Source organism: Bradyrhizobium sp. USDA 4504 (assembly GCF_054063995.1).
The window spans coordinates 6,023,609-6,080,161 of record NZ_JBSSGV010000001.1 but is presented as its reverse complement, the minus strand read 5'-3'; the positions used below and the strand labels follow the sequence as shown (position 1 = coordinate 6,080,161).

51 protein-coding genes, 1 tRNA gene and 2 pseudogenes (2 of these 54 only partly in view) are annotated in these 56,553 nt (G+C 64.8%); 29 read left to right on the top strand and 25 right to left on the bottom strand.

The window, feature by feature from the left end; translation table 11 throughout:
- A protein-coding gene (locus ACVMB1_RS28715) for an NAD-dependent epimerase/dehydratase family protein (RefSeq protein WP_076827476.1) crosses the window boundary here: on the top strand, positions 1–358 show its final stretch. The gene continues 728 nt to the left of window position 1, outside the view; only the last 358 of its 1,086 coding nucleotides appear in the window; its start codon lies beyond the left edge, outside the window; it ends in the stop codon at positions 356–358.
- Between the two features lie 235 nt (positions 359–593).
- On the opposite strand, the pseudogene ACVMB1_RS28710 reads toward ACVMB1_RS28715, so the two are convergent.
- The 5 genes and pseudogenes from ACVMB1_RS28710 to ACVMB1_RS28690 form a co-directional block, all read right to left on the bottom strand.
- Positions 594–1,902, bottom strand: a pseudogene (locus ACVMB1_RS28710) (NAD(P)H-dependent oxidoreductase).
- Positions 1,903–2,034: 132 nt separating this feature from the next.
- A complete protein-coding gene (locus ACVMB1_RS28705; RefSeq protein ID WP_050425629.1) occupies positions 2,035–2,835 on the bottom strand; it encodes a phytanoyl-CoA dioxygenase family protein in 801 nt (266 codons plus the stop codon).
- A gap of 136 nt (positions 2,836–2,971) precedes the next feature.
- On the bottom strand, positions 2,972–3,646 hold the full coding sequence (locus tag ACVMB1_RS28700; protein ID WP_076827478.1) for a GntR family transcriptional regulator: 675 nt from the start codon (positions 3,644–3,646) through the stop codon (positions 2,972–2,974).
- A gap of 247 nt (positions 3,647–3,893) precedes the next feature.
- Positions 3,894–5,144, bottom strand: a complete 1,251-nt coding sequence (locus tag ACVMB1_RS28695; protein WP_076827480.1) for a M20/M25/M40 family metallo-hydrolase — start codon at positions 5,142–5,144, stop codon at positions 3,894–3,896.
- Positions 5,145–5,208: 64 nt separating this feature from the next.
- Entirely contained in the window at positions 5,209–6,075 is an 867-nt protein-coding gene (locus ACVMB1_RS28690; protein ID WP_076827482.1) for a sigma-70 family RNA polymerase sigma factor, read from the bottom strand.
- A 110-nt stretch (positions 6,076–6,185) separates the two neighbouring features.
- On the opposite strand from ACVMB1_RS28690, the gene ACVMB1_RS28685 reads away from it, so the two are divergent.
- Entirely contained in the window at positions 6,186–6,641 is a 456-nt protein-coding gene (locus tag ACVMB1_RS28685) for a carboxymuconolactone decarboxylase family protein (RefSeq protein WP_028341912.1), read from the top strand.
- 169 nt (positions 6,642–6,810) lie between these two features.
- On the opposite strand, the gene ACVMB1_RS28680 is transcribed toward ACVMB1_RS28685, so the two are convergent.
- The gene (locus ACVMB1_RS28680; protein WP_076827483.1) at positions 6,811–7,620 is read right to left on the bottom strand and encodes an alpha/beta fold hydrolase; all 810 of its coding nucleotides are present in this window, start codon (positions 7,618–7,620) and stop codon (positions 6,811–6,813) included.
- 144 nt (positions 7,621–7,764) lie between these two features.
- Between ACVMB1_RS28680 and ACVMB1_RS28675 the strand changes: the two genes are divergently transcribed.
- Entirely contained in the window at positions 7,765–8,307 is a 543-nt protein-coding gene (locus ACVMB1_RS28675) for a methylated-DNA--[protein]-cysteine S-methyltransferase (protein WP_057017846.1), read from the top strand.
- Positions 8,308–8,537: 230 nt separating this feature from the next.
- Here ACVMB1_RS28675 and ACVMB1_RS28670 read toward each other — a convergent pair whose 3' ends face one another.
- The 4 genes from ACVMB1_RS28670 to ACVMB1_RS28655 form a co-directional block, all read right to left on the bottom strand.
- On the bottom strand, positions 8,538–9,407 hold the full coding sequence (locus tag ACVMB1_RS28670; protein ID WP_076827485.1) for an MBL fold metallo-hydrolase: 870 nt from the start codon (positions 9,405–9,407) through the stop codon (positions 8,538–8,540).
- A 315-nt stretch (positions 9,408–9,722) separates the two neighbouring features.
- Positions 9,723–10,337 carry a glutathione S-transferase family protein gene (locus tag ACVMB1_RS28665; protein WP_057017844.1) on the bottom strand — a complete coding sequence of 205 codons (615 nt, stop codon included), beginning with the start codon at positions 10,335–10,337 and terminating at the stop codon, positions 9,723–9,725.
- 150 nt (positions 10,338–10,487) lie between these two features.
- A complete protein-coding gene (locus ACVMB1_RS28660) occupies positions 10,488–11,330 on the bottom strand; it encodes a fumarylacetoacetate hydrolase family protein (protein WP_076827518.1) in 843 nt (280 codons plus the stop codon).
- 140 nt (positions 11,331–11,470) lie between these two features.
- The gene (locus ACVMB1_RS28655) at positions 11,471–12,319 is read right to left on the bottom strand and encodes an MBL fold metallo-hydrolase (protein WP_057017843.1); all 849 of its coding nucleotides are present in this window, start codon (positions 12,317–12,319) and stop codon (positions 11,471–11,473) included.
- Positions 12,320–12,438: 119 nt separating this feature from the next.
- Between ACVMB1_RS28655 and ACVMB1_RS28650 the strand changes: the two genes are divergently transcribed.
- Together ACVMB1_RS28650 and ACVMB1_RS28645 are read left to right on the top strand one after the other, a co-directional pair.
- Entirely contained in the window at positions 12,439–12,852 is a 414-nt protein-coding gene (locus tag ACVMB1_RS28650) for a DUF3775 domain-containing protein (RefSeq protein WP_057017842.1), read from the top strand.
- A 135-nt stretch (positions 12,853–12,987) separates the two neighbouring features.
- Positions 12,988–14,151 carry an IS4 family transposase gene (locus ACVMB1_RS28645; RefSeq protein WP_229193596.1) on the top strand — a complete coding sequence of 388 codons (1,164 nt, stop codon included), beginning with the start codon at positions 12,988–12,990 and terminating at the stop codon, positions 14,149–14,151.
- Between the two features lie 174 nt (positions 14,152–14,325).
- Here ACVMB1_RS28645 and ACVMB1_RS28640 read toward each other — a convergent pair whose 3' ends face one another.
- The 3 genes from ACVMB1_RS28640 to ACVMB1_RS28630 form a co-directional block, all read right to left on the bottom strand.
- A complete protein-coding gene (locus ACVMB1_RS28640) occupies positions 14,326–15,315 on the bottom strand; it encodes an NADPH:quinone reductase (protein ID WP_076828120.1) in 990 nt (329 codons plus the stop codon).
- Positions 15,312–16,094, bottom strand: coding sequence for an SDR family oxidoreductase (locus ACVMB1_RS28635; RefSeq protein ID WP_057017840.1), 783 nt, complete (start codon positions 16,092–16,094; stop codon positions 15,312–15,314). Before ACVMB1_RS28635 ends, ACVMB1_RS28640 begins: the two co-directional genes overlap by 4 nt.
- 133 nt (positions 16,095–16,227) lie before the next feature.
- Entirely contained in the window at positions 16,228–16,743 is a 516-nt protein-coding gene (locus tag ACVMB1_RS28630; protein ID WP_057017839.1) for a CvpA family protein, read from the bottom strand.
- Positions 16,744–16,853: 110 nt separating this feature from the next.
- On the opposite strand from ACVMB1_RS28630, the gene ACVMB1_RS28625 reads away from it, so the two are divergent.
- Positions 16,854–17,615 carry an SDR family NAD(P)-dependent oxidoreductase gene (locus ACVMB1_RS28625; RefSeq protein WP_057017838.1) on the top strand — a complete coding sequence of 254 codons (762 nt, stop codon included), beginning with the start codon at positions 16,854–16,856 and terminating at the stop codon, positions 17,613–17,615.
- Between the two features lie 313 nt (positions 17,616–17,928).
- On the opposite strand, the gene ACVMB1_RS28620 is transcribed toward ACVMB1_RS28625, so the two are convergent.
- Together ACVMB1_RS28620 and ACVMB1_RS28615 are read right to left on the bottom strand one after the other, a co-directional pair.
- Complete coding sequence (locus ACVMB1_RS28620; protein ID WP_194295356.1) at positions 17,929–19,536, bottom strand: GMC family oxidoreductase; 1,608 nt, start codon at positions 19,534–19,536, stop codon at positions 17,929–17,931.
- A 124-nt stretch (positions 19,537–19,660) separates the two neighbouring features.
- Positions 19,661–21,094 carry a coniferyl aldehyde dehydrogenase gene (locus tag ACVMB1_RS28615; protein ID WP_076828116.1) on the bottom strand — a complete coding sequence of 478 codons (1,434 nt, stop codon included), beginning with the start codon at positions 21,092–21,094 and terminating at the stop codon, positions 19,661–19,663.
- A gap of 318 nt (positions 21,095–21,412) precedes the next feature.
- Between ACVMB1_RS28615 and ACVMB1_RS28610 the strand changes: the two genes are divergently transcribed.
- Positions 21,413–21,489: transfer RNA gene (locus ACVMB1_RS28610), tRNA-Met, on the top strand.
- Between the two features lie 132 nt (positions 21,490–21,621).
- Here ACVMB1_RS28610 and ACVMB1_RS28605 read toward each other — a convergent pair.
- Positions 21,622–22,224: a hypothetical protein gene (locus ACVMB1_RS28605; protein ID WP_076828115.1), complete on the bottom strand. Its 603-nt coding sequence runs from the start codon at positions 22,222–22,224 to the stop codon at positions 21,622–21,624.
- Between the two features lie 6 nt (positions 22,225–22,230).
- Between ACVMB1_RS28605 and ACVMB1_RS28600 the strand changes: the two genes are divergently transcribed.
- A complete protein-coding gene (locus tag ACVMB1_RS28600) occupies positions 22,231–23,100 on the top strand; it encodes a hypothetical protein (RefSeq protein ID WP_076828113.1) in 870 nt (289 codons plus the stop codon).
- 161 nt (positions 23,101–23,261) lie between these two features.
- On the opposite strand, the gene ACVMB1_RS28595 is transcribed toward ACVMB1_RS28600, so the two are convergent.
- Entirely contained in the window at positions 23,262–24,776 is a 1,515-nt protein-coding gene (locus ACVMB1_RS28595; RefSeq protein ID WP_076828111.1) for an ATP-binding protein, read from the bottom strand.
- Between the two features lie 479 nt (positions 24,777–25,255).
- On the opposite strand from ACVMB1_RS28595, the gene ACVMB1_RS28590 reads away from it, so the two are divergent.
- Both ACVMB1_RS28590 and ACVMB1_RS28585 read left to right on the top strand, forming a co-directional pair.
- Positions 25,256–25,399 (top strand): hypothetical protein, encoded by a 144-nt coding sequence (locus ACVMB1_RS28590; protein WP_456849397.1) that lies wholly within the window; start codon positions 25,256–25,258, stop codon positions 25,397–25,399.
- A gap of 140 nt (positions 25,400–25,539) precedes the next feature.
- Positions 25,540–26,829 (top strand): MFS transporter, encoded by a 1,290-nt coding sequence (locus ACVMB1_RS28585; protein ID WP_076828109.1) that lies wholly within the window; start codon positions 25,540–25,542, stop codon positions 26,827–26,829.
- A gap of 44 nt (positions 26,830–26,873) precedes the next feature.
- Here ACVMB1_RS28585 and ACVMB1_RS28580 read toward each other — a convergent pair whose 3' ends face one another.
- From ACVMB1_RS28580 to ACVMB1_RS28570, 3 genes are all read right to left on the bottom strand, one after another.
- Positions 26,874–28,064, bottom strand: a complete 1,191-nt coding sequence (locus ACVMB1_RS28580; protein ID WP_076828107.1) for an OpgC domain-containing protein — start codon at positions 28,062–28,064, stop codon at positions 26,874–26,876.
- Between the two features lie 283 nt (positions 28,065–28,347).
- Positions 28,348–28,962: a TetR/AcrR family transcriptional regulator gene (locus ACVMB1_RS28575; protein ID WP_076828126.1), complete on the bottom strand. Its 615-nt coding sequence runs from the start codon at positions 28,960–28,962 to the stop codon at positions 28,348–28,350.
- Between the two features lie 156 nt (positions 28,963–29,118).
- Positions 29,119–30,291, bottom strand: coding sequence for an acyl-CoA dehydrogenase family protein (locus ACVMB1_RS28570; protein ID WP_076828105.1), 1,173 nt, complete (start codon positions 30,289–30,291; stop codon positions 29,119–29,121).
- Between ACVMB1_RS28570 and ACVMB1_RS28565 the strand changes: the two genes are divergently transcribed.
- The gene (locus ACVMB1_RS28565; RefSeq protein ID WP_083715023.1) at positions 30,286–30,798 is read left to right on the top strand and encodes an AMP-binding protein; all 513 of its coding nucleotides are present in this window, start codon (positions 30,286–30,288) and stop codon (positions 30,796–30,798) included. The two genes, ACVMB1_RS28570 and ACVMB1_RS28565, sit on opposite strands and share 6 nt — an antisense overlap.
- Positions 30,799–30,910: 112 nt before the next feature.
- On the top strand, positions 30,911–32,005 hold the full coding sequence (locus ACVMB1_RS28560) for an asparaginase (protein ID WP_194295354.1): 1,095 nt from the start codon (positions 30,911–30,913) through the stop codon (positions 32,003–32,005).
- Here ACVMB1_RS28560 and ACVMB1_RS28555 read toward each other — a convergent pair.
- Positions 31,965–32,516 (bottom strand): sigma factor-like helix-turn-helix DNA-binding protein, encoded by a 552-nt coding sequence (locus tag ACVMB1_RS28555; protein ID WP_244558823.1) that lies wholly within the window; start codon positions 32,514–32,516, stop codon positions 31,965–31,967. The genes ACVMB1_RS28560 and ACVMB1_RS28555 overlap by 41 nt on opposite strands.
- 184 nt (positions 32,517–32,700) lie before the next feature.
- Here ACVMB1_RS28555 and ACVMB1_RS28550 point away from each other — a divergent pair, with 184 nt between their 5' ends.
- The 4 genes from ACVMB1_RS28550 (at position 32,701) to zigA (ending at position 37,969) form a co-directional block, all read left to right on the top strand.
- Complete coding sequence (locus ACVMB1_RS28550) at positions 32,701–33,681, top strand: AraC family transcriptional regulator (protein WP_076828101.1); 981 nt, start codon at positions 32,701–32,703, stop codon at positions 33,679–33,681.
- A 60-nt stretch (positions 33,682–33,741) separates the two neighbouring features.
- The gene (locus ACVMB1_RS28545; RefSeq protein ID WP_076828099.1) at positions 33,742–34,548 is read left to right on the top strand and encodes an MBL fold metallo-hydrolase; all 807 of its coding nucleotides are present in this window, start codon (positions 33,742–33,744) and stop codon (positions 34,546–34,548) included.
- A 91-nt stretch (positions 34,549–34,639) separates the two neighbouring features.
- The gene (gene htpG / locus ACVMB1_RS28540; protein ID WP_076828097.1) at positions 34,640–36,502 is read left to right on the top strand and encodes a molecular chaperone HtpG; all 1,863 of its coding nucleotides are present in this window, start codon (positions 34,640–34,642) and stop codon (positions 36,500–36,502) included.
- Between the two features lie 261 nt (positions 36,503–36,763).
- A complete protein-coding gene (gene zigA, locus ACVMB1_RS28535) occupies positions 36,764–37,969 on the top strand; it encodes a zinc metallochaperone GTPase ZigA (protein WP_076828122.1) in 1,206 nt (401 codons plus the stop codon).
- Positions 37,970–38,314: 345 nt separating this feature from the next.
- On the opposite strand, the gene ACVMB1_RS28530 is transcribed toward zigA, so the two are convergent.
- The gene (locus ACVMB1_RS28530) at positions 38,315–39,343 is read right to left on the bottom strand and encodes an IS110 family RNA-guided transposase (RefSeq protein WP_057016162.1); all 1,029 of its coding nucleotides are present in this window, start codon (positions 39,341–39,343) and stop codon (positions 38,315–38,317) included.
- Positions 39,344–39,574: 231 nt separating this feature from the next.
- On the opposite strand from ACVMB1_RS28530, the gene ACVMB1_RS28525 reads away from it, so the two are divergent.
- Positions 39,575–40,723 (top strand): DUF3095 domain-containing protein, encoded by a 1,149-nt coding sequence (locus ACVMB1_RS28525; protein WP_076828009.1) that lies wholly within the window; start codon positions 39,575–39,577, stop codon positions 40,721–40,723.
- A 243-nt stretch (positions 40,724–40,966) separates the two neighbouring features.
- Here ACVMB1_RS28525 and ACVMB1_RS28520 read toward each other — a convergent pair whose 3' ends face one another.
- The 3 genes from ACVMB1_RS28520 to ACVMB1_RS28510 form a co-directional block, all read right to left on the bottom strand.
- Positions 40,967–41,410 (bottom strand): DUF2147 domain-containing protein, encoded by a 444-nt coding sequence (locus ACVMB1_RS28520; RefSeq protein ID WP_076828011.1) that lies wholly within the window; start codon positions 41,408–41,410, stop codon positions 40,967–40,969.
- Between the two features lie 259 nt (positions 41,411–41,669).
- The gene (locus ACVMB1_RS28515) at positions 41,670–43,055 is read right to left on the bottom strand and encodes an MATE family efflux transporter (RefSeq protein ID WP_076828013.1); all 1,386 of its coding nucleotides are present in this window, start codon (positions 43,053–43,055) and stop codon (positions 41,670–41,672) included.
- A 136-nt stretch (positions 43,056–43,191) separates the two neighbouring features.
- The gene (locus ACVMB1_RS28510) at positions 43,192–43,722 is read right to left on the bottom strand and encodes a GNAT family N-acetyltransferase (protein ID WP_076828015.1); all 531 of its coding nucleotides are present in this window, start codon (positions 43,720–43,722) and stop codon (positions 43,192–43,194) included.
- Between the two features lie 139 nt (positions 43,723–43,861).
- On the opposite strand from ACVMB1_RS28510, the gene ACVMB1_RS28505 reads away from it, so the two are divergent.
- The 12 genes and pseudogenes from ACVMB1_RS28505 to ftsH form a co-directional block, all read left to right on the top strand.
- The gene (locus tag ACVMB1_RS28505) at positions 43,862–44,461 is read left to right on the top strand and encodes a superoxide dismutase (protein WP_016846956.1); all 600 of its coding nucleotides are present in this window, start codon (positions 43,862–43,864) and stop codon (positions 44,459–44,461) included.
- A gap of 241 nt (positions 44,462–44,702) precedes the next feature.
- Positions 44,703–45,089, top strand: a complete 387-nt coding sequence (gene crcB, locus ACVMB1_RS28500; protein WP_076828042.1) for a fluoride efflux transporter CrcB — start codon at positions 44,703–44,705, stop codon at positions 45,087–45,089.
- 571 nt (positions 45,090–45,660) lie between these two features.
- Positions 45,661–46,374 (top strand): protein TolQ, encoded by a 714-nt coding sequence (gene tolQ / locus ACVMB1_RS28495; protein ID WP_016846954.1) that lies wholly within the window; start codon positions 45,661–45,663, stop codon positions 46,372–46,374.
- 34 nt (positions 46,375–46,408) lie between these two features.
- On the top strand, positions 46,409–46,876 hold the full coding sequence (locus ACVMB1_RS28490; RefSeq protein ID WP_016846953.1) for a biopolymer transporter ExbD: 468 nt from the start codon (positions 46,409–46,411) through the stop codon (positions 46,874–46,876).
- 30 nt (positions 46,877–46,906) lie between these two features.
- Positions 46,907–47,839 carry a cell envelope integrity protein TolA gene (locus ACVMB1_RS28485; protein WP_057018118.1) on the top strand — a complete coding sequence of 311 codons (933 nt, stop codon included), beginning with the start codon at positions 46,907–46,909 and terminating at the stop codon, positions 47,837–47,839.
- A 72-nt stretch (positions 47,840–47,911) separates the two neighbouring features.
- Entirely contained in the window at positions 47,912–49,237 is a 1,326-nt protein-coding gene (gene tolB / locus ACVMB1_RS28480; protein WP_028340643.1) for a Tol-Pal system beta propeller repeat protein TolB, read from the top strand.
- A gap of 184 nt (positions 49,238–49,421) precedes the next feature.
- Positions 49,422–51,746, top strand: coding sequence for a putative bifunctional diguanylate cyclase/phosphodiesterase (locus tag ACVMB1_RS28475; protein WP_076828017.1), 2,325 nt, complete (start codon positions 49,422–49,424; stop codon positions 51,744–51,746).
- A gap of 172 nt (positions 51,747–51,918) precedes the next feature.
- On the top strand, positions 51,919–52,653 hold the full coding sequence (locus tag ACVMB1_RS28470; protein WP_057018120.1) for an N-acyl amino acid synthase FeeM domain-containing protein: 735 nt from the start codon (positions 51,919–51,921) through the stop codon (positions 52,651–52,653).
- Positions 52,654–52,925: 272 nt separating this feature from the next.
- Positions 52,926–53,408 (top strand): peptidoglycan-associated lipoprotein Pal, encoded by a 483-nt coding sequence (gene pal / locus ACVMB1_RS28465; protein ID WP_016846948.1) that lies wholly within the window; start codon positions 52,926–52,928, stop codon positions 53,406–53,408.
- Between the two features lie 252 nt (positions 53,409–53,660).
- Positions 53,661–54,702, top strand: a pseudogene (gene ybgF / locus ACVMB1_RS28460) (tol-pal system protein YbgF).
- 52 nt (positions 54,703–54,754) lie between these two features.
- Positions 54,755–55,789: a tRNA lysidine(34) synthetase TilS gene (gene tilS / locus ACVMB1_RS28455; protein ID WP_057018121.1), complete on the top strand. Its 1,035-nt coding sequence runs from the start codon at positions 54,755–54,757 to the stop codon at positions 55,787–55,789.
- A gap of 258 nt (positions 55,790–56,047) precedes the next feature.
- Positions 56,048–56,553, top strand: the beginning of a protein-coding gene (ftsH, locus tag ACVMB1_RS28450; RefSeq protein ID WP_057018122.1) for an ATP-dependent zinc metalloprotease FtsH. It continues 1,417 nt past the right edge of the window; only the first 506 of its 1,923 coding nucleotides appear in the window; the start codon lies at positions 56,048–56,050; the stop codon falls past the right edge of the window.

The following is a 56,553-nucleotide window of genomic DNA, read 5'->3' as shown; positions in this document are numbered from 1 at the left end:
CACCAATGGCGACGTCTTCACCTGGCAAAATATCTGGCCGGCGGTCTCGGACGCGCTCGAGATGACGCCGGGCCGGCACGTGCCGCTGTCGCTGGCGCAGGAGTATCCGAAATGGATCGCGCCGTGGGACGAATTGCGCAGGACGCACGATCTGATCGCGCCCGGGCTGGAGGAGTTCGTCGGCCTGTCCTTCCAATATGCCGATTACAGCATGCGCTACGGACAGACTGAAGCTGGTCCGCCGTCGATCGTCTCGACGGTGAAGATCAACCAGGCCGGCTTCACCGAGATGATGGATACGGAAGCCATGTTCCGGAAGTGGTTCAGGCTGGCGAAGGCGAGCCGGCTGCTGCCGTAGTCATTGAGCCGCGCTCCATCTTCTCCCTCTCCCCGTTCTTACGGGGAGAGGGTTGGGGTGAGGGGCATCCATCCGGCGAGCACTTCGCCGCTTGTTGAGCAGTTTGCCTCGCCCCTCACCCGGATCACACCGGACGATGCTTCGCATCGCCGGGGCGATCCGACCTCTCCCCGCAAAGAGCGGGGAGAGGTGAAGGGCACACTCGCTCTTTCGGCGAGCGGAGCGACCGAAGACGTTACCGCGAAAACGCCTGCTCCATCGCCTTGCGCGTCTTGATCGTATCGTTGCTCTCGTCGACCTCGACATCGCTCCAGCGCACGACAGCGCCATGGGCGACGTCGCTCTTCAGCTTCACCCGATGGGCAAGCCCGATCGGCAATGCGCCGGCGGCGAGGCTGGCGGCGGCCGGCATCAGCTTGCCCCACACGGTGTAGCCGCCTTCGCCGTCGAGCGTCTCGCCGGCGCGCAGATTGCGCTTGGCCACCGCTGCGACGTCGCCGCGGAAGCCGCGCGGCTGCCCGGTCGGCTCGTTGCGCAGCGCTGCCGACAGCACGGAGATGTTCAGCTCGAGTCCGATCAGATGATACGGCTTGTACATCGCCGCATAGCGGCCGGAGGCGTCGGTCTTGAGGCCGTACTGCTTGAAGCAATCGGCGGCATAATCGTTGGGCGCCTCCAGCACCACATAGACGCCCCAGCGCAGATCGCGGAACACCGGACGGCCGTCGCGCTCCAGCGACGACACCACTTCGACGATGCCGGATTTCTCCAGCACGCCGCCCTTGTCGCGCGGCCGCATCACATGCGGCAGGTCGTCGACGCCGCAGGGCGGAAACAGCAATCCCTCCGACGGCACGTCGAGGGTGCAGGCGTTGGCGATCGCCGCCATCTCGATCGCGGATTTGGTGCCGTCGAGGAAGGAGTTGAACATCTGCGGATTCATGCCGGCGGATTGCGCCTCGCCGGCGGTGAGCCCGTAATGCTGCCACACACCGTCCGGCGTGACGTCGTGATAGGCCGGCAGGTACTTTGTGCCCTTGCCGGCGGCGACGACGCGGAAGCCTGTCGCGCGGGCCCAGTCGACCATCTCGGCTGTCAGCGCCGGCTGGTCGCCATAGGCCAGCGAATAGACCACGCCGGCCTTCCGTGCCTCCTCGGCGAGCAGCGGCCCCGCCAGCACATCGGCCTCGACATTGACCATCACGACATGCTTGCCGGCGGCAATCGCCGCGCGGGCATGGCGGATGCCGACGGCGGGATTGCCGGTCGCTTCCACCACGACATCGAATGCGCCGCCGGGCGATCGCACGCGCGCCGTCGTCGGTGAAGGTGGTGGCGCTGATCCGCGCGTCGTCCCAGCCGACCGTGCGGCACGCCTCGCGGGCCCGGTCACGGTCGAGATCGACGATCACGGGCACCTCAAGCCCCGGCGTGTGCGGCACCTGCGACAGGAACATCGAGCCGAATTTTCCGGCGCCGATCAGGACGACGCGCACCGGCTTGCCGGCGGCGGCGCGGGTTTTGAGGAGGTGATGCAGGTTCATGATGCTTTCCAAACAAAAGGGTCGTTCCGGGGCGCGTGAAACGCGAACCCGGAACCTCGAGATTCCCCGATGCGCAACTGCGCATCTGCGGTTCGACGCTAACGCACCGCCCCGGAATGACGGTCGAAGACTTTACTCCGCCGCCTGCCGCGGTGCACGAGCGAGCCGCAGCAGCGCGTCGTCGGCGACGGTCTGGATCGGCGTGAAGTCGCGGTGCGCGATGTAGTCGGGCCGCGTCGGGGTGCGGATGTAATTCGAGACCGCGTTCAGCGTCAGGTAGACGATCTTGCGCGGGTAGGGAGTGATGTTGCCGCTCGATCCGTGCACCAGATTGCCGTGGAACATCAGCATGCCGCCGGGCTTGCCGGTCGGCGCGACGATGCCGCCCTGCTTCACGAGGCGGGTCACGGTTTCCTCGTCCAGCGTCCACAGCGGATAGGATGTGGTTTCGAGATCGTGCGAGGCTTTCAGATCGCCCGCGGTCTGGCTCTGCGGCACCAGCATCAAGGGGCCGTTGATCGGCATCACCTCGTCGAGGAAGATCGCGATGTTCATCGCGCGCGGCTCCGGCATGCCGTCATCGCGCTTCCAGGTGCCATAGTCCTGGTGCCACTGCCAGACGTCGCCGGTGAAGGCCGCCTTCGCGTTGATCTTGAACTGATGCATGTAGACCTTCTCACCGAACAGCTGCTCGATGGGGTCGATCATGCGCGGATGCGCGCCGAGGGTGCCGAACGCCTCATTGTAGAGATGCGCGGCGAAGGCCGTGCGCGGCGCGCCGCTCTTCTCGCGCCACACCTCGGGGCGGTTGGCGTCATAGATCGAGACTGCTTCGCGCGCGAGGAAGTCGACCTCTTCCTGGCTGAACAGCTCGGGCAGGAACAGCCAGCCTTCGCGATGGAAAAATTCGACCTGCTCTTGGGTCAGTTTCATGGTGCTTTCCTCCTGTTGTTATTGTCATTCCGGGGCGATGCGTGAGCATCGAACCCGGAATCTCGAGGTTCCCCGATGCGCAATTGCGCATCTGTGGTTCGGTGCTCCGCACTGCCCCGGAACGACGGCGTGAACGTCACGCCGCCACGTCGATTGCCCTCAGCTTCTCCTCGGTCATCCGTCCTGCCGTCTGCGCATGCGCCAGCGCCGCGGCTTCTGCCGCTGCGGCATTGCCGGAAAAAACATGCGCGGCGATGGTCTCGTGCTCGATCCAGGCGCTGCCGCGGTAATCGAGCTCGGCGAGCACGGTCGCCATCGAGCGGCGCATATGCGGCCATTGCGGCGCGATCATCTCCTCGATCGCGGAATTGCCGGCGAGGCGATAGATCGCGCTGTGGAAATCGACGTCGAGTGCGATCAGGCGCGCCAGCGGCGTGCCGTCGTCGATCGCGCGTCCGGCTTCGAGCGCGGCTTCGAGTTGCGCGCGTGCCGCGGCATCTTCCTTTACACGCGTAGCGGCAAGCCGTGCCGCCAGCGCATCGATGGCGCCGCGGACTTCATAGAGTTCGCGGATGCGCTGCGGATCGAGCTGCGTCACCTCGAAGCCGCGTTTGCCGCTCTCCGCGACAAGGCCCTGGCGATGCAACAGATGCAGGGCGTGCGAAATCGGCTGGCGCGAGACGCCGAGCCGATCGGCAAGTTCGTTCTGGGTGATGCGCTGGCCAGGCAGCAGCGTGCGGTCGGTGATCGCTTCGAGCAATCGCCCGTAAACCTGGTCGATGAGGTTTGGAAGCGGGTCCAACGGGATCATACCGACCGTCCAGCTTTGGAATACGGAATTCTGTGTTCGAGAATGAGGTTACTGTGGGTTGGGGGAGCGGTCAAGGCTCCGGTTTGCGACCACGCTAAGCGATTGAGAATGGGCCGGTTTTTGACCGGGCCGCGCTGCGACAGCCGTCCCAACGTCGTGATGGCCGGCCGTCCGCGTCTTTTTTTATGTGGGACCAGAGACGCGGATGCCCGGGACAAGCCCGGGCATGACGAGTTTTTCGGAAACGCTACTTCGCCTTGCTCAGCTCCATCAGTATTCGCGTCATCAGATAGAGCCGCGGCACGATCGAATTGGTGTCGATGTATTCGTCGCGGGCGTGATAGCCCCAGCCGGCGAGGCCGAAGCTTTCGACCACGACCGCCTTGCCGCTGCGCGCGGCGTAGCCGGCGTCGGTCGCGCCGCCGGTCATTTCCGCGATGTCGAGCGTGCGCCCGAGCTCGGTGTAGATCGCCTGTCCCTGCCTGGCGAGCGCGCGGCCGCGATCATCGGCGACGAACGGCGGACGGCCCGCGACGACCTTCACGGTCACCTCGGTGTCCGCGATCAGTCTGTTCTTCACCTTCTCGTCGAGCGCGGCCTGCAGCTTTTGCACGCCGTCGGGAATGGTGAGGCGGATGTCGGCGCCGGCGGTGGCATGATCGGGGATCTGGTTGCGCACAGTGCCGGCCTTCGCGGTGGTCCAGTTCAGCTGCGTGCCCGGAATCGATTTCGCGATGTCCTGGGTCTGCAGCAATTGATGCGCGAGCTCGATCAGCGCGTTGCGGCCGAGCTGCGGCGCCGCGCCGGCATGCGAGGCCTTGCCTTTCACATCGATCGTGCCGGTGGCGGTGCCGCTGGCGCCGAGCAGCAGGCTTTCATTTTTCGCGACCGGCGGCGCCACCGTCGGCTCGCAGGACAGCACCACGTCGTGCTGGTCGGCGAGCTCTGCGATGATCTCGCCGGAGCCGATCGAGCCGACCTCCTCATCCGGATTGAACGACACCGTGAGCTTGGCGTAATCGCGCCAGCCCGCATCGTTCAGGATCTTGAGCGCATGCAGGATGACGGCGATGCCGCCCTTGTCGTCGGCAATGCCGGGTCCATAGATCCTGGTGCCGTCGATCTTGTAAGGCTGGGTGTCGAGGATGCCGTGCTCGTACACCGTGTCCATATGCGCGATCAGCATCAGCTTCTTCGTGCCGGTGCCCTCAAAGCTGCCGATCACCATGTCGGCGCCGGCGCCCTTCGTGGTCTTGCGCCGCTCGGTCTTGGCGCCGAGCGCCTTCAGCCGTGCCTCGGTGTAGTCGGCCATCTTCTTCAGGTCTTCGACATCGCTGGAGCCCGATTCGATCAGCACCATGTCGTGCAGGCTCTCGATCACGGCCGGCTGGGCCTGCTCGGCGGCCGCACGCAGCTTCTCGTCTGCGGCGGCAAGGGCGGAGGAGGAGGCAAGGGCGAGCAGGCCGGCCGACGCGAGCAATTTGATGGACAGTTTCATGATTGTCCTCCCTGCGCAGATGCAGGGAGACACTAGCATTGCGACTTGGCTGCCTCCAGCTGTGTCAGCTGCGCTCGAGCACCTCGACATCGAAGGTCTCGATCTCCGAGGCGTCGGCGGTCGCATCGATCGCCGCGATCCGGTCGCCTGAGATCGTGACCCGCAGCACGATGCGCAGCGCGCCGCCGAAGATGACGGCAACGCCGATCCCGCCGTCGACCAGCGCGGGCCTCGCCGCCTGCGCGCGTCCCTTGAAGCTTTCGGCCACCGCTGCGGCGCCGCGGATCACCGGCAGCGAGCCGAGCCGCTGCGCAGCCTGATCGGCGCGCACCACGACGTCGGGCGCCAGCACGGCCAGCAGCCCTTCGAAATCGCCGTTGCGGGATGCGGCAAGAAAGGCCTCGACGATGCTGCGCTGCCGGATGAGATCGGCATCCGGTGCGGGTGGCGCACCCTGCACGCGACGCCTGGCACGGCTGGCGAGCTGCCGCGCGGCGGCCGGCGTGCGGCCGACGATCGGCGCGATCTCCTCGAACGGCACCGCGAACATATCGTGCAGCACGAAAGCCAGCCGCTCGGCCGGCGCCAGCGTTTCCAGCACCACGAGCAGCGCGGCGCCGACGGAATCGGCCATCTCGGTCTCGCGCTCGGACGGATTGTCCGCGATCGGCTCCGGCACTTGTGGGCCGATCGGCTCCTCGCGGCGCGATTTGCGCGAGCGCAGCATGTCGAGACAGATGCGCGCGATCACCGTGGTCAGCCATCCCCCGAGATTGTCGACCGCAGCAGCGTCGGTGCGGCCGAGCCGCAGCCAGGTTTCCTGCACGGCATCGTCGACCTCGGCGGTCGAGCCCAGCATGCGGTAGGCCACGGCGCGCAAGCGCGGCCGGTTGGCCTCGAACTGTTCGGTGAGAGAATTTTTCTCGTCCATCGGTCACATTCCCTTAGTCCGCTCCGTCATGGCCATGACGAACGAAACTGCGCCGATGTGACAACAGATCGGCGCAGCGGCGTCAAAGGACAAATCAGGAGAATGACATGATGAAAGCCCGCATGAACCATCCGGTGATGGTTGTTCCCGAGGCCATGAAGGCGTTGCAGGCGCTGAGCGAGAGCACCAAGCCGGCATTGCCGGAAAAGCTGCTGGAACTGGTGCATCTGCGCGCCAGCCAGATCAATGGCTGCAGCGTCTGCGTCGACATGCACCCGAAGCTCGCCCGGCGTGCCGGCGAGACCGACGAGCGGCTGTTCGCGGTCGGTGCCTGGCGCGACGCGCCGTATTTCACCGAGGCCGAGCGCGCCGCGCTGGCGCTGACCGAAGCGGTGACCCGGCTCAGCGACCGCGAGGATCCGGTGACGGACGCGGTGTGGGACGAGGCGGCCAAGCACTTCGACGAGCAGCAGCTCGCGTCCCTGGTGCTGGGTATCGCGGCGATCAACGTCTGGAACCGGCTCAACGTCGCGGTGCGCCAGCCGGTCGGCGCCTGGAAGGTGTGAGAGAGTAGCTTTCTTACTTCGCCTCTCCCCTTGTGGGAGAGGCCGCCACCGATGCGTCGCATCGGTGGCGGGTGAGGGGTCTGCCTCCGCGGAGAGAACCCCTCACCCGGCACGATGCTGCTGCGCGCCATCGCGCCACCCTCTCCCACAAGGGGAGAGGGGGCATCGCTTACGCGGAGAGAAACTCCAGCACGATCTCGCAGTAGCGCTGCGGGGCCTGTTCGAACATCGGATGGGTAGTGCCCGGGATCATCTCGGTGCGCGAACCCTTCACATTGGCGGCGAGCGCGTGCAGCACCTTCGGCAGCATGCCCTTGGTGTTGGCGCCGCCGATGAACAGCGTCGGTGTCTTGATCGCTTCCGCGTCCGCCTTCGAAAATGGCGGGCGCTGGTCGCGGGTCTGGCCGATCAGCGTGGTCGCATTGTCGCGCAGCAGCTGCTTGGAGGTTGCCGGAATCCGCTTCCACGCGCCGGGGCCTTCGAGCGCGTCCATGAAGATCTGCAAGCCGCCGTCGATATCGCCCTTGGCGATTTCCGCCGCGCATGCCGCGAAGCGTGCTGCCAGCGGCGAGGGGCCCGGCTTGAAATCTGGATCGAGGGTCTCGTCGAGCTCGCCGCCCGGCTCGGCGAGGATCAGCTTGCGCAACAGGTCGGGCCGGCGCTGCGCGGCACGGAAGCAGATATGGCCGCCGCGGGAATGCCCCATCAGGTCGACCGGTCCGGTGTCGAAGGCCTCGATGAAACCGATCATATCGTCGACGTGCTGCGCGATCGAATAGGTGTCGCCGATGCCGTCCCAATGCGCCGGGAAGAAATGCCGCAGGCTGACCGCGATCACGCGGTGCCGCCGCGTCAGCGGGCCGAGCACCGCCGACCAGATCCGGAAGTCGCACAGCGAGCCGTGCACGCAGATCAGCGGCGGGCCCTCTCCGACATCGAGATAGGGCATGTCGAAACCGTTGACGTGGAGGCTGTGCATTTTGGGCTCGCGGAGAGGCAGGAGATGTTGTTGATTTGGCCGAAGTTCCCACGGAATTCGGGTGGATAGCAACATTCTCCAAGCCTAGATTCCGGATCAACAGCAGGCTCACGCGAGAGCTGAAGGGAACATCTGGAGCGAGCCATGACCGGCCAGCATTTTGCAATCTTCGAGACCATGATCGGCGCCTGTGGCGTCGTCTGGGGCGAGCACGGCGTCACCGGGGTGCAGCTGCCGATGGGCACCGAGGAGAAGACCCGCAAGCGGATCTTCCAGCGCAACGGCGAGGTCACCGAGGCGGCGCCGCCGGCCGAGGTGCAGCACGCGATCGACGGCATGATCGAGCTGCTCGCCGGCAAGCCGAACGACCTTGCCGACATTGTGCTCGATCTCGACGGCGTGCCGGAATTCAACCGCGGCGTCTACGACATCGCGCGGAAGATCCCGCCGGGCAAGACCGTAACCTATGGCGATATCGCCAAGCAGCTCGGCGGGGTCGAGCTGTCACGCGATGTCGGCCAGGCGCTCGGCCGCAACCCGTGCCCGATCGTGGTGCCTTGCCACCGCGTGCTGGCGGCGGGCAACAAGCCGGGCGGCTTCTCGGCCAATGGCGGCGTCGTCACCAAGCTGAAGATGCTGCAGATCGAAGGCGCGATCGTGAACCACACGCCGAGCTTGTTTGATTGAGGTGCACGCTCTTCTTATCCTCCCCTGGAGGGGAGGATCGGTTCGCATGAAATGCGAACCGAGGTGGGGTGAAGGTCTCTCGTAACGGGCGCTGCCCGCGTTGAGAGATCACCCCACCCCGTCTCACATTGCGCTGCGCCTGATGTGAGCCACCCAGAGAGCGAGCTACGCTCGTTTCGACCCCTCCAGGGGAGGGTGGCAGGGTGCGACTATCGCGAGTTTGGCTCACGTCACACCGTTTCGCACACAAACCCGCTGCCCTTCCGCCTGATCTTGCCAATCGACGGCGAGGGGAAATGCGCGGGGCAGCACAGCGTGTCGGTGTCGCAATAACGCTCCAGGAAGCCGCGCCGCGTCTTCGCGGCTTGCGCCTGGTCGACATCGAACTTCGCCGACAGCTCCGGATAATGCGTCTGGATCGGCGAGTGCATCAGATCGCCCGAAAAGACCGCAGCGTCCTTGCCGCGGCCGAAGGCGAAGGCGACGTGGCCCGGCGTGTGGCCGGGCGTCGGCAGGATGCGAGCATGGTCGCCGATCGCAAAGTCATGGCCGACGAGCTCGGCCCGCTTGGCCTCGACCACCGGCAGCACGCTGTCCACGAAAGGCGGGACCTCCGCCTTCGCGTTGCTCTCGGTCCAGTAGTCGAACTCGGCCTTGTCGAACACGTAGCGCGCGTTTGGAAAGGTCGGCACCCAGCGGCCGTTCTCCAGCCGCGTGTTCCAGCCGACGTGATCGACATGCAGATGCGTGCACATCACATAGTCGATGTCAGCGACCGAAAAGCCGGCTGACGCCAGACTGCGCAGATAGTTGTCGTCGGTCTTCATGTTCCATTTCGGCCGCGCCGGCCGCGGCTTGTCGTTGCCGATGCAGCTGTCGATCAGGATGGTGTGGTGCGGCGTCTTCACGACATAGGACTGGAACGCCAGGATCAAGGTGTCGCTGTCGTCGAGCGCACCCGCCGTTCTCATCCAGCCGCGGTTCTCGGCGAGCACGTCCGGCGTCAGTCCGGGCAGCATGTCGTGCGCGGGCAGGAACGTCGTCTCCTGCTCGACGATGCGATGAATGGTGAGATCGCCGGCGGCAAACTTCAGGCTCATGGTGCTTCCTTGGCGTTGGCGTTTTCGAGCGAAGTGGAGTCCGGTTCGCGCGAAGAAAACGCGAAAAAAGTCCCTAGTGCGCGTCGCGCACGGCGGGAATGATGATGTTGGCAAGGATATCCATTGCCGCAAGGCCTTCCTTGGGCTCGCCGTACCGGGCTGCCGCCGCCATCATCACAAGGTAGAGATCGCGACAATGACGGCGAGATATTGTCCGGTCGTGGTTGAGCCCGGCCGGCGATGCACAAGACCTGCGCCGGGAGGTGAGAGGCGGGGAGGCATTCGCGCGTCACATGCTCCCCGCTGTTGCCGTGGTTACGCCGCCGGCGGCGCCGAGATCTTCACCGACGGCCGCTCCAGCATTTTCTGGTAGAAGGCATCGAGCTTGGGATAGGCCTTGCGCCAGCCGCAATCGGCGAAGCGGAAATCGGCATAGCCGAGCACGCAGACGAGGCCGATCTGCGCGATGTCGAACGACGCGCCATCGAGAACATCCGGCCGGTTCTCGAACCGCGCCATGCCGGCCCAGGCCCTGTTCCAGTGATCGTCGTGCCAGGCCTGCCACAGCGAGCCCTGCGGCCGCACCATTTTCTCGTAGCGGCACAGCAGCATGGAATCGAGCATGCCGTTGAGCAGGGAGTGATCGGTCTTCAGCTTCCAGCGTCGCGGGCCGTAGCCCGGGATCAGCCGGCCGCCGCCGAGCTCGTTGAGATATTCGACGATGACGTAGGAATCGAGGATGACGTCGCCATGGTCGAGGATCAGCACCGGCAGTTTCTTCAGCGGCGAGATCTTGGAGTATTCGTCGTTGGCCGTGCCGGGCGCGACGGTCGCCGGCACCAGCTCGATCTTGTCGATCAGGCCAAGCTCGATCGCCGCGATGCGCACCTTGCGGGCGAACGGGGAGGCGGGAGAGAAGGTGAGTTTCATGGAGATGACCTCTTTACGAACACACAGTCGTCATCCTGAGAGACCGTGAATGTATGACTCTCGATGACGCAACATACTCGATGTCGTCCCGGCCTAGTGCGCAAGGGAGCCGGGACGACGAGGGGAGAGATTGCGCTGTATCCCCGAAAACTACGCCCCAACGATTTCCTGGCGCTGCTCGCCGAGGCCTTCGATGCCGAGCGTCACGACGTCGCCGACGTTGAGATATTGCGGCGGTTTCATGCCGGTGCCGACGCCGGGCGGGGTGCCGGTCGTGACGATGTCGCCGGGCAGCAGCGTCATGAACTGCGAGACGTAGGAGATGCACTTCGCCATCGTGAAGATCATGGTCGAGGTCGTGCCGGTCTGGCGGCGCTGGCCGTTGACGTCGAGCCACATCGACAGCTTCTGCACGTCGGCGATTTCATCCTTGGTGACGAGCCACGGGCCGACCGGGCCGAACGTGTCGTGCGACTTGCCCTTGGTCCACTGTCCGAGGCGCTCGATCTGGAAGTTGCGCTCGGAGACGTCGTTGCAGATGCAGTAGCCGGCGACGTGGTTCAGCGCGTCGGCCTCCGAGACATATTTGGCGCGGGTGCCGATGATGGCGGCGATCTCGACTTCCCAGTCGAGCTTGGTCGAACCGCGCGGCTTCTCGACCGGATCGTTGGGACCGGACAGCGCGGTGTTGGCCTTCAGGAAGAAGATCGGCTCGGACGGGATCGGGTTGCCGGTTTCCTTGGCGTGGTCGGAATAATTCAGGCCGATCGCGACGAATTTGGAGATGCCGGTGACGGGGGCGCCGAAGCGCGGCTTGCCGGCGACGGCGGGCAGGGAGGCGGGATCGAGGGCAGCAAGCTTCTTCAGCGATTCCGGCGTGTAGGCATCGCCGGTCAGGTCCTTCAGATGGGCCGAGAGGTCGCGGAGCTGGCCGGATTTGTCGATCAGACCGGGCTTTTCCGCACCCTTTTCGCCATAACGAACAAGCTTCATGTTGATCACTCCCTACGATGTCCTGAGGATTGTTACTGGTATACCTCGACACGCTTCATGGAACAGCGCGCCGGGAAATTCAACCGCCCTGAGCGCGCTGCATTGCTGCCAAGCCTTATTTCAAGGCCATTTCGGTCCAATCAGCCCAGCGCGATAAACCTGAACGCGTCGCCGTCGCGCTTGATGTGGCCGGCATTGAAATGCCCGCCGATCACCAGCGTCGACGTATCGGCAAAGCGCGAGAACAATTCGCGCCGCGTCGCGGCCGATTGCTGCTGGTCGGAGTCCGCGGTCGACGACCAGTCGAGGTGGTACATCTGGCAGGGATGATGCGCGACATCGCCGGTCAAGAGGCCTTCCTCGCCGCCGGACCTGATGTGGATGCTCATATGGCCGGGGCTGTGTCCCGGCGTCGGGATCAGCGTGATCTCCTCGGTCAGCCGGTGATCGCTCGGCACCAGTTCGGCCTTGCCGGCATCCGCGATCGGCTTCACGGAATCGGCGAACACGGCGGCATGCGCGGGATCGTCGCTATGGTCGCGCCAGTGCTCGTATTCGGTCTTGCCGAACACGTAGCGCGCCTTGGCGAAGGTCGGGACCCATTTGCCGCCGACGAGCTTGGTGTTCCAGCCGACATGGTCGACATGCAGATGCGTGCACAGCACGGTGTCGATGCTGTCTGGGGCAAATCCGGCTGTGGTCAGTTTTTCCAGGAACGGATCGCTGCGGTTGTTCCAGGTCGGCACGTTGCGGCCCTGCTTGTCGTTGCCGAGCCCGGTGTCGACGATGATGCGGTGCTCCGGCGTTTCCACCAGCAGCGAATGGATCGACATCTTCAGCCGGCCGTCCTCGTTGGCGAAATGCGGGATCAGCCAGGGCAGGCTCTGGATCTCTTCCCGGCCGGCCAGCGGCAGGATGAAGCGGGTGCTGCCGACCGTCTCGAGCTCGACGACTTTCGTGATCCTGACCTTGCCTACGGTCCAGTGCATGCGGCGTGTCCTCTATTTTTTTGTTGCTCTTGCCGGACCATGCGGGTTTCCGCACGCCGACGCAATGGATCAAGTCGGCGCCTCCTGCGTTACCGCCTCGTTGGACGAAGGAGTGTGCAATGCCGGAACTCGCAATCTCCCCTGAAAAGGTCGGCTTCTTGATCGAGAAGGCGCGGGAATTCGACGTCAAGGAGGGGCTCGTCGATCCCGACTCCGGCTCGAACGGCGCCGACGACGACATGATCGATGTGCTGGAGGATGACGGCACCGATCCGGTGGCGCGCGAGATCACCGGCTTCATCAACGCGCTCAGCGAGGACGAGCAGGTCGACCTCGTCGCCCTGATGCGGCTCGGCCGCGGCGACGGCACGATCGAGGAATGGGCCGATCTGCGCCGCGAGGCGGCGCGCGGACGCACCGGCCATGTCGCCAACTATCTGTTGGGCGAGCCGATGCTCGGCGATCTCCTGGCTGAAGGACTCGACGAGTTTGGCCTGGGGCCGAGCGACGAACGCATCACGCCGATCCACTAAGGATGCGGCTCCTTGCTTACCTCGCCCCGCTTGCGGCAGGGGTGTCCGGGGAATGATTCACTGTGTCGCGGTGCATGCTCGGCAGGACCGAGGCAAATCGGTCTTTTCTGGTTGTCGAGACACAGAGGGCCGAGCATGCGATATCGCGGTAGCATTTTTGGAAGGCTGCTTGAACCGATCAATCGACGGCAGTTTCAGACGGTTGTGGATCGTCTGGACGGGGATGCCTACGACAAGTCGTTCAGGAGCTGGGATCATCTGGTGGCGCTGATCTATGCCCAGCTTAGCGGCAACAGCAGTCTGCGCGGGGTGGTGACTGGCTTCAACGCCAATTCGCAGCATCACTATCACTTGGGAACCGGCAAGCTGTCGCGCTCGACGTTGTCCGATGCCAATGCCCGCCGTCCGATCGGCATTTTCGCGCAAACCTTTGCGGCGCTGTCGGCGATGGCGCGTCGCCAGCTGCGGAGTGAAGGCATGGAGATGGTGCGTCTGATCGACGCCAGTCCGATCCCGCTCGGCAAGGTCTGCAGTTGGGCGACGTGGAACGGCCGCATCCGCGGCATGAAGCTGCATGTCGTCTACGACCCAAGGAGCGATGTCCCGACCTGCGTCGAGATGACGGCCGCGAACGTCAATGACATCGAGATCGGCCGACAGACCCCAATCCAGCCCGCCACCACCTATGTGTTTGACAAGGGCTATTGCCGTTTCGACTGGTGGCAGAAGATCAATGATAGCAAGGCTTTGTTCGTTACCCGGGCGAAGACGAGCATCCGTCTTCGCTCGCTCAGGCATCGCGCCATCCGCAAGCGTAACGGGGATGGCTTCGAAATCCTTGCCGATGACGAGGTGAAGCTCACCAGCAAGGGCGATTCGCGCCTTCCAATCCCGCTCCGCCGCATCAAGATCAGACGCGAGAAAGGCGGCAAGATCACACTCCTGACCAACGACCTTGCCCGTAGCGCCGTCGAGATCGCCGCCCTCTACAAGAGCCGATGGCAAATCGAGCTGCTGTTCCGCTGGATCAAGCAGCATCTCGATATTCGCAAGTTCCTCGGCGCCAACGACAACGCGATCCGCCTTCAGGTGCTCGCTGCGATGATTGCCTACCTGCTGCTGCGCATCGCCGCTCACACCAACTGCATCAAAATGCTCCCGCTCAGGTTCGCCGAACTCGTCGGCCAGCTCCTGCTCACGCGTCGATCCCTCGCTGCCATCGACAAACCTCCGCCCATCAACCCCAGCCGTCGGAAATCAACCATCTCACCTGACCAGATGGAGCTCCGCTATGCCTGAATTTCCCCGGACACCCCTGCGCTTGCGGGGAGAGGTCGGAATTCAAGCGTAGCTTGAATTCCGGGTGAGGGGGGCCTCCGCAATCTTTGCCTTCACCGTCTTTGCGGTGACAGCCCCTCACCCCAACCCTCTCCCCGTAAGAACGGGGAGAGGGAGCAGGAAGGAGAAACCGTGCTAACGTGCGCAGTCGACGATCACGGTGCCGATCTTGTCGCCCTTCTCGACGGCGAGATGGGCGTCGGCGGTCTCGGCGAGCGCGAATTGCCCGGCGATATTGTGCACGCGGGTGCCCGACGCCAGCCATTTGGTGATGTCGGCCTGCGCGGCCGCGAGCAGCGGCGGCGGCAGCGCGAACAGCACCAGCGAGCGCACGGTGATGCATTTCTCCATTAATTCGCGCACCGGCAGCGTGGGGGTGCGGTTGCCGTTGGTGGCGTAGACCGCGATCGTCGAGTTCATGGCCATGATCTTCAGCGTGGTCGCGAGATTGCCGCCGAAATCGACGTCGATCACGCGGTCGACACCGCGGTTCTCGGTGAAGGCCATCACCTTGGAGACGACATCTTCGGTCCGGTAGTTGACGACGGTGTCCGCGCCGGCGAGCCGTGCCTCGACGTCCTTGACCTGCGAACTGACGGTCGCAATTACGCGCGCGCCGCCCCATTTTGCCAATTGCACGGCGTAGTGGCCGACCGCGCCGGCGCCGCCGGTAACCAGCACCGTCTGCCCCGAGATCGGGCCGTCCGCAAACAGCGCGCACCACGCGGTCATGCAGGGGATGCCGAGCGTAGCACCTGCCGCGAACGACACGTCCTGCGGCAGCGGCGTTACCAGATAGTCGGCCAGCGTGATGTATTCGGCCGCGGTGCCGAAGGCGCGGCCGTTGCGCTGGCCGTTGAACAGCCAGACGCGATCACCGACCGCAAAGCGGGTGACGCCTTCGCCGACCTGGTCGATGATTCCGGCGCCGTCGCTGTTCGGGATCACGCGCGGGAATTCCATCGCGCGATAGTTGCCGCTGCGGCGGCCGACATCGGCCGGGTTGACGCCGGACGCCTCGAGGCGAACCCGGACTTCACCGGGACCAGCCTCGGGCGTCGGCATCTCGCCGACGGTAAGCACCGTCGGCGCCGCGCCGGTCCGTTCGTACCAAACAGCTCTCACAATGTGCCTGGGAAGGCACCGCCGTCGAGCAACAGGTTTTGCCCGGTGATGAAGCCGGCCTTGGCGCCGCACAGGAATGCGCAGGCATAGCCGAATTCGTCGGGATCGCCGAAGCGGCCGGCGGGGTTCAGCTTGGCACGCTCGGCCAGGACCTGCTCGGCCGAGATGCCGCGCTTCTCGGCCTCGGGCTTCGCGGTGCCGCGCAGGCGGTCGGTCTCGAACGGGCCCGGCAGCAGGCCGTTGATGGTGACGTTGTTGATCACGGTCTTGCGCGACAGGCCGGCGACGAAGCCGGTGAGGCCGGCGCGGGCGCCGTTGGACAGGCCGAGGATCTCGATCGGCGCCTTCACCGCCGCCGAGGTGATGTTGACGATGCGGCCGAACTTGCGCGCCATCATGCCGTCGACGGTCGCCTTGATCAGCTCGATCGGCGTCAGCATGTTGGCGTCGATCGCCTTGATCCAGTCGTCGCGGGTCCAGTTGCGGAAATCGCCCGGCGGCGGGCCGCCGGCATTGTTGATCAGGATGTCGGGCTCGGGGCAGGCCTTGAGCACGGCTTCGCGTCCCGCCGCCGTCGTGATGTCGCCGACGATCTCGGTGACGGTGACGCCGGGGTGCGCCTTGCGGATTTCGTCGGCGGTCTGCTTCAGCGCCTCGGCGCCGCGCGCCGTCAGGGTAACGTGCACCCCCTCATTGGCGAGCGCGATCGCGCAGGCGCGGCCCAGTCCCTTGCTCGATGCGCAGACGATGGCACGGCGGCCTTTGATTCCAAGATCCACGGTTCACTCCCTGTGATGTCGGTCGGTTTGTAAAGGTTTGATTGCACCAGTCTAGCGAAGCTCGGCGGCGCCGATAAGGGACGTGCAATGCATAAGTGCATGCCGGGCAGGAACAGTGCGGTGGGCCGGCGCCCTAGATGCGTTGCTCGCGCCGCAGCCGCTCGATCGCCATGGTGGCCTCGGGCGGCAGCGAGCGGAATCCGGCCTGTCCGGCCGCGGAGAACAACGGCCGCAATTGCGATCCGTTGAGGAATTGCGGCTGTCTGGCGAGCGGCACCAGCTGATCGAACACCAGCACCAGCGTGGTCACGACGAGGCCGACCCTGATGGCGCCGAGCAGCGCGCCGCCGAGGCGGTCGCCGATCCCGATCTCCGAGCCGATGGTGTCGTCGAGCATCGTCCGCGCCATCTTTCCGAGGATGACGCCAATCAGGAGAAAGAGGCCGAACAGCAGCACGCCATTGGGCGGAAACGGCGACGACGGCAGCGTCGCGATGTGGGGCCCGATCATCGCCAACGCGGCGACTGCAAGCGGCATGGCGACGAGATAGGCCAGGATAGTGACCGCGCTGCGCAACAGGCCGGTCGTGAAGCCGGTCACCACTGCGAACACCGATCCGAGGATGACGGCAAGGTCGAAGAGATTCATGGATGAGGAATTCCTGCCCCAATCTCCTACTGTCCCCTGGTTGATCAAGCCTGCTTACATCAGGGACAATTGTCGCTATCACTCGTCCGCTTCAATCCGGGAACCTGTCGATGTCCGACCTATTCGATGTCAGTAAAGAAATCATCCTCATCACCGGCGCCTCGCAGGGGCTCGGGCGGCAGTTCGCCCGCGTGCTGGCGGCACATGGCGCCGCGGTGGTGCTGGCCGCGCGCCAGACCGCGAAGCTGAAAAGCCTCGAGGAGGAGATCAAGGCTAAGGGCGGCCGCGCTGCCGCGGTGCAGATGGACGTCGCGGATATTTCCGGCATCGCGCAAGCGCTCGACGCCGCGGAAGCCGCGCTCGGTCCGGTCACGGTCCTGATCAACAATGCCGGCATCGCGATCGAGAAGCTGTCGACCGAGCAGACCGAGGCGGATTGGGACGCCGTGATCAGCGCTAATCTGAAGGGCGCCTACTTCCTCGCGACCGAACTTGCGCGGCGCATGATGGCGCGCAAGCAGCCGGGCAATATCATCAACGTCGCGTCCGTGCTCGGACAGGGCGTGCTCAAGGCGGTGTCGCCCTATGCGATCTCCAAGGCCGGCATGATCCAGGGCACCAAGGCAATGGCGCTGGAGCTCGCCGGCAACAACATCCGGGTCAACGCGCTGGCGCCGGGCTATATCGATACCGAGATGAACCATGATTTCTGGTCGACGCCGGCAGGCGAGCGGCTCGCCAAGCGCATCCCGCAGCGCCGGGTCGGTGCCGAGTCCGATCTCGACGGCGCGATCATGCTGCTGGCCTCGAACGCCTCGCGCTACATGACCGGGACGGTGGTGACGGTGGATGGCGGGTTCTTGCTGAACTAGCTTTGTAGCCCGGATGAAGCGCAGCAAAATCCGGGGAGCATGCGTGAAGGTCCCGGATTACGCTTCGCTTCATCCGGGCTACGATTGCAACGCATCAGGTCACGAGCACGGCCCGAGGCAGTCGGGCGCGGTTTCTGGATAATAGAAGAATGCCGCTGATTTGCCCGACGAGTCAAGTCGCCGTGTCGAAGCCGGCAGCCCGCGGCTCCTTTGCATGGGGTTGTTTTCGATATTTTTGGCCATGCGGCCCCGCGACGGCAGCCTCATAGGGGGACAAAGGCGCTCTTGCGCCGTGCCCACCCTACGCATTTGGTCACCCCGCCCGTATCTCCGCCCTGATCATGTCGGCCGCCTTCTCGCCGATCATGATGGTCGGTGCATTGGTGTTGCCGCCTATCAGGGTCGGCATGATCGAGGCGTCGACTACGCGCAGGCCTTCGAGGCCGTGCACGCGCAGCTTCGGATCGACCACCGCGAGCGGATCGCCGGTGCCCATCTTGCAGGTGCCGACCGGGTGATAGACGGTGTCGACGCGCTCGCGCAGGATGCTGCGGATGTCGTCGTCGGTGCGGACGTTGGACGTGAACACATCCTTCTGCTGCAGGGCGCGCAGCGCCGGCGCCTCCATCAGCCGCCGTGTGGTCTTGTAGCCCGCGACCATCGATTCGAGATCGGCCTCCTCGCCGAGGAAGTTGGGGTCGATCAGCGGCGCCTGCATCGGGTCGCTGCCGGCCAGCGCGACGCTGCCGCGGCTCTTCGGCCGCAGCAGGCAGACATGGCAGGAGAAGCCGGTGCCGCCGTGGCGCTTGCGGCCGTGGTCGTCGACCATCGCCATGCCGAAATGCAGCTGGATGTCGGGGATGTCGAGATCGGGCCGCGTCTTCAGGAAGCCGCCGCATTCGGCGAAGTTCGAGGTGAGGGGGCCGCGGCGCTCGCGCCGATATTGCATGATGGCGCGGACGAGCCGCGGCATGCCCTTCAGCGAGATGCCGGCGAAGTTCGGATTGTCGGACATGTAGCCGAAGATGAAATCGGGATGGTCCTGCAGGTTTTGGCCGACGCCGGGCAGATGATGCACGCTGGCGAGGCCGTGCTTGCCGAGCGCTGCGGCATCGCCGACGCCCGACAGCATCAACAGCTGCGGCGACTGGAACGCGCCGGCGGCAAGCAGGACTTCGCGCCGCGCGTGGATTTGCTTCAGCTCCTTGCCCTGCCGGTATTCGACGCCGACCGCGCGCTTACCCTCGAACAGGATGCGCGTCGCGTGCGCATTGGTCTCGACGCGAAGGTTGGGACGCCTGCCGATGTGCGGATGCACATAAGCGCGTGCCGCGCTCCAGCGCTCGCCGTTGCGTTGCGTTACCTGGTAGATGCCGAGGCCCTCATGGTCGTCGGCATTGAAATCCTCGCGGATGCGGAATTGCGCCTCTTGCGCCGCCTGCAGGAAGGTCTGCTGGATCGGATTGCCGGAGCGCAGCTTGTTGACGGCGAGCGGGCCGCCCTTGCCGTGATACTCGCCGTCGAAATCGGAATTGTCTTCCGAGCGCTTGAAATAGGGCAGCACGTCGGCGAACGCCCAGCCGGTATTGCCGAGCGCGGCCCAGTGGTCGTAATCGGCGCGATGGCCGCGAATGTAGACCATGGCGTTGATCGCCGAGGAGCCGCCGAGCCCCTTGCCGCGCGGCTGATAGCCGATGCGGCCGTTGAGGCCTTTCTGCGGCACGGTGTTGAAGGCCCAGTTGTTGACGGTGCCCGCGACCATCAGCACCAGGGCGCCCGGCGTGGTGACGACCCAATTGTCATTGGTGCCGCCGGCATCGAGAAGCGCCACCGACGTCGCCGGATCCTCCGACAGCCGCCCCGCCACCGCGCAGCCGCCGGAGCCCGCGCCCACCACCACGAAATCGAATGTGTCAGTCACGTTTCCCCCATTCCTTATTTGTCATTCCGGGGCGATGCGTTAGCATCGAACCCGGAATCTCGAGGTTCCCCGATGCGCAATTGCGCATCTGTGGTTCGCTTCGCGCCCCGGAACGACAGCACTTCTACGACAACATCCGCATCAGCTTCTCCAGCCGCGCGACCTTCGCGCCATAGGGCGGATAGAGATCGGCAAGCCGGTTGAAGCGCGAGCGGTAGAACACCGGCTTGAACTTGGTCAGCGTCTTGAACCCCCACTCGCCGTGATAGGCGCCGGTGCCGGAGGCGCCGACGCCGCCCATCGGTTGATAGGCCTGCGCGAAGTGGAACAGGCAGTCATTGACGGTGACGCCGCCGGACACCGTGCGCGCCAGCACCGCATCGCGGGCGGCGCTGTCGGTGCCGAACCAGTACAGCGCCAGCGGGCGATCGCGGCTGTTGACGAAGGCGATCGCTTCCGTCGCATCGCGCACGCCGATGACCGGCAACAGCGGCCCGAAGATCTCTTCCTGCATCACCGTCATGTCCGGCGTCGCGCCGACGATCACGGTCGGCGGAAATTTGCGCCCCGCCTTCCACTCGCGGTCGTTCGGCGTTGCCGGCTGCATGATGGTCGCGCCCTTCGCGGCGGCGTCGGCGACCAGCCCCTCGAGCCGTGCATAGTGCCGATCCGAGACGATCGACGTGTAATCAGTGTTATCGGGATCGGTACCGAACATGTGCTGCATGTGGCCCTGCAACCGCATCGCGAAGGGCTGCACCGCGGCCTGCGGTACCAGCACGTAATCGGGCGCGATGCAGGTCTGGCCGGCATTCAGCAGCTTGCCATAGGCGATGCGCTGCGCGGCTTCATCGATGTCGGCGGAGCCGTCGACGATCACGGGCGACTTGCCGCCGAGCTCGAGCGTCACCGGCGTCAGATTGCGGCCACAGGCTTCGGCCACCAGCCGGCCGACCCGCGTCGAACCGGTGAAGATCAGATGATCGAACGGCAGCGCGGCAAACGCCTTTGCGATTTCGTCGTCGATATCGGTGACCGCGAGCTCGGTGACATCGAATTTTTTTGCGATCGTCTCCATCAGCAACCCGGCAAAGCGCGGCACCAGCTCGCTCGGCTTGATGATGGCGCGGTTGCCGGCCGCGATCGCGGCGACCGCGGGCGCCAGGGTCAGCTGCAGCGGATAATTCCACGGCGCGATGATGCCGACCACGCCGAGCGGCTGCGGCATCAGCCGGTTCTTGGCCGGCGCGAACTGCGCCGTGGTCGGGACCTTCCGCGGCGCCATCCAGCCCTTGAGGTGCCTGGCCGCGTGCCTGATCTCGCCGAGCACCAGCATGGTCTCGGCGATCGCGGTCTCGACGGTAGAGCGGTGGCCGAAATCGGCCGAGATCGCCGCCTCGAATCGCGTCTCATTCTCGGTCAGCGCGGCGCGCAGGCGGCGCAGCCGGTCGAGCCGTGCCTGCAATGTCGGCGCCGGCTCGCTGCGCGACAGCTCGAACTGGCGATGAAAGGCCTCCTCAAGCGCATGCAGCCCCGGGCTCTTCAATGGCCGGTCCATGGCATTTCCCCCTCGGATGACGCATTCTTGACTGATTTGTTGCGCGCCAAGCTCCGCTTTTGCGCGCGGTCTGGCAAGGCCCGGTTCCCGGCAGCAAATCCTGCCGGGATAAGCCGGCGATTTCGACGTCACAAAATCCTCAAAAACCCGCATCCGGGGCTTTCCAAACCGGGCTCACGTTGATACATACGCCCCGCACCCGATGGCCTCGGCCCGGGTCGCCTTCTCAGGAAGCCCCCGGACGGATCGATCGGCGCCGTTGAAAAGCGTTGGCCGGCCGGCTCAGGCACCCTTTCTGCAAGGCACGCAACGGTTTAACGCGGGGTGGAGCAGCCCGGTAGCTCGTCAGGCTCATAACCTGAAGGTCATAGGTTCAAATCCTATCCCCGCAACCAAGTCCGGACCAACCGGTTCCGACAAAATGGCCCGCATTTCGCGGGCCATTTTTGCTTTGGGAGGACAATCGGGCCTCGTGTCGTCGACCGATTGGGTGCAGATCACGGCGTTTCCGCAACGCGGGCCGCTCCCTAGACGATGAAATGGAATTCGTGCCACGCACTCCAGCTAATGCCATCGCTGGCGCGAACCCAGAGGTCGTCAGGCACGGTACCGCCCTGGAATGACGTGCTCGCAATTTGGGCCGCGCTGACGTTGATGGCGGTGCCGGTGGGCTGCGTATTCCCGCCAATGCTCCAGTGGCCGCTGCTTGCCGACGGCGTCGAATCCCAGAGTTGATATTGTGCGATACTGTCGCCGTCGGCATCCGAGACTGAAAACAGGGTTAAGGCGGCCACGCTCTGATTGGCCGTCGCGTGGAAGTCGGACGCGGTCACTAACGGAGCGCTGTCAACCGGCGCGGTGACGTGAAACTCCTTCCACGCGCCCCAGGCAAAGCCGTCGTAAGCCCTCACCCAGAGATCGTCCGAACCCGAGCCGCTTTGAAAGCTTGTGCTCGAAAGCTGGGCTGCCGTGACATTGATGGCGGCATTGGTGCCTTGGGCGACTCCTCCGACAACCCAGTGCCCACTGCTCGCATCCGCCGTCGAATCCCACACCTGATAGTTTGTGATGGTGTCGGCAGCGATACGATCACCCAGTACGCCTTCTGGGACACCGGCGGGAACGGCCATTGGGTTGTGAACGGTGTCGCCCAGGCCGCCAACTCCGAGATCGATGTGAGCGCGGCCAACCTGTCACAGGTGAGCTACGTCTTCGGCCCCGGTGGCTCGCCATCGGATACGCTCTGGGTTAAGGCCAATGACGGCAGCATGTGGAGCGCCTGGAAGAGCTTCACGGCCACCGCAACGAACCAGGCGCCGACAGTCTCGGTCTCGAACGTGACGACAGTCTCGGGGCAGGTCTTCGCGGCTTCGAGCCTGGTCAGCGCGACGGACGCGGATGGCGATACCATCACGAAATATGCGTTGTGGGATTCCAACACGAACGGGCGTTGGAATGTCAACGGCGTGAACCAGTCTGCGAATACAGAGATCGACGTCACTTCGGCACAACTTGCCCAGACGACCTATCAGGCCGGTTCCGGCACCGACCAGCTCTGGATCCGGGCCTATGATGGCAGTGCGTGGGGTGTCTGGCAGCCTTTCAACGTAACGGGAGAGAGCCCCAGCACTGCCACCATCGCAGCGGGTACCACCCTGGAATTGACGGGGGCTTCGAACGCCGCCGTTACGTTCCTGGGCAGCACGGGGACGCTGAAGCTCGACAATTCCGCGAGCTTCACCGGAACTGTCGCCGGGATGTCCGGTTCGGACACGATCGATTTCGCGAATATCAATTTCGCGAACGTTCAAACGCCGACCTTCAGCGGAAACGCCTCGGGCGGAACGCTCACGGTGACGGACGGCACTGTCACCGCCAGCATTGCGCTGCTGGGCAACTACATGGCTTCCACATTCACGGCCTCGAGCGACGGCCATGGCGGTACCTCGGTTGTCGATCCGCCGGCGATGCAGGTCAGTCAGCTTGCGCAGCCGCAGCATGCGTAAGGGCTTGAGATAGGCGGCTGTGGAGGGCCTGTTGCGGGCCCTCCGCGACCAAGATCCCTCAACCGGCAAAGATGAAAAGGCCCGCCTCCTGGCGGGCCTTTTTCCAGTCTTGCAGCGCTTCCGCGATGCCGCTCAACACTTAACGCCTGCTCAGCACCTGATCACAGCGACGAGCCGTTACAGGCTGCTTCGACCGCCTGGTCGTCCACATTCGGGTCGGCCGCGGCGGTGGCCCAGGCGAGCTCGACGAGGGTCACGATCCGCCGGCCGGCACCGTCGAGCTGGCAGACGATCAGGCCTTGTTCTTCGATGTAGGTCAGAAGATGCCGGGCACGGCGCAGCGAATGCGTGCCGTAGGCGCGGGCGATCGCGGCATCGCTCGGGCACGGCCAGCCCTCTTTCGCGGCGCGCGCGATCATCATGAAGACGCCCTGCATGTCCTCGGGCAGCAACGCGGCGCGCAGCGAGACGTCCTGCCAGGCGTCGTCCTCCGCGACATCGGCGCCGAGCCCGGCGCGGGCCCGCGTCAGCATCCGGCGGAAATCGGTCAGCTCCGGCACAACGGCACCGAGACCCTCGATCCGGCAGCGGACCACGAACTCCTGATAGAGCACGCCGATGGCGCGAAAGCCTGCGTCGGGCTCGGCGAGGATAGCGCGCAGGATACGGTCCAACCGTTCACGCCGCTCGGCCAATTGCTCGGCGCTCGGCGGCGGCTCCGCAGCTTCGGGATCTGGCTCCGGTGCCGGCTGCTTGGCGGCCATCAACTGGCTGAGCAGGTCCGGCGACGGCGTCCGGCGCTGCGGCCGCACCGCTTCCGGCGGCGGAGCGGCGAGGATGATCGCGCGTGCGTCCTCCAGTGCCGCTTCAGGCAGCGGCATCAACCGCGGCGCTGCGTTGCGCGGCTGGGTGTCGGTCGGACCGATGCGCAAGCCCAGCGGACGGCGGGAGAGCGCAGGTCCCAGCGCCATGAATTGTCCGCGCTCGAGGTCGCGGAAGGCTTCCGCCTGCCGCCGTTCCATGCCGAGCAGGTCGGCGGCGCGCGCCATGTCGATATCGAGGAAGGTACGGCCCATCAGGAAGTTCGACGCTTCGGCCGCAACATTCTTGGCGAGCTTCGCCAGCCGCTGGGTTGCGATGATCCCGGCGAGCCCGCGCTTGCGACCGCGGCACATCAAATTGGTCATTGCACCGAGCGAAAGCTTGCGCGCCTCGTCGGACACCTCGCCCGCGACCGCCGGCGCGAACAGCTGCGCCTCGTCCACCACCACCAGCATCGGATACCAGTGGTCGCGGGCGACGTCGAACAGCCCGCCGAGGAAGGCCGCGGCGCGCCGCATCTGGTTCTCGGCGTCGAGTCCTTCGAGATTGAGCACCGTGGAGACGCGATGGATGCGCACGCGCTCGCCGGCGACCTGCAGGCTGCGCTCGGTGTGGTCCTCGGCGTCGATGACGAGGTGGCCAAATCGTTCGGCCAGGGTGACGAAATCACCTTCAGGATCGATGATGGTCTGCTGCACCCAGGGGGCGCTCTGTTCCAATAGCCGGCGCAGCAGATGGGATTTGCCGGAACCCGAATTGCCTTGTACCAAGAGGCGCGTCGCCAATAGCTCCTCGAGGTCGATGGCCGCCGAAGTGCCGGCCGTCGTTTGTCCCATCTCGATCGCTACGGTCATGTCCCGACTCAAATTGCCCTTGCGGAGAGGCGGCTTAACAAGCTGATCGCGCCGCGTCGAGCGAACCGCACCATCATCCCCAGGCGCGGCCGGGAGGCGGACGGTGTTGATGCTCGCCGGACGAGACGAAGATTGATCGAGCCACTACAACGTGTTTAGCTTGCATGTCTGATGTAGATTTTTTCGAACCAGTCCCTGTTCAGCTGCGCGATCCGGCCCGGTTCGGACCCGCTCTTATTCAATCAGCCCGTCGAACTCTCAGCCCGTCGAACTCAATATCTGAGTTCAACTACGACGCATTCATTTCCTACATTCTTCCCGCTCCAAACGGGATTGATCCCAGCTTGCAAGGCTCGCGTTGTCGAAGGCATCCGCCAAAAATCGAAGGTTTCACGGATCTTATCCCCGCTCACGCGCGCATGTGGCGGAGCGATCCTGATGTCGGGAGCGAGATCGCGTAAATCTTTCCGGCGTCGGTATTGATCTTTGCCGTTATCGCGTTCGGGCAGGTCTCGGCGCCCCTCGGCGACGGGATCTGGGACCAGGCCTCCTGGCTCGCACTTGCCGTGCCGCTGGTCATCATCGCTTTCTACATTTTCCGGCGTTCCGTGCGTCCTTCGTAGAAGGAGCGGGCGTTCGCGGTGACGTCGATGTGATCGGCGTCGCTATTCTCATGCCGGATACCTCCGTCCCGTTTGCCGGTGGTGTCTCGGCGCGCAAACCTCGTCATAGTCCGCCGCACAAAAGAAACGTGCGAGGAAACATGACTGAGAGCATCGTTGATGCCGTAGCGCCGTCGGTCGCGGCGCCTGGCGCAGTGTCGCCGCGAAAAGTGTTTTGGGCGACCTGGTTCGGCTGGATGCTCGATGGCTTCGATTCGTCGATGTACGCCTACATCCTGGTCGGCGCGTTGAGCGAATTGCTGCCGGCCAGCGGCATTGAGCCGAGCAAGGCCAATATCGGCATCTATGGCGGGCTCTTGTTCTCGATCTTCATGCTGGGCTGGGCCTGCTCGATGGTCTGGGGCTGGGCCGCGGACCGTTACGGACGGGTCCGGATCATGTGCTGGACGGTGCTGGTCTACTCGCTGTTCACGGCGCTGTGCGGGCTTGCGACCGGTATCGTGATGTTCGCATTGTTTCGCTTTGTTGCCGGCTTCGGAATCGGCGGCGAATGGGCCGCGGGCACGCCGCTGCTGCAGGAATCCGTGCCGGAGAATACGCGGGTGCGGCTCGCCGGATGGCTGCACACGGCGACGCCGACCGGGCTATTCCTCGCCGCCGCCGTCACGCTTGCGATTGGCAGCACGCTGGGCTGGCGCGGCATGTTCCTGCTCGGCATTCTGCCCGCGCTGCTGATCGCGTATCTGCGCAGCAACATTCCCGAACCCGAGCGCAGGGCTGCGCACGAGCAGCCGTCGGTCGCGGCCTTGTTTGCCGGCGACCAGGCGCGCACCACCTGGGCCGCGGCGCTGATGATGGCCTGCATCATCTTCGGCCTTTGGTCGTCGAACTTCTGGGCCCCGACCGTGATCTCGACCAAGCTGGTCGCCGCGGGCGCGACGCCGGCGCACGCGCAGGAGATGGGCGCGGTGGCCGGCCTGATCACCAATGTCGGCACGCTGATCGGCTGCCTCCTTGTACCATGGCTAACGACCTGGCTCGGCAGCCGGCGCCACACCGCGGTGCTGTTCTTCGTCGGCGGGCTGATCTCCGTCGTGGTCTCCTATGAGGTCGCGATCGAATGGCTCGACAGCCTGACGCTGTTCATGGTGCTGCTGCCGGTGCTCGGCTTCTTCACCAATGGTGTGTTCGGCCTGTTCACGATCTGGCTGCCGGAGATGTTTCCTTCGGCGCTGCGCGGCTCGGGCTCCGGCTTCGCCTTCAGCATGGGCCGCGTGCTCGGCGCCGCCGGCCCGACCCTGATCGGCGCGCTCGCCGCCCGCACCGGCAGCTTCCCGCTGGCGATTTCGATGCTGTCGCTGATCTATGTAGTCGGCCTGCCGCTGATCGCCCTGGCGCCGGAGACGGCCGGCAAGCCGCTGGCGAGATAGCAGGCTACTTTGCACGTTGCGCGCGGCTTCGGCCGCGCGCCGTCTTACTCCGCCGGCTTCGCGGTCGCTGGCGTCTGCGCGGCCACGGGCGTCTGCGCAGCTACGGGTACCTTCGCGGGCGCCTTGTCGACCTTCTTCGACCAGGAGCGGTAATAGGCGAGTGCGGTCATCAGCACGATGCCAACAATGCTGACCGCGATCTGCATCCAGATGCTGCCGGAGACCTCGACCAGCAGCACATGCGCGATGACCGCGAGGAAAACGCCGGTGCAGAACACTTCGAGCGACTGCTGGCCGCATTTGATGATCGGCTGGAAGATCGGCCATTCATATCCGGGCCATTCGCGCGGCAGGAAGCGGGTGACGAAGAAGGCGAGGACGATGAAGTGCAGCACGCGATAAGGCGCAAGGTTGGTCTTGTCGTTCGGATTGAAGGCGTCATAGAGCCAGGCCGGCATCGCCTGTCCGAGCTCCGGGAAGCGGCCCGCCAAGGTCATGACCAGCGCGAACAGCAGATAGGCGCCGCCGAGCCAAAGGAAGGCGCGCGAGCGGATGAACGCGATCGATTCGCTCGCGCCGCCGAGCGCGAACCAGCCGCCGAACACGAACAGGAACTGCCAGCAGAACGGATTGAAATACCATGAGCCGGACGGATAGGCCGGCAGGTTCCAGCCGAATTGCCGCGCCGCGAGATAGAGCAGGAACGAGGCCAGCAGCGTCAGATTGAGCTTGCGCAGCATCGCCCACAGCACCAGCGGATAGCACAGCATCAGCGCGATATAGAGCGGCAGCACATCCATGTTGACCGGTTTGAACGCCAGGATCAGGCCCTGATAGAGCGTCTCGGCCGGATTGTGCATGAAGCCCGCGACGTTGAATTCGTCCTGCAGGTTCGGGTCGTGGTAGCGCTGGGAGAGATAGCCGATCTCGGCGATATAGATCACGAACAGCAGGACGTGGGCGACATAGATCTGCCAAGCGCGCTTGATCAGGCGGGTGGCGCCGATCACGGTGCCGCGCTCGAGCATCATGCGCGCATAGACGAAGGATGCGGTGTAGCCGGAGATGAACACGAACAGATCGGCCGCGTCGCTGAAGCCGAAATTCTTCTGCGTGATCCAGTTCACCGCGTTGTTCGGGATGTGATCGAGATAGATCGCCCAGTTGGCGAAGCCGCGCAGCAGATCGAGGCGATAGTCGCGGCCACGCGGCGGCAGAACAGCCTTGACGTCCATCGGTACGCTCCCATCCCGAGTGCCCGCGTGTCCGGTCGCGGGTCGCCCACGACGTCATACTAGAACAGGATTTCGACGGTTGTGTATTGGTTTTCCGGAAACGGATCGCCGCCACAGCCGGCCAAACAGCGATGAATTTGGATCAAATCGTTCGCGCCGCGAACCACGCGGTGCGTAGGATGGGTAGAGCGAAGCGAAACCCATCGCTCCGTGTCGACCTGACGAATGATGGGTTTCGCTTCGCTCTACCCATTCTACGAGAGCCGGCCGCGCACCGGCGCGGCTAACGCTGCACAAACCCGTTATGCAGCGTGGTGAACAGCGCCTTGCCCTTCTTCACCAGATCGTATTTGCGGCCGTAAAGCAGCCAGACGGCGGTGAGGTGGCACATCCCGCCCATCATCAGCGACATCGCGGTGTAGGGATCGAGATTGCGGCGATAGGTGCCGGCGCGGCTCGCCTGCCTGATCAACTGCACATAGCGCAGCGCGTATCTGTCGACCGCCTTCTTGATCCGCGGTTCGGCGGCAAGCACGCTCGGCCAGATCTCGAGGAAGAACACCCGGCCCCAGCTCGGGTTGTCCTTGATGTACTGGAAGTTGGTGAGGAAGATGATGCGGAGCTGGTCGACGGGATCGCCACCCTTGACCAGCAGCGGCTCGGTCTTCTGATACAGCGCCTCGAAATTGCCTTCGGGCACATCGAGCACCAGCGCGCGCTTGTCCTCGAAATAATCATAGATGCTGGAGAGCGGTACTTTCGCCGCGGCGGCGACCTCGGTGAGCGAGGTTCCGTCGATGCCTTTTTCGCCAAACAGCTTGGTGGCCGCCGTGAGGATCTGCTCGCGCCGGTCGCGGCTGCGTTGCTGCTTGAGCTTGAGTGTCGTCCCCGAAGCCACGGTGGTCTCCAAGAGCGTTTTCGCGCGAAGTGGATACCGGTTCGCGCAAGGAAGACGCGTCAAAGCAGGAATCTCATCCCCGTAAAAAAAACAGTAAGGCAGCGGGATCGGAACACAAGTGCTATTGCGACGGGATACAGCGGTAAAGCCTGCGGGTCAGACCGGCGCGTTCCGCCGTTCATGTGTGCGGAACGCGTTGCGGGCAATGATCTGGCGCATGATCTCGGAGGTGCCGTCTAGAATGCGGACCACCCGCGTTTCCCGCCAGATGCGCTCGATCGGCAGGTCTCTTGAATAACCGGCACCGCCGAACAGCTGCATGGTCGTGTCGGCGACGCGCTGCACCATGTCGGCGCCGGTATATTTGGAGAGCGCTGCCGCGGCGGTGCGGGCGGCGGCATCGCCCCGGTCGTAACGCCAGGCTGCCTCATAGGCGACAAGCCGCGCGGCATGCAGCGAACTCGCCATGTCGGCGATCTGCCACTCGAGGCCCTGATGGTCGCGCAGCTTGCGTCCGAACGTCTCGCGCTCCGAGACATGGTCGAGAGCGTAGTCCAGCAGCTGGCTCGCCGCGCCGACGCAATAGGCGCCCCAATGGGTGCGCCCGGCATCCAGGCACCGCATCGCGATGGCGAATCCTTCGCCCTCCTGTCCCAGCAGATTCTCGCGCGGAATACGGCAATCCTCGAAGATCACTTCGGCGTGCTCCGAGCCGCGTCCGGCAGCCATCTCGACCAGGCGGCCGATGGCAAGGCCCGGCGTCTTTGCGTCGACGACAAAGGCCGCGATGCCCTTGGCGCCGGCGGAGGGATCGAGCGTGGCGAACACCGTGAAGACGCCGGCCGCGGGCGCATTGGTGATATAGGTCTTGCGGCCGTCGAGCACGTAATGATCGCCGTCCCGCCGCGCCCGGGTCTGGATCCGGGCGGCATCGGATCCGGCATTCGGTTCGGTCAGCGCGAACGCGCCGATCACCCGTCCGCTGGCGAGCTCCGGCAGCCATCGGTCGCGAACCGCCGGCTGCGCGTAGAGCTCGATCGCCTTCGAGCCGATGTGAACGTTGACCCCGCTCAGATAGTAGAAGGCGGTGTGGGCCTTCGCGAGCTCCTCGATCGCGATGCAGCTGCCCAGCATCGTGAGGCCGAGGCCGCCGAATTGCTTCGGCGTGTTGGTGCCGAACAATCCCATCCTGCGCAGGCCGGCCATGGCGCTGTCCGGCACCTTGCCGGTCGCCTCGATCGCGGCATCGTGCGGCTGTAGCTCGCTGCGCACGAATTCACGCATCCGGCCTTGCAGAACGCGGAGGTCGTCGGGAAGCTCAAAATGCATCGCAGGCACCAAAAGTCGAATAATCTTCGAAAAATGTTGCGCCGCCTTCCGGCAGATGTCAAGGTTTTGCGGAAGTTCCGGAGAATACGGCATGCTCGCAGGCTTGATGCAGCAGGTCCCGCTCACCCTCAATCTGGTGAGGGACGTGTCGCGGATCTCTATCCGAACAAGACGGTGACGACGCGGTATTGCGACCGCGTCCATGTCATCAGCTATGCGGAGCTGCTCGGCCGCGCGGGCCAGCTCGCCAACTTCCTCGCCGAGATCGGCGTCGAGCGCGGCATGCGCGTTGCCACGCTGGCCTGGAACTCGCGCCGTCACCTCGAGCTTTATCTCGCCGTGCCCTGCATGAGCGCGGTGCTGCACACCATCAATGCGCGCCTGCACGCGCTTGATATCGCAAGACTGCTCGCCCACGCCGAGGATCGGGTGCTGTTCGTCGATCGTTCGATCTGGCGAACCGTCGGGACGGAGATCGAGCTGCGCAACACGTTTGAAGCTCACTAAACGCTTCAACCCATCTTCCGACCATCGCATCTTCCGCCGCAACTTTGTCCACTTGTTACGGGACAAAACCACGAGTTGTGGACTGGCGACCTGTCGCTTTGGGGAGAAGATCATGCCACGTTCGTTTCAATCCAATTATTCCGTTCGGCTCTTCCTCGGCCTCGCCGCCGCCCTCACGATCGGGCTTGCCTCGCCGGTATCAGCGCAACAGGCCTCCGGCACCGCGCTGGCCCGCGTGCTCGTGCTCGGTACCGGCGGCACCATCGCGGGGCAGGCCAGCGCACGCGCCGGCAACGCCTATGACTCAGGCAAGGTCAGCGCAGCCAACCTGGTCGCGGCGATCCCGGGCATCGACAAGCTCGCCCAGATGTCGGCCGAGCAGATTTCGTCGATCGGCTCGCAGGACATGAACGACAACGTGTGGTTCGACCTCGTCAAGCGCATCCGCGCGGCCATTGACGACAAGGAGGTCGACGGCGTCGTCATCACCCATGGCACCGACACGATGGAGGAGACCGCGTTCTTCCTGCAAAACGTACTCGACACCGACGTCCCGATCGTGCTGGTCGGATCGATGCGGCCCTCGACCGCGATCGGCGCCGACGGTCCGGCCAATCTCTACGAGGCGATGCGGGTCGCATCGGCCCCGGAATCCCGCGGCCGCGGCGTGCTCGTGGTGCTCAACGACACCATCCATGCCGCGCGCTGGGTGCAGAAGACCAACACCACCAGCGTCGAGACGTTCCGCTCGCTCGAAGCCGGCCCGGTCGGCTATGTCGACACCGGCTCGCTGCGCTTCCTGCAGCCGGCCGCACCCGTCAAGGCTGCCAGGTTGAAGCTGCCGGATGCGCCGCCCTTGCCGCGGGTCGACATCATCTATTCGCACGCCAACATGGACGCCGCTGAGGTCGAGGATGCGGTCAGGCGCGGCGCCAAGGGCATCGTGCTGGCCGGCGTCGGCGACGGCAATTCATCGAAGGGCGCGATCGATGCGCTGGCCGCCGCGGCGAAGCAGGGCGTCGTGGTGGTGCGTTCGACCCGGGTCGGCTCAGGCTTCGTCAACCGCAACGTCGAGGTCGAGGACGACAAGCTCGGCTTCGCGGTCTCGCTCGATCTCAACCCGCAGAAGGCGCGGGTATTGCTCGAGCTCCTGATCGCGAACGGCATCACCGAGCCGTCGGCGGTTCAACAGGCGTTCGCGCGGTAGACCACCGGTTTTGAGGCGCCGTCGGCTTCGCCTGCGCGGCCTTGTTCGCCGCGCGCCACGCTGGGAGCAGCAGGGCGCGCGCTTCCGCGATGCGCGACATCACGGTGGTGACGGGAATGCCGGTGACTTCGGCGATCTCCTTGTAGGAGAGATCGATCATCTCTCGCAGCGCGATGACCTCGCCGAGCGGGGCGGGCAGGTCATGGATGAGTTGCCGGATGGTCGGGGTGTCGCGCCGTTCCGGCGTTACATTGTTGCCGGAGGGTTTCCGGTCGAGTTTCTCTTGGCAGACGGCTTTGAGGATCGCGAGCAGCCACGGCCTGATGGCCGGGCCGCGAACGCCGTCGAACCGGCGCAGTGCGCGCCGATAGCATTCCTGCACGGCCAGTTCGGCGTCCGCCTCGGTCCGCATCAGGACCTGGGCGAACGCGTAGGCATCGTCGAGACACGGCAATGCCGCGTCGCGAAACTGCTGCGCCGTTTTATTCCCGGCTTTCGCACTTCGCATCATAGGGTTGCATCTCGTGAATAGCTTTACCGGCAATCGGCGCAGTGGTATCAGGCTCCGCGCCGGAGTCGTGGACCGTCGCGCCAAGCGTAGGGACAGGAACGACGTGCGCACACGACATGCGCGCGGCGGACAGCAAGCGATCGATCGTGTCAGCCCTGATCGATCGAGCGTCGGAGCGCGGATCATGTCCGAGACACAGGTGCCCAACCGGTTCTCGATTTTCCATCATGGGCTGGCCAAAGGGCCGGCCTATGAGGCTTGGCGCGAAGGGATTTGCCGCGGCTTCTGCCGGCTCGACGTCGGACCGACCGACGACAACCGCATCGACTGCCACAACGAGTTTACGCTGCTGCATACGGTCGCCATCGCGACGCCGCGCGGCGGCTCGGCCCGCTTCGCCCGCACCCGCGCGCTTCTGAATGACGGCTGCGACGACCTCGTCCTGATCTCTGCGACGCGCGGCACGGTGCAGGTCACGCAGGCAGGCAAGGCGATCGAGCTTCAGCGCGGCCAGATGTGCCTCACCGAAATGAATATCGTCGGCACCGCCGACCTCACCCGGTCGGGCAGCTTTACGACGACGCGGTTTCCGCGGCGCCTGCTGCTCCAGGTCGCACCATTGGTGGAAACGCAGCTGGCGCGGGTACTCGGGCGCGAGCCGGCCCTGGGCGCGATGATCGAGCGCTATTCCGTGCTCTGCACCGAGCTTGCCGGCGATCTGGACGTGCCCGGCCAGCGGGCGGCGGCGCACCATCTCGCCGACCTGGCGGGTCTCGTTCTCGGCAGCAGCGCCGAGACAAAGCAGCTGTCGGCACGCGACGGCGTGGCGAAGGCGCGGCTCGATCTGATGAAGGCCGATGTTCTCAAAAATCTCGACAACGGTAAGCTCACGATCGAAGCCATAGCAAAGGCGAATGCGCTGAGCACCCGCCAGGCGCAGCGCCTGTTCGCGTCCGCAGGAACGACATTCTCGGAGTTCGTCCTCGAGCAGCGCCTGCTGCGGGCGCGCCGGCTACTGCTGCACGAAGAGGGCGCCGGCCGCAAGGTCAGCGACATCGCCTATACGGTCGGCTTCAACGACTTGTCCTATTTCCATCGCGCGTTCCGCCGGAAGTTCGGCATAGCACCGGCGGAGATGCAGATGGAACTGGGGCGGCGGCATTGAACGCCTCCTGCCGCGGCGCTAGATCAGCAGACCAGCTTCATCGCAACGAGGGCGCTGCCAATGCCTCTGTGGACCTGCGAACAATGCGGCGCGCAATTTCCTGAGACCGCTGCGCCGCCGCCGGCTTGCCCGATCTGCGAGGACGAGCGGCAATATGTGAACTGGAAGGGGCAGGCGTGGCTGACGCGCGAGGAGCTCGCAGAGCGGCACAAACTGGTCTGTCGCGACGATCTTGGCCTCGTCGGGATCGCGCTCGAGCCGTCCTTTGCGATCGGGCAGCGCGCGCTGCTGGTGCCGGACCGCGGCGGCTGCGTGATGTGGGACTGCGTGCCGCTGGCAACCGCCGAGGCGATCGCCCATGTCAGATCGCTTGGCGGGCTGAAGGCGATTGCGATCTCGCATCCGCATTATTATGGCGCGGTCGCCGACTGGAGCGCGGCGTTCGACAATGCCCCGGTCTATCTGCACGGCGACGATGCACAATGGGTGACGCGGCCTTATCCGTCGATCGTGCCGTGGCAGGGCGACAGCCATCGCATCTCCGACGACATCCTGCTGGTGCGCGGCGGCGGGCATTTCGCCGGCGCCACCATGCTGCATTGGCGCAAGGGCGCCGACGGGCGCGGCGCGCTTCTGACCGGGGATATCGCGATGGTGGCGATGGACCGCCGCTCGGTCAGCTTCATGTATTCCTACCCGAACTATATCCCGCTCAATGCATCGGCGGTCCGCCGCGTCGCGCGGGTGGTCGAGCCGCTGGCCTATGATCGGATCTACGGCGCCTGGTGGGGCAAGAACATCGCCTCCGACGCCAGGGCGGCGTTCGACCGCTCGGTGCAGCGCTATATTGCGGCGATCTCGGACTGACGGTTCCGGCCGCTTTTGGCAACCTTGCCACGCGGCGCGATCGCGCTATATCAGGGCTTTCCCGCCCCTTACCGATTGTCCGAGTTTCCGCATGACCACAACTGCCGCTGCCGAATCCCAGCCGTTCCAGGCCGAGGTTGCCGAATTGCTGCACCTGATGGTGCATTCGGTCTATTCCGAGACCGATATCTTCCTGCGCGAGTTGATCTCGAACGCGTCGGATGCCTGCGACAAGCTGCGCTACGAGGCGATCGCCAATCCGTCCCTGATCACGGACGGCACGCCGCCGGAGATCAGGATCGTCCCGAACAAGGCGGCCAACACGCTTGCCGTGGTTGATACCGGCATCGGCATGGAGCGCCAGGAGCTGATCGACAATCTCGGCACCATCGCGCGCTCCGGCACCAGATCGTTCCTGTCGAAGCTCACCGAGGCCAAGGACGGCGCCAACCTTATCGGCCAGTTCGGCGTCGGCTTCTATGCCGCCTTCATGGTCGCCGAAAAGATCGTCGTCACCAGCCGCCGCGCCGGCTCGGACGAGGTGTGGGTGTGGACGTCGGAAGGCGGCAGCGGCTTCGAGATCGCACCGGCGGGCGAAGAGGCCGCCCAGCGTGTCGCGCGCGGCACCGAGATCGTGCTGCATCTGAAGAAGGACGCCGCCAAGTATCTCGAGGCCTACGAGATCGAGCGCATCGTCCGCGAATATTCCGACAACATCCAGTTTCCGATCCTGCTGGTGCCGGAAGAGGGCGAGCCGCGCCAGATCAACTCGGCGAGCGCGCTGTGGCAGCGCTCGAAATCCGAGCTCAAGCCGGAGGATTACGCCCAGGCCTACAAGCAGATCGCCGGCGCGTTCGACGAGCCGGCGATGACGCTGCATTACCGTGCCGAGGGCCGGCAGTCCTACGCCGTGCTGCTGTTCGCGCCGTCGCAAAAGCCGTTCGACCTGTTCCAGGTCGAGCGCAAGGGTAAGGTCAAGCTCTACGTCCGCCGCGTCTTCATCGCCGACGATGCCGAGCTGCTGCCGGCTTACTTGCGCTTCATCCGCGGCGTGATCGACAGTGAGGATCTGCCGCTCAACATCTCGCGCGAGATGCTGCAGAACAATCCGCAGCTCGCGCAGATCCGCAAGGCCGTCACCGGCCGCGTGATCGGCGAGTTGGAGACGCTCGGCGAGAAGGAGCCGGAGACCTTCGCAAAGATCTGGAACGCGTTCGGCCCGGTGATCAAGGAAGGCCTGTGGGAGGATTTCGAGCGCCGCGACAAGCTGCTGGCACTGGCGCGCTTCACCACGACGTCGGGCGAGAACCGCTCGCTGAAGCAGGTTGTCGACGACTTCAAGCCGAACCAGACCGAGATCTATTATCTGGTCGGCGACAGCGTCGAGCGGCTGAAGTCGAACCCGAAGCTGGAATCGGCGCGCGCCCGCGGCATCGAGGTGCTGCTCCTGACCGATCCGGTCGATGCGTTCTGGACCTCGGCGCCGCTCGATTTCGGCGGCAAGCCGCTGAAGTCGCTGAGCCAGGGCGATGTCGATTTCGGCCTGATCCCGCTTGCCGACGACAAGGACGACAAGAAGGACGAACCCGCGGCCGACGCGGCGACCACGATCGCCGTGATCAAGGACGCGCTCGGCGAGCGCGTCTCCGACGTCCGGGCTTCGCAGCGGCTGACCGCGAGCGCGTCGTGCCTCGTTGCCGGCGGCGATGCGCGCGACCGCGCGCTGGAGCGGCTGCTCGCCCAGCAGAACCGCGGCGCGATCACAAAGCCGGTGCTCGAGATCAATTTGCGCCACCCGCTGGTCGCGGCGCTCGCGACCGATACCGCGCAGGCGAAGGACCTGTCGCTGCTGCTGTTCGAGCAGGCGCAGATCCTCGACGGCGAGATGCCCGACGACCCCGCCGCGTTCGCTGGGCGCATGAACCAGCTCGTGCTGCGCGGATTGGGGAAGTAGAGCGCGAACTCTGAACCCGTCATCCTGAGCCCGTAGCCCGGATGGAGCGAAGCGCAATCCGGGACAGGTCCATCCGTGGATAGCGCGGCCCCGGATTTCGCTGCGCTCCATCCGGGCTACGCATTCCTAAAACTGGCAGGCTGACTGCGCCGCCCAGGCGCTTGACAGGCCGTGCCTCATTGATGTTATGTTATAACATAACATCAAGCGAATGCCCCATGTCCCGCCGCCGCCGATCCCTCCAGCAACTGTTTGATCTCGATGCAAAAACTCCCCGTCACCGTCTTGTCCGGCTTCCTCGGGGCTGGAAAGACCACTTTGCTGAACCACGTCCTGAACAACCGCAGCGGTCTGAAGGTTGCGGTGATTGTGAACGACATGAGCGAGGTGAACATCGACGCCGACCTGGTTCGCGATGGCGGTGCGAACCTGTCCCGGACTGACGAAAAACTGGTCGAGATGAGCAATGGCTGCATCTGCTGCACCCTGCGCGACGATCTGCTGAAGGAGGTACGCACGCTCGCCGAGAGCGGCCGCTTCGATTATCTCCTGATCGAATCGACCGGCATTTCCGAGCCGCTGCCGGTCGCCGCGACCTTCGAGTTTCGCGATGAAGATGGCCAGAGCCTCTCCGACATCGCGCGGCTCGACACCATGGTCACGGTGGTCGACGCCGCCAATCTCCTGAAGGACTACGCCTCGACCGATTTCCTCAGCCAGCGCGGCGAAGCGCTCGACGGCGACAAGCGCACGCTGGTCGATCTGCTGGTCGAGCAGATCGAGTTCGCCGATGTCGTGGTGCTGAACAAGATCGATGCCGCGACGCCTGCGCAGCGCGAGGCCGCCCGTACCATCGTGCGTGCGCTCAATCCCGAGGCCGACCTCGTCGAAGCGAATTTTGCGCAAGTCCCGTTCGACCGCGTGCTCGACACCGGCCGCTTTGCCTATGAGCGCGCGCAGCAGCATCCGCTCTGGCACAAGGAACTCTATGGCTTCGCCGGGCACGTGCCGGAGACCGAGGCGTACGGCATCAAAAGCTTCGTCTACCGCGCGCGGCGCCCGTTCGACCCGGTGCGCTTCCACGGCTTCCTGCGCGAGAGCTGGCAAGGCGTGATCCGCGCCAAGGGCCATTTCTGGATCGCGACGCGCCCGGATTGGTGCGGCGAGCTGAGCCAGGCCGGCGCCATCGTCCGCACCGAAGGGCTCGGTTCGTGGTGGGCCGCGATCCCGCGCGTGCGCTGGCCGGATGATCCGGACTGGCGGCTGATGATGCAGCGGAGCTGGAACGATCTCTACGGCGATCGCCGGCAGGAGCTGGTCTTCATCGGCTCCGGCATGAACGAGGACTACATCCGCCGCAGGCTCGATGCCTGCCTCGTCACCGGCAGACCGGGCATGGACCCGCAAGCCTGGGCCGGGCTGCGCGATCCGTTTCCGCCGTGGAGCAGGACAGGCGAGGCGGCGTGAGACAGTCACCGTAGCCCGGATGGAGCGAAGCGCAATCCGGGGTCTCCCGCCGCTTGAGAGGTCCCCGGATTTCGCTTCGCTCCATCCGGGCTTCTGTAACGGGCCTTGGTTAGTCAATCCCTTTTCGCGTCATCCACTCGCCGGGCACTTGCTTCTGTACGGGATCGGCGCGAAGGCCGTCGCCTGATGGGGTGCATTGAGGAGCCGGCCGGCCAATCTACGGATTGCGTGGTCGTGAGCCACTTCCCGGATGGCGGCCTGACCGGATCCATCGTCCCAGCGGAGGGACTTCGCTCGGGGAGAGCCTGGTGTCGTGGCCCGCCCGGAACCGATTGCTGCTCCTGGCTAGATGGCCTTGGTCATCGGGTTGAACGGTTTGGTGTCGGCGAGCATGCGATGCAGGATCACGGCGAGCTTGCGAGCCAGCGCTACCTTGGCCTTGCGCATGCCTGCGCGCCGGGCGATCCGCATCGCCCAGCTCTTCAATGCCGAGCAATTCTTGACCGGCTTGGTCAGCATGACGTGAGCTGCCTGGTAGAGTGCCTCGCGCACGGAGGCATCCCCGATCTTGCTGATGCGGCCGGTGTAGTCGGTCTCACCGGACTGGTACTTCTTCGGGGTGAGCCCAAAGTGGGCTCCCGTGGCCTTCGAGGAGCGGAAGCGCTTCGGGTCGTCGATCGCCGCGGCATAGGTGAGCGCCACGATCGGACCAACGGACGGCGTTGTCATCAGGAGCTTGGCGGATGGATGCGTCCTGGCGAGCTTCTGGGTGTGCTTGTCCAGGCTCTTGAACTCCCGCAGCAGCACCGCATGGGCTTGGAGCAGCGCCGCCGCGACCAACTCCAGTCCGGGATGGCCGGTCACGAGCTCGCGGATGCGTCCGGCGAACGTGCGCTCGGTGGTCGCACCGACCTTCAGGCCAAAACCGCGAAGTATGCCGCGCAGGCTGTTCTCGACATCGCGAAGCTTGGATTGCAGCAGCTTGCGCGCCGTCAGGATGGCGCGGGTCTCCTGCGCCGCGACCGACTTGCAGTGCACCGGCCGGAACCAGCCGAGCCGCATCAACTGCGCGATCCGGCGGGCATCGTTGCGGTCCGTCTTCACCGGCATCGACTTGAAGGCTTCGCGAACGTGCCGCGTTTCCAGCAGCTCGACCGCAAGCCCTGCGTCTCGCAGACCCGCATACAGCCATTGCGACAAGGGGCCTGCCTCCAGCCCGATCCGTTCCAGTACCAGACCCAGCGACCGGAACCAGGCGATCAGCGCCGCCGGCTCGCTCGCAACCTTCGTCTCGCGCAAAATCTTGCCTGTCCCATCGACAAGGCAAACGCTCGAGCATTCCAAAGACACGTCAATTCCTGCATAGTGGTACATGGTCGTCCCTTAATGATGCTTGGAGCGGGCTTGCCCGACTCCGTTGAACACCATCAGTTTGAGGGACGACCGCCTTCCAACCAACAGGCCGCTCGCGAGCGCGCTTCCAAATTGCGCCGTAGCGAGCGGGCGGCCGGCCCGTTACCCCATCTACGCTTCTAAAACCGGTCCCAACCCGCGCCGTATCTGCTAGAGAATCCCGCATCAGGGCGGAAACGGCGCGGCGTTGCGATGGCTGGCGGCAGCGATATCTTCTACGGCGGCATTCCGGTGTTTCGCGGCTTCGCGCGGCTGATGGACCCCGCGCTGTATGCGCCGTTGCCGGATGACTGGACGGTCGGCGTCGCCGATATCGTGGAATCGACCAAGGCGATCGCGGCGCAGCGCTACAAGGCGGTCAACATGGCCGGCGCCGCGGTGGTCGCCGCCGTCACCAATGCGCTGGAGGGCCGCGAATTCCCCTTCGTGTTCGGCGGCGACGGTGCGAGTTTTGCGGTCGCGCCCGCCGATCTCGACAAGGCGCGCGAAGCCCTGGCCGCGACCGCGCGCTGGGTGCACGACGACCTCGATCTGGTGCTGCGGGTGGCGCTGGTGCCGATTGCGGCGATCCGCGCCGCGGGCGCCGATGTCCGCGTCGCGCGCTTCGGGCCGTCGGCCAATCTGTCCTATGCGATGTTCTCAGGCGGCGGTCTTGCTTACGCCGATGCCGCGATGAAGCGCGCCGAGTTCGCGGTCGATCCGGCGCCTCAGGGCACGCAACCCGATTTGTCCGGCCTGTCCTGCCGCTTCGAGGTGATGCCGTCCGCGCGCGGCGTCATTCTGTCGGTGCTGGTGCTGCCGGCGAAGAACGCCGATCCCGCGTCCTTCCGCAAGGTGATCGAGGATATCGTCGTCCGCGTCGAGAAAAGTCCCGATGCCGGACGGCCGGTGCCCGCCAGCGGTCCGCCGCTGCACTGGCCGCCGCAGGGAATGGAGTACGAGGCGCGCGCACGGCGCCGCGGCCCGCTCGCGCTGCGTCGCGCCGTGGTGCTCACATTCACGCTGTGGGCCTATACGCTGATGCGGTTCAACATCCCGGTCGGCAAGTTCGCGCCGAAACGTTATCTGCAGCAGGTCGTCGAGAATTCAGACTTTCGCAAGTTCGACGACGGCCTGCGCATGATCCTGGATTGCACGCCGGAGCTCGCTTCCGACATCGAGCAGCGCCTCGCCGCCGCCGCGGCGCAGGGCATCGTGCGTTATGGCCTGCACGAGCAGGATGCCGCGATGATGACCTGCTTCACCCCGTCGGTGATGCGCGCCGACCACGTCCACTTCATCGACGGCGCCCGCGGCGGCTACGCCTCGGCCGCGACGGTGCTGAAGGCGCGCGCGGTGTAGCAATTTTTCTCACCTCTCCCCGCTCGTTTGCGGGGAGAGGTCGGACGCCACGCCTCGCGTGGCTTTCGGGTGAGGGCAGGCAATGCGTGGCCGCAAGAGATATTCATCCGACTCGCGAGATCGACGGTGAGCTGACTACAATTCAGATATGGCTACGCGGATAGAGCCCCTCACCCCAACCCTCTCCCCGCAAGAGCGGGGCGAGGGAGCACGGTCCCGTCGCGGTTACCGCTCGGCTCAGAATTACCGTCCCACCCGCGTCCAGGTCTCGCCGCCGCACAGCGCGCCGACGCAGCCTTCGACGCGCAGCGTGCTCTCGCCGGTCACCGAGATGCTGCTCGCATAGGTGCCGCCGTCGTCGGCGTTGTAGATCTGGCCCGACCATTTGCCCGCGGCGACCGGATGCATGCCGGAAAACAGCGGCAGCCCGATGATCGGCCGGCTGGACAGCGACGGATTCGGATTCTTGTTGTCGACCTGGGGCTTGCCGGTCATCGGATCGATCGGGTCGCGCAGGCTCACCACCACGCCGCAGATGCCGCCGCCGCATTTGCTGATCTTGACGCGGGCATCGCCGGCCTGGGTCTGCCAGACGCCGACCGGCTCAGGCGCGCCTTGCGCATGCGCGACGGGCACGGCAAGCACCGTCGCAATGATTGCGATCATGAATTCGAATCTGCAGGCCATGGCTCATTCCCCCAGAGCATGATCCGGAAAAGTGCGAAGCGGTTTTCCGAAAAGATCATGATCAAACAAAGAGCTAAAGCGCGATGACGATTCGACCCAATCTCATCGCGCTTTAGAGGTCGGCCTGCATAACAAGTCGAAGAATTTCTGCAATGTCATATTCGCGCGATCAGGTGAGCGCGCTCCCAAAAAATTTGGTGCCTGTTTCCGGAGCAGTCATGCTTAGGCAACGCTCCGGTGCGAGGGCGCTGCGTCGTATTTATCCCCAGCGGGTCAGCCGGATCGAAATGATGGTGGCGAGGCCGAACGCCACCATTGCACCGCCGACCAGCGCAAACAGCGTCCACGCCGGGGCGCTCACGGTAGCGAGCCACCAGCCGCCGATGCCGACCAGCAGCAGGCGGATGGTGCCGGCCAGCACCGGTCCGCCGACCTTGGCCGCGCCCTGCGAGGAGAAATAGAGACAGACGCCGACGCCGAAGAAGCCGAAGCCCGGGCCGGCCAGCGCGAAATAGGACGAAGCCGCGGCGGTCACGCCGGGATCGGTGGTGAACAGCGCAATCCACAGCGTCGGCTTGAGCGCGACCACAAGTCCGACGAAGCCAACGACAAGTCCGGCGACGGTGCCGGCGGTCCACGCCACCTTGCGGGCGCGCGTCACGAGTCCCGCGCCGATCGCCATGCCGACTATCGGCACCGAGGCGACGCCGACCGCGAACGCGATCGGGATCAGCAAAAACTCCAACCGCGAGCCCATGCCGTAACCGGCCAGCGTCTCGGTGCCGAAGCTGGCCAGGATCTTGGTGAAGATCAGGATGGTCAGCACGCTCTGCAGCGGCGACAGGCAGGAGATCGCGCCGACCTTGAGAATGTCGAGGAACATCGCGCGCTGGAAGCTGAAGGCGGCGAAGTCGAGTTTCAACCGGCTGCGGCCAGAGGCGAGATACCAGGCGAGGAAGATCGCACCACACGTGAAGGCCGTGAGCTGTCCGGCGGCGACGCCGCGCATGCCGAGACCGGGCATGCCGAACAACCCGAGACCCAGCACGCCGCCGACCGCGATCTGGATCATCGAGACCGTGATCAGCGTCATCGAGGGAATTCGCATATCGCCGGTGCCGCGCACCACGGAGGCGAGCGTGTTGACCAGCCAGATCGAGATCGCGCCGGAGAACAGCACCTGCGAGTAATGCATCGACTGCTCGAGCACGCCGCCATGTCCGCCGAGCAGCGCATAGAATTTGCGGCCGAAGCCCAGCATCATCACGGTGAAGAACAGTCCGGCGCATCCGCCGATGATCGCCGCATGCAGCGCCAGATCGGCGGCGCGGTCGCGATCGCCGGCGCCGAGCGCGCGGCTGATCGCCGACGAGACGCCGCCGCCCATCGCGCCGGCCGACATCATCTGCGTCAGCATCGCGAACGGAAACACCAGCGCAATGCCGGCCAGCGGCTCGGTGCCGAGCCGGCCGATGTAAGAGGTCTCGGCCACCGCGACCAGCGTCGAGCCGAACATGGCGATGGTGTTCGGGATCGCGAGGCGAAGCAGCGTCGGCAGGATCGGCGCGGTCAGCAGGTCATTGACCGGCGTGGCGGGCGCGGCCGTGGCCGGCTGCACGTCGTCGATCGAGGCATCAATGGTCATGCGTCACGGCTCACTTCGCAAGCGGGAGAGGGGCGCACTGCAATCCAACGCCAGTGAACCGGGCTCGCAATCAATAAATGATGATCGACATGTTACGAGGTTGCACCGTTGATCGCCACCGCCGCCGATGCAGGGGTCACCACGGCAGGCCGCATAGGTCGATCTTGCCCTGGCGCGGCGCGCGGACGATGTCGTTGACGAACGGCGCCATCGCCTCGAAGCGGATCTGCCCGGAAGGCTGCTCGCAATAAACTTCGCCGCTGAAGGGATGCCAGCCGCGCGCCTGGTAGAACGCGAAATTGTGCGGCTCGCAGAATAAGATTGCAAATTTCACCGCGTCGTTGGCACGAATGGTGTGCACGGCAGCATCCAACGCGAGTGACGCATAGCCGCGCCGCCGGCAGTCCGCGCGGGTCGAGACTCCGCCGATGCCGCCGACATGCACCTTGTGGCCATTCCAGGTGATGGTCCGGAAATAGATACCGACATGGCAGGCCAGCCCGCTGTCGTCGGGCGCATCGAGCAGTACGCGCAAATCCGCGTGGGCCCATTTGATGTCCGCCCAGACCGGCTTCTCGGCGGCATCCGGGCTCCAGACCGCCTGGAGCAGCGGCTCGGCGCGCTTCCACGACGCATCTCCGTTGAGAATGTCGATTTCGATGCTCATCGTCTGGGTCCTTGGTCTTGGTTCGGGCTGTGCCGATCTGTCATGGGCGATCCGAAAATGCGGTGTTTCTCCGCCATGGAACCTTCTATAAGGGGGGCCCGTTAAGTGTAGTCTCCCACCCTCTGTTGGACATTACCCCATGACCTTCACGCTACCCGATCTGCCCTACGCCCACGACGCCCTTGCTCCCTACATGTCCAAGGAAACGCTGGAGTTTCACCACGACAAGCATCACCAAGCCTACGTCACCAACGGCAACAACGCGATCAAGGGGACCGAATTCGAAGGCAAGTCCCTCGAGGAGATCGTGAAGGGTTCGTTCGGCAAGAACGCGGCCGTCTTCAACAATGCCGGTCAGCACTACAACCACATCCATTTCTGGAAGTGGATGAAGCCGAATGGCGGCGGCAGCAAGCTGCCCGGCCGGCTCGAGAAGAAAATCAACGAGGACCTCGGCGGCTTCGACAAGTTCAAGGCCGACTTCGCTGCTGCCGGCGCCGGTCAGTTCGGCTCCGGCTGGGCCTGGCTGCAGGTCAAGGGCGGCAAGCTCGAGGTCGCCAAGACTCCGAACGGCGAGAACCCGCTGGTCCACGGCGCGGTGCCGATCCTCGGCGTCGACGTCTGGGAGCACTCCTACTACATCGACTACCGCAACCGCCGTCCGGACTATCTGAAGGCGTTCGTCGAAAACCTCGTCAACTGGGACTATGTCGACGAGCTGTTCGGCAAGGCCGGCTAAGCGCGGCTTCGACCGTCGCATATTTCTTCACCCTCCCCTGAAGGGGAGGGTCGTTTCGCATGCAGCGAAGCGAAATGCGAAACGGGGAGGGTCATCTCTCAGCACGAGCAGTCTCTCAATGGAGAGACTGTGACCCCGCCCCGCCGCTCATTTCATTCGCGTCGACCCTCCCCTTTCAGGGGTGGGTGATTTGAGTGTGCGGCAAGATGCGCCCTCACTCGACACACCAGCGGGGGCATTGGTGGGTAACGCGGCAAGCTATCTCCTCGTCTTCTTCGGCGGCGGTCTCGGCGCGACGTTGCGGCATTTGATCAACGTCACCTGCGCGCGCTGCATCGGCACCGCGTTTCCCTACGGCACCTTCATCATCAACATCACGGGCTCGACCGTGATGGGCCTGATCGCCGGCTATCTCGCCTTCAAGGGCGACGCCTCGCAGCCCTGGCGGCTATTTTTGATGACCGGCATCCTCGGCGGCTACACCACCTTCTCCGCCTTCTCGCTCGACACCGCGCTGCTCTACGAGCGCGGCGAGCTCGGCCTTGCGGTGTTGTATGTCGCGGGCTCGGTCGCTCTCTCGATCGCCGGCCTGTTCGCCGGGCTCGCGATCATCAGGCATTTGACGTGAGATGCACTCGGCACCGCCATCTCTGGAATACTGGATCACCCGCATGCGGGTGATGACACCGCGTGGTGTGGCAACTTGAATCGAGAACCATCCTTCCCGTCGTCCCGGCGAAGGCCGGGATCCATTACCCCAAGTCTCAAATGTTGCGCGCGCTGGGGCCGCGATCCCGTTCATCACTGAGTGCGGTGGTTTGGATCCCGGCCCCCGTGCGCAATTGCGCACTAGGCCGGGACGACGTGGGCAGGGGTCTCGTCACCTTCCATCCCGCGGAAACTGTTCATCTGTGGAACCCGCCAACCTCCCCGGCCGGCGGCATTTCCCGCCTCCAAATTTCCCTTTGGTAACCTCGCCTTAACCATGATTAGCGTTTGGTTAGGGTCGGAATGACGCGTGAAAAGCCCTCGTTTTGACATGTTGGCAGGGGAAGCAGGGCGCGGCTTTGGACGGGCCCCCCATGCGACAGATGTAAGAGGCTCTCGCGCAGTTTTGCCGCGCCGGGCGCGCGGCCGTGGAAGGGGTGCCGATTGGCGGCCCGCCGAATTGGGACACTTGCGTTGAGAGGATATTGCCGATGAATCCCGCCGACGTGGCTCAGTCAACTCTGCCACTGGCATCGAGCGACGTGTCGCTGATCGCGCTGTTCTGGCAGGCCCATTGGGTCGTCAAATGCGTGATGTTGGGACTTCTGTCCTGCTCGGTGTGGGTCTGGGCGATCGCAATCGACAAGATCCTGCTCTACGCCCGCACCAAGCGGGCCATGGACAAGTTCGAGCAGGCGTTCTGGTCCGGCCAGTCGATCGAGGAACTCTACCGGGCCCTCTCGGCCAAGCCGACCCAGTCGATGGCGGCCTGTTTCGTCGCGGCGATGCGGGAGTGGAAGCGCTCCTTCGAGAGCCAGTCGCGGTCCTTTGCCGGCCTGCAGGCGCGGATCGAGAAGGTCATGAACGTCTCGATCGCCCGGGAGGTGGAGCGGCTGGAACGCCGGCTGCTGGTGCTCGCCACCGTGGGCTCGGCAGGCCCCTTTGTCGGCCTGTTCGGCACCGTCTGGGGCATCATGTCGAGCTTCCAGTCGATCGCGGCCTCCAAAAACACCTCTTTGGCGGTGGTGGCGCCCGGTATCGCGGAAGCGCTGTTTGCCACTGCAATCGGCCTGATTGCCGCAATTCCGGCGACTATTTTCTACAATAAGTTCACTTCGGAGGTGAACCGGCAGGCCGCGCGCCTGGAGGGCTTCGCCGACGAGTTCTCCGCCATCCTGTCCCGTCAGATCGACGAGCGGGGTTGAGTTAGATGATGGTCACTTTTGCGGGTGTGCGATCATGGCGATGAGCATGGCAGGGTCCGGCGGTGGCAGACGCCGCCGCGGCGGCCGCAAGCCGGTCATGGCCGAGATCAACGTCACGCCGATGGTCGACGTGATGCTGGTGCTGCTGATCATCTTCATGGTCGCGGCGCCGCTGATGACGTCGAACATCGACATCGACCTGCCGGTGGCGAGCGGCGGCAAGTCGATCTCGTCGAACCAGCCGCCGCTGACATTGTCGGTCAAGCGCACCGGCGGCGGCTGCAACTCGAATGTCGAGCTCTATCTGGGTGACGCGCCGGTCACGGCCGCCGATTTTCCGGCCAAGATCAAGGCGATCGGTGACGCCCGGTCGGATGCCGAAAAAGTGGTCTATCTGCGTGGCGACAAGGACGTCTGTTACACGGATATGATGAAACTGCTCGGGGAGGTCCGGGCCGCGGGATTCAAGGCGAATATCGTCATCATCCCGGAAGGCGGATAACCACCATGCCAAGGCACGGGGAAGCCTGATTTGAAGGTCAAGGTCGACAAGACTCTGGCGGCATCGATTGTCCTGCACGTCCTCGTGATCGGGTGGGGCCTCGTGTCGTGGTCGACCAAGGCGTACGTGATGCCCGAAGAGGAATCGGTTGCCGTCGACGTGATCTCGCCCGACCAGCTCTCGCATGTCATGGCCGGTCAGAAGGACGGCAAGAAGGAAAATCCCAAGCCGCTGGTCGACAAGGTCGCTGAAGCCAAGCCGGTCGACGACACCGTCGGCAAGGTCGAGGAGAAAAAGCCCCCTGTCGTGACCGACACCGCGCCGCAGCCGGCGCCGAAGGTGGAGAAGCCGGAAGACAAGAAGCCGGATCCGCCGAAGAAGGTCGAGAACAAGCCGAAGGAAGAGCCGAAGCCGGTCGAGAAGAAACCCGATCCGGTGAAGCCCGACCCGATCGCGGAAGCGATCAAGAAGGAAGAGAAGAAGCCGCCGCCGAAGCCGGTCGCACAGGCCGCCAAGCCGCCGCCGGAGCAGAAGCCGAAGGATCGCGTGTTCGACCAGAGCAAGATCGCAGCCCTCCTCGACAAGCGTGACCCGACGCGGGCCGCGGCGACCGGCGATACGCTCAATGCCAATGCGGCGCTCGGCACCGCGAAGGGCAAGGCTGCCGACAACTCCGCGACCTGGGGCGCGATGTTCAAGCAGCAGGTCGAGCGCTGCTGGAAGAAGCCCTATGGTGGCATCGAGGCGCAGCAGACCGAGGCGGTGTTCTCGATCAAGCTGAAGCGTGACGGCTCGCTCGAGGGCATGCCGGTGCCGGAAGGCACGCCGGCGACGCCCTATCTGCGCGTCTATCAGGAGAGCGCGCTGCGGGCGATCATCGAATGCCAGCCGTACAATCTGCCGGCGGCCTTCTTCGACGAATGGAAGTATTTTGCGCCGGTGTTCACAGAGCGAAAGACCTGAGGGCGACGGCGTCGCTTGGCCAATAGCAAACAAAGTCTACGGACAATGACCGACCAGAATGATTTGCGTACAATGACGTTTCGCCTCGACCGCCGACAGATGATCTCCGGAATGGCTGCCCTTGGCGTGCTGGCCGGAAGCCGCAGCGCCTTTGCACAGAAGCGCGTCGTCATTCCGGAAGGCGACTTCGCGCCGCTGCCGATCGCGATCCCGAACTTCGCCGCCGGTACGCCCGGGGACACCGAGGTCGGTGTCGGCGTGACGCAGGTGATCACCAACAATCTGAAGCGCAGCGGCCTGTTTGCGCCGATCGATCAGGCGGCCTATCTCGAGAAGCAGATCAACATCGACGCGGCGCCGAACTTCAACAACTGGAAGAGCATCAACGCGCAGGCGCTGGTGACCGGCCGCATGACGCGCCAGGGCAACGGGCGCGTCAAGGCGGAGTTCCGGCTCTGGGACGTCAACACCGGCCAGCAGCTCGCCGGCCAGCAGTACGACACCTCGGCCGAATACTGGCGGCGCATCGCCCACATCATCTCCGACCAGATCTACGAGCGGCTGACCGGCGAGAAGGGTTATTTCGATACCCGCGTCGTGTTCGTCGACGAGAGCGGCTCGGCGGATCGCCGCGTCAAGCGGCTCGCGCTGATGGACCAGGACGGCGCCAATGTGCGCTACCTGACCCGCGGCTCGGATCTCGTGCTGACGCCGCGCTTCTCGCCGTCGACCCAGGAAATCACCTACATGGAATTCGGGCAGGGCGACCCGCGCGTCTATCTGCTCAACATCGAGACCGGCCAGCGCGAGATCGTCGGCAACTTCCCGGGCATGTCGTTCTCGCCGCGCTTCTCGCCCGACGGCCAGCGCGTCATCATGAGCCTGCAGCAGGGCGGCAACTCCAACCTGTTCGTGATGGATCTCCGCTCGAAGTCGATGACGCGGCTGACCGACACGCCGGCGATCGACACCTCGCCGTCCTACGCGCCCGACGGCACGCGGCTGTGCTTCGAGTCGGATCGCGGTGGCAAGCCGCAGATCTACGTGATGCCGGCAACCGGCGGCGGTGCACAGCGCATCTCGTTCGGCGACGGCACCTATTCGACGCCGGTTTGGTCGCCGCGCGGCGACTACATCGCCTTCACCAAGCAGGGCGGCGGGCAGTTCGCGATCGGCATCATGAAACCCGACGGTTCGGGCGAGCGCATCCTGACCTCGGGCTTCCACAATGAAGGCCCGACCTTTGCGCCGAACGGGCGCGTCGTGATGTTTTTCCGCGATCCCGGCGGCAACAGCGGCCCGTCGCTGTTCACCATCGACGTCTCCGGCCGCAACGAGCTGCGGGTACCGACCCCGGGCTTTGCCTCCGACCCGGCCTGGTCGCCGCTGTTGTCGTGAGCCGGGTGCAGAGCTGCTCCGGGAACCTCGGCGGCGGTCAACACTTCTCACCTAGCGCACTGAATTTTATAGTGAATTCCGGTCGTCGCCTGGGCGCGGCAAGGACTTGCTAACGATGTTCGCTCAGAAAGACTTCACCTGCGATCAGTAAGAGTGCGAGCTGAAAAGGACGCGCGCTCTCACAATGCAGTTTGCAAGTCAGACGGGTGAACCGGACCGGTCGATGTCGCCGACGATTTCGGCGGCACTGGTCGATTCCCTGTTCATGAACCCAGCGCCCATGATTTTCGGCGCCTTCGGTCCCGCCATTGCGGGCGCCGTGATTGCGGCTGTCACGAGCAATCTGTTGTGCTGGCTATGCGTGCCGCTGTTCATCGTGGTGGGGCTGGCGCGCGCGCTGCAGATGTACCGCTACCAGCAGCGCAATTCCCGGCTCACCGTCGAAGAGTCCGTGACCTGGGAGAAGCGTTACCGGATCGGCACCATCGCCTACGGCATCTCGCTCGGCATCTGGGGCGTCACCGTGCTGCTCACGACCAATGATGCCGCCGCGCACATGCTGTGCGTGACCACGGTGGTCGCCTACACCTCGGCGGGGGTAGGGCGGACCTTCGGCCGGCCGCAGATCTTCCACCTGCATCTGTTGATGTCGATCGGTCCCCTGATCCTGGCGCTGATGTATGTCGGCGGCCCCTATCACATCGCCCTTGCACTGCTCAGCCTGGTGTTCTTCAGCGCCATCCGGCATCTGACCTCCAGCCTGCAGCGCATCTACGTCAACGCCTGGATCGCCAAGGAGCGCGAGGCCGCGCTGGCGGGCCAGTTCGATACCGCGCTGAACAACATGCCGCACGGCCTGTGCATGTTCAGCGCCGACGGCCGCGTTGCGGTGATGAACCACCGCTTCATCGAGATGATGCAGCTGTCGGACGATTTCGTGCAGCGCGGCGCCAGCGCGACCGACATCTGCAACGCCTGTGTCCTGTCCGGCTCGATCTCGGCCGCGGCCGCACAGCAGATCCTCTACGAGATCGAGAGCTCGCAGCGCGGCGATATCGTCACCAGCGATCCCGACCCAACCAAGAACCGCTCGCTCGACTGGACTTTCCAGCCGATGGCCGGCGGCGGCACGGTGGTGCTGGTCGAGGACATCACCGAGCGCAAGGACGCCGAGGCCCGGATCAGCCACCTCGCGCGCTACGACGAGCTGACCGCGCTGCCCAACCGCGTCAATTTCCGCGACGAAATCGGCCGGCTGCTCGCCATGCAGCACGGCGACCATCGCTCCGCATTGCTGTTCGTCGACCTCGACCAGTTCAAGCAGGTCAACGATACGCTCGGTCATCCCTGCGGCGACCAGCTGCTCTGCGCGGTCGCCGAGCGGCTGCGCGAGATGCTGCGGCCGGAGGATTTCGTGGCGCGGTTCGGCGGCGACGAGTTCGTGGTGTTCCAGCAGAACATCCACTCGCACGAGGACGCTGCGGCGCTGGCTCGTCGCATCGTCGACCGCCTCAGCGAGCGCTACAAGATCGACAACCATTTGGTCGAGATCGGCGCCAGCGTCGGCATCGCGATGACCGCGCCCGGCGTCGGCGCCGACACGCTGCTGAAGAACGCCGACATGGCGCTCTACCGCGCCAAGGCCGACGGCCGCGGCACCTTCTGCTTCTTCCGCGACGAGATGGCGCAAACCGTCGAGGCCCGCCGCATCCTCGAGCTCGACCTGCGCAAGGCGCTCGCCAACGAGGAATTCGAGCTGTTCTACCAGCCGCTGATCAACCTGAAGTCCGGCAAGGTGAGCACCTGCGAGGCGCTGCTGCGCTGGAACCATCCGGCACGCGGCACGGTCTCTCCCGTCGACATCATCCCCGTTGCCGAGGACATGGGCCTGATCGTCGATCTCGGCCGCTGGATCCTGCGCAAGGCCTGCATGGAATGCATGAAGTGGCCCGAGGCGGTCAGCGTCGCGGTCAACTTCTCGCCGCAGCAGTTCCACCAGCGCGACGTGCTGAGCGAGGTTCGCTACGCACTCGAGGTCTCCGGCCTGCCGGCGCACCGGCTCGAGATCGAGATCACCGAATCCTCGCTGCTGCACAACACCGAGCTGACCCACGACTTGCTGTCCCAGCTGCGCTCGCTCGGCGTGCGGATCTCGCTGGACGATTTCGGCACCGGCTACTCGTCGCTCAGCTACCTGCACAATTTTCCGCTGCAGAAGGTCAAGATCGACCGCTCCTTCCTCGAGGGCATCGACAGCGACCGTCCGCTGACCCTGCTGCGGGGGGTGGCGCGACTGTCGGCGGATCTCGGCATGTCGGTCGTGGTCGAGGGCATCGAGACCAATGAGCAGCTCGAACTGATCAGCGCCGATGGCGCGGTGACCGAAGCACAGGGATACCTGTTCAGCCGGCCGGTTCCCTCCGTCCGCATCCGCCAGCTGCTCAATGCCTCGCACGGCCGGCGGACCGACGAGCAACTGCACGTGGTTCCCTCGCGCTCGATCGCTTGACCCGGCGCAATACCCTCAATCGATAGTTGTGAGAGCCTTCGGCTGCACCATTCGTAGTGTACCCTTGCGGCGAGAGGTTAACTGTATTGCCTCGATTGCTTTGACGGAAATTAAGAAGCTGTTAATCTTTTGGCCGCGCGTTGAAGTTGTTGCGTTGTTCAGGGAGTACCAAATGAGGTCCGCGGCCGAAGCCATCAAGCCCGCGACAGGAAGGCTTGCGGACCCTCTGGATCAAGTCGATTACCGCCTCGCTCAGACCCCGGAACAGAAAGACGAGATCTACCGGCTTCGCTATCGCGCCTATCTGCGCGAAGGCGCGATCCGGCCCTCGGCGGATGAGCGGGTTGTCGATCAGTTCGATGATGCGCCGAATGCCTGGGTGTTCGGTGTCTATCTGCAAGGCGAACTCTGCAGCTCGATCCGCATCACCGTGGTGACGCCGGAATGGCGTACCTCGCCGACGCTCGAGGTGTTCGGCGACGTGCTGCTGCCGAAGCTTGATCAGGGTCTGGTCTTCATCGACTCGACGCGCTTCGTCGCGGATCCCGAGAAGGCCCGGAACGTCCCGGAACTGCCCTATGTCACCGTGCGCCTCGGCTCGACCGCGGGCGTGCACTTCAACGCCGATTACGGCCTGGCGCCGGTCCGGCCCGAGCACATGGCGTTCTACCGGCGTGTGTTCCTGCACGAGACCTGGTCGGAGCCGCGGCTCTATCCCGGGCTGGTGAAGCCGGTCGGCTTGATGGCGTCGCATTTGCCGACGGTGCGGGAACGCGTGCTGGCCCGCTATCCCTTCCTGCGCTCCAGCGCCTTCGAGCGGCGCATGCTGTTCGACCGCGAAGGCCAGTTGCAGCCCGACGGCTTCGTGCAGCCGTTCGAGCGCGCTTCGATCGTGCCGAATCCCTGAGGGAATCGGCCATTCTCATCGAGTCAGTGTCGATCGACTGTTGCGCGCAGGCCAAATTGTCCTGCAAAAGCGGCCGGTTCCCGCGAACCTTGCCTTCCCTTCACCATCGCGCCACATTTGCCACCCATTAACCATCGGGGGCGCTTTTCGCCATTGCCTGGCATTTGATGGGGTTCAGCAAGGTCTCGTCAAGGTTGACGGAACGTTCGCTTAACCATCGCCCTGTAGACCGATTGGGTAGTACGAAGAGCGCGAGCGTGGAGGCTCCGGGAATGAATTATCTCCAGGGTATGAAGCTGGTTGCGGTTCTGGCGGTGGCGCTGTCGATGGGCGCCTGCGCCAACAAGAACCCGTTGGACGCCAATGGCGCGATTGGGGGCGCCGCGACCCCGGGCAGCCAGCAGGATTTCGTGGTCAATGTCGGCGACCGCGTGTTCTTTGAGAGCGATCAGACCGATCTCAGCCCGCAGGCGACGGCGACCCTCGACAAGCAGGCGCAGTGGCTGCAGACCTATAACCGTTACTCCTTCACCATCGAAGGTCATGCCGACGAGCGCGGCACCCGCGAATACAACATCGCGCTCGGTGCCCGCCGTGCCCAGTCGGTCCGCGCTTACCTTGCCTCGCGCGGCATCGATCCGAGCCGCATGCGCACCATTTCCTACGGCAAGGAGCGTCCGGTCGCGGTCTGTAACGACATCTCCTGCTGGTCGCAGAATCGTCGCGCCGTCACCGTGCTGAACGCCAGCTCCTGACGCGAACCTGAATGAGTGTTTTCAAGCCGGCGCCTTCAGGGCGCCGGTTTTTGTTTTGGCCGCGTGAAGGCCCGGCCCGCCGTCATCAAGATGAACGAAGCTGCGCGCAATTGGCCGCTTGCTTGTTCCAGCGTCCGTACTAAACCGGTATCCCGCGACGCTGTCCCGGATTTGAAGTGCCAGTCACAATTCCGGCGTACTCCGTCTTTCAATGTCGCTCGCTTTTCACGTCGATCTCGTCGTCAGGGCAAAATGTCATCCAGGATTCATTTTCTTTCCTCCGCCGCGGCGATCGCGGCGTTGCTCGCCGTTTCCGCGCCAGTGTTTGCCCAATCCGACGATTCCGATGCTGAAATGCGGATCGAGCGGCTCGAGAACCAGCTGCGGCAGCTGACCGGCCAGAACGAGGAACTGCAATACCGTAACCGCCAGCTCGAGGAGCGGCTGCGGCAGCTTGGCGGGCAACCGCCCGGCCCAGCTGGACAGGCTCCGGCGGGCCAACCCGTTGCGGCGGCGCCACCGGCGCAGCAACCGCAGGCCTACCCGCAAGCGCAGCCGGGCTACGCCCAGCCCCAGCAAGGCTACGGCCAGCCGCAGCAAGGATATGGCAGGCCGCCGCAGGGCGGCTATGACCAGCAGCAGCAGATCGCGGCGCCTGCGCCGATCGCGCAGGAGCCGGCGCCGGCGGCTTCCGGCCGCCGCGGCCGCGGCGATGCCTTCGATCCGAACCAGAACCCGAATGCCCCAGGGGCGCCGCGCGCACTTGGCGGCGGCGGGATGCCGATGCCCGGTGAGGCGGCGGTTGGTGCGCCCGGCGGCCGTGGGGCAGGCGAGCCGCTCAATCTCGGCAACACCAGCCCGCAGCGTGCGCCCGGCGCGAGCGCAGCCCTGACCACGCTGCCGCCGTCGGCGACGTCGAAGGACGAGTTCGACCTCGGCATCGGCTATATGCAGCGCAAGGACTATGCGCTCGCCGAAGAGACGATGAAGAACTTCGGCCAGAAGTATCCGAACGATCCCCTGGTGGCGGACTCGCAATACTGGCTCGGCGAAAGCTATTTCCAGCGCCAGCAATATCGCGATGCTGCGGAGACCTTCCTCGGCGTGACCACCAAGTTCGACAAGTCCGCGAAGGCGCCCGACGCCCTGCTGCGGCTCGGCCAGTCGCTGGCGGCGCTGAAGGAGAAGGAAGCGGCCTGCGCCGCGTTCGGCGAGATCACGCGGAAGTACCCGCGCGCGTCCGGCGGGGGTCAAGGCTGCGGTTGATCGCGAGCAGAAGCGCGTGAAGTGCTAAACCAGATGCGGGAAGGCCGCTTCCGGCCTCTCCGCCAGCAGCTGGTTTTGCGATGCCCGACGATCAATCCGCCATCCCGGCAAGGGACGCCAAGCGCCTGTTCGCAGGCCTTGCGGGCGCGCCGGCGCTCCTGCTTGCGGTGTCCGGCGGTCCCGATTCAGTCGCGCTGATGTGGCTCGCCGCGCGCTGGCGCCGCGCGCTCGCGCAGGGACCGCGGCTGGTGGCGGTCACGGTCGATCACGGCCTGCGTCCTGAAGCGGCTCGCGAGGCGCGCGACGTCAAGCGGCTGGCGCGAAGTCTCGAGCTGCCGCATCACACGTTGCGTTGGACTGGACCAAAGCCTGGAACCGGCGTGCCGGCGGCCGCGCGCGCGGCCCGCTATCGACTGCTCGCGCAGGCCGCACGCAAGCATGGCGCCACGCATATTTTGACCGCGCACACCCGTGACGATCAGGCCGAGACGCTGTTGATGCGGATGCTGCGCGGCAGCGGCGTTGCGGGCCTCTCGGCAATGGCGCGCGAGACCGAGCGCGATGGCGTCTTGCTGACACGGCCGCTGCTCGACATCTCCAAGGCCCAGCTGATCGCGACGCTGCAGAAGGCGCGCATCGGCTTTGCCGACGATCCGACCAACCGCGATCGAACCTTCATGCGTCCGCGGCTGCGCGCGCTGATGCAGATGCTCGCGGCGGAGGGCGGCGACGCGCGGAACCTGGCGCGGCTTGCCGCGCGGATCGCGCGCGCCAACGCCGCCCTGGAGGTGCTGGTCGACGGCGCCGAGCACTATCTTGCGTTGAAGAGCGAGGATAACTCTGGCACGGGCTTCGATGCTGCACTGTTCGCAGTAATGCCCGAGGAAATTCGCGTCCGTCTGCTCAAGCGCGCCATCGACCGCGTCGGACATGAGGGCCCGGCCGAGCTCGGCAAGGTCGAAACCCTGCTCGCCGCGATGGACGAGGCCTTGGATGGGACTTTGGGAAAACGCGAATCCAGGCTGAAACAGACCCTTGCCGGAGCGGTCATCAGCATCGCTGCCGGCCGGATCAGGATCGGCCCGGCACCGCCCCGCCGGGCGCGCTCCCGCTGAGCCGGGTTCGATTGTTTCAATCGCTGTCATAATCGGGCAAAGAGGCTTAACCACCCCGGAAAAACACCGGATTCAGCGCCATTTTTTGACCGGGAATCGCGCTAGGATGCGGTAAATAGTCGTGCGTGGTTCCCTTGGCATCTACCCCAGCGGCACCTAAATTGTATGCCATCGACGGGATGGATTCCCTGGGGATTCCCACAGAGCCTGCCCAAGGATAGAGAGAGGCCGCGATCCGCGCGACCACGAAGGAAGACCATGAACGCCAATCTGCGGAATTTCGCCCTCTGGGTCATCATTGTCCTGCTGTTGCTGGCGTTGTTCACGCTTTTCCAGAATCCTGGCCAGCGCTCGTCGTCCTCGGACATCTCGTTCTCGCAGCTTCTCACTGAGGTCGATCAGGGCCATGTCCGCGACGTCGTGATCCAGGGGCCGGAGATTCACGGCACCTTCAACAACGGCACGAGCTTCCAGACCTACGCGCCGAGCGATCCGACGCTCGTGAAGCGCCTCTTTGACGCCAAGGTGCAGATCACCGCGAAGGCGCCCGGCGATAACGTGCCGTGGTTCGTCTCGCTGCTCGTCTCCTGGTTGCCGTTCATCGCGCTGATCGGCGTGTGGATCTTCCTGTCGCGGCAGATGCAGGGCGGCGCCGGCAAGGCGATGGGCTTTGGCAAGTCGCGCGCCAAGATGCTGACCGAGGCCCATGGCCGCGTCACCTTCGAGGACGTCGCTGGTGTCGACGAGGCCAAGCAGGATCTGCA

Coding starts and splice junctions, on each gene's coding strand:
- ACVMB1_RS28580 (WP_076828107.1), bottom strand. CDS start 28,064: ATGGACGTCAAGGCTGTTCTGCCGCCGCGTGGCCGCGACTATCGCCTC.
- tilS (WP_057018121.1), top strand. CDS start 54,755: ATGCCCGACGATCAATCCGCCATCCCGGCAAGGGACGCCAAGCGCCTG.
- ACVMB1_RS28690 (WP_076827482.1), bottom strand. CDS start 6,075: ATGGACGAGAAAAATTCTCTCACCGAACAGTTCGAGGCCAACCGGCCG.
- ACVMB1_RS28470 (WP_057018120.1), top strand. CDS start 51,919: ATGAGGTCCGCGGCCGAAGCCATCAAGCCCGCGACAGGAAGGCTTGCG.
- ACVMB1_RS28605 (WP_076828115.1), bottom strand. CDS start 22,224: ATGGCCGTTCCCGCCGGTGTCCCAGAAGGCGTACTGGGTGATCGTATC.
- ACVMB1_RS28680 (WP_076827483.1), bottom strand. CDS start 7,620: ATGCACAGCCTCCACGTCAACGGTTTCGACATGCCCTATCTCGATGTC.
- ACVMB1_RS28625 (WP_057017838.1), top strand. CDS start 16,854: ATGTCCGACCTATTCGATGTCAGTAAAGAAATCATCCTCATCACCGGC.
- ACVMB1_RS28595 (WP_076828111.1), bottom strand. CDS start 24,776: ATGACCGTAGCGATCGAGATGGGACAAACGACGGCCGGCACTTCGGCG.
- htpG (WP_076828097.1), top strand. CDS start 34,640: ATGACCACAACTGCCGCTGCCGAATCCCAGCCGTTCCAGGCCGAGGTT.
- ACVMB1_RS28505 (WP_016846956.1), top strand. CDS start 43,862: ATGACCTTCACGCTACCCGATCTGCCCTACGCCCACGACGCCCTTGCT.
- ACVMB1_RS28475 (WP_076828017.1), top strand. CDS start 49,422: ATGCAGTTTGCAAGTCAGACGGGTGAACCGGACCGGTCGATGTCGCCG.
- ACVMB1_RS28695 (WP_076827480.1), bottom strand. CDS start 5,144: ATGAAACTGTCCATCAAATTGCTCGCGTCGGCCGGCCTGCTCGCCCTT.
- ACVMB1_RS28525 (WP_076828009.1), top strand. CDS start 39,575: ATGGCTGGCGGCAGCGATATCTTCTACGGCGGCATTCCGGTGTTTCGC.
- ACVMB1_RS28655 (WP_057017843.1), bottom strand. CDS start 12,319: ATGCACTGGACCGTAGGCAAGGTCAGGATCACGAAAGTCGTCGAGCTC.
- ACVMB1_RS28570 (WP_076828105.1), bottom strand. CDS start 30,291: ATGCATTTTGAGCTTCCCGACGACCTCCGCGTTCTGCAAGGCCGGATG.
- ACVMB1_RS28560 (WP_194295354.1), top strand. CDS start 30,911: ATGCCACGTTCGTTTCAATCCAATTATTCCGTTCGGCTCTTCCTCGGC.
- tolB (WP_028340643.1), top strand. CDS start 47,912: ATGACGTTTCGCCTCGACCGCCGACAGATGATCTCCGGAATGGCTGCC.
- ACVMB1_RS28630 (WP_057017839.1), bottom strand. CDS start 16,743: ATGAATCTCTTCGACCTTGCCGTCATCCTCGGATCGGTGTTCGCAGTG.
- ACVMB1_RS28555 (WP_244558823.1), bottom strand. CDS start 32,516: ATGATGCGAAGTGCGAAAGCCGGGAATAAAACGGCGCAGCAGTTTCGC.
- ACVMB1_RS28700 (WP_076827478.1), bottom strand. CDS start 3,646: ATGATCCCGTTGGACCCGCTTCCAAACCTCATCGACCAGGTTTACGGG.
- ACVMB1_RS28530 (WP_057016162.1), bottom strand. CDS start 39,343: ATGTACCACTATGCAGGAATTGACGTGTCTTTGGAATGCTCGAGCGTT.
- ACVMB1_RS28615 (WP_076828116.1), bottom strand. CDS start 21,094: ATGGACCGGCCATTGAAGAGCCCGGGGCTGCATGCGCTTGAGGAGGCC.
- ACVMB1_RS28565 (WP_083715023.1), top strand. CDS start 30,286: ATGCATCGCAGGCACCAAAAGTCGAATAATCTTCGAAAAATGTTGCGC.
- ACVMB1_RS28675 (WP_057017846.1), top strand. CDS start 7,765: ATGACCGGCCAGCATTTTGCAATCTTCGAGACCATGATCGGCGCCTGT.
- ACVMB1_RS28515 (WP_076828013.1), bottom strand. CDS start 43,055: ATGACCATTGATGCCTCGATCGACGACGTGCAGCCGGCCACGGCCGCG.
- pal (WP_016846948.1), top strand. CDS start 52,926: ATGAATTATCTCCAGGGTATGAAGCTGGTTGCGGTTCTGGCGGTGGCG.
- ACVMB1_RS28520 (WP_076828011.1), bottom strand. CDS start 41,410: ATGGCCTGCAGATTCGAATTCATGATCGCAATCATTGCGACGGTGCTT.
- ACVMB1_RS28545 (WP_076828099.1), top strand. CDS start 33,742: ATGCCTCTGTGGACCTGCGAACAATGCGGCGCGCAATTTCCTGAGACC.
- ACVMB1_RS28650 (WP_057017842.1), top strand. CDS start 12,439: ATGCCGGAACTCGCAATCTCCCCTGAAAAGGTCGGCTTCTTGATCGAG.
- ACVMB1_RS28510 (WP_076828015.1), bottom strand. CDS start 43,722: ATGAGCATCGAAATCGACATTCTCAACGGAGATGCGTCGTGGAAGCGC.
- ACVMB1_RS28660 (WP_076827518.1), bottom strand. CDS start 11,330: ATGAAGCTTGTTCGTTATGGCGAAAAGGGTGCGGAAAAGCCCGGTCTG.
- ACVMB1_RS28705 (WP_050425629.1), bottom strand. CDS start 2,835: ATGAAACTGACCCAAGAGCAGGTCGAATTTTTCCATCGCGAAGGCTGG.
- ACVMB1_RS28670 (WP_076827485.1), bottom strand. CDS start 9,407: ATGAGCCTGAAGTTTGCCGCCGGCGATCTCACCATTCATCGCATCGTC.
- ACVMB1_RS28550 (WP_076828101.1), top strand. CDS start 32,701: ATGTCCGAGACACAGGTGCCCAACCGGTTCTCGATTTTCCATCATGGG.
- ACVMB1_RS28585 (WP_076828109.1), top strand. CDS start 25,540: ATGACTGAGAGCATCGTTGATGCCGTAGCGCCGTCGGTCGCGGCGCCT.
- ACVMB1_RS28665 (WP_057017844.1), bottom strand. CDS start 10,337: ATGAAACTCACCTTCTCTCCCGCCTCCCCGTTCGCCCGCAAGGTGCGC.
- ACVMB1_RS28490 (WP_016846953.1), top strand. CDS start 46,409: ATGGCGATGAGCATGGCAGGGTCCGGCGGTGGCAGACGCCGCCGCGGC.
- ACVMB1_RS28685 (WP_028341912.1), top strand. CDS start 6,186: ATGAAAGCCCGCATGAACCATCCGGTGATGGTTGTTCCCGAGGCCATG.
- tolQ (WP_016846954.1), top strand. CDS start 45,661: ATGAATCCCGCCGACGTGGCTCAGTCAACTCTGCCACTGGCATCGAGC.
- zigA (WP_076828122.1), top strand. CDS start 36,764: ATGCAAAAACTCCCCGTCACCGTCTTGTCCGGCTTCCTCGGGGCTGGA.
- ACVMB1_RS28645 (WP_229193596.1), top strand. CDS start 12,988: ATGCGATATCGCGGTAGCATTTTTGGAAGGCTGCTTGAACCGATCAAT.